This window comes from Streptomyces sp. SPB162, assembly GCF_029504575.1.
GTDB lineage: Bacteria > Actinomycetota > Actinomycetes > Streptomycetales > Streptomycetaceae > Actinacidiphila.
In genome coordinates, this window is sequence record NZ_JAQFII010000001.1 from 5916189 (window position 1) to 5973859 (window position 57671).

Annotated in this window: 53 protein-coding genes and 2 pseudogenes (2 of these 55 cut by a window edge); 40 read left to right on the plus strand and 15 right to left on the minus strand. The window is 72.0% G+C overall.

The genetic code is table 11. The features are described 5' to 3' along the window. Positions 1-240 carry the 3' end of a sulfurtransferase gene (locus M2266_RS26750; protein WP_277440475.1) on the plus strand. It extends 588 nt beyond the left edge of the window, so the window shows 240 of its 828 coding nt (coding positions 589-828); its start codon lies off the left edge, out of view; its stop codon occupies positions 238-240. Positions 241-314: 74 nt separating this feature from the next. Here the strand turns inward: M2266_RS26750 and sepH are convergent, their stop codons facing one another. Then, complete coding sequence (sepH, locus tag M2266_RS26755) at positions 315-1379, minus strand: septation protein SepH (protein WP_277440476.1); 1065 nt, start codon at positions 1377-1379, stop codon at positions 315-317. Between the two features lie 433 nt (positions 1380-1812). Between sepH and M2266_RS26760 the strand changes: the two genes are divergently transcribed. Continuing rightward, entirely contained in the window at positions 1813-2619 is an 807-nt protein-coding gene (locus tag M2266_RS26760; protein WP_277440477.1) for a hypothetical protein, read from the plus strand. Between the two features lie 25 nt (positions 2620-2644). Here the strand turns inward: M2266_RS26760 and M2266_RS26765 are convergent, their stop codons facing one another. Beyond that, entirely contained in the window at positions 2645-3973 is a 1329-nt protein-coding gene (locus M2266_RS26765; RefSeq protein ID WP_277440478.1) for a D-arabinono-1,4-lactone oxidase, read from the minus strand. Further along, positions 3924-5174: an MFS transporter gene (locus M2266_RS26770; RefSeq protein ID WP_277440479.1), complete on the minus strand. Its 1251-nt coding sequence runs from the start codon at positions 5172-5174 to the stop codon at positions 3924-3926. Before M2266_RS26770 ends, M2266_RS26765 begins: the two co-directional genes overlap by 50 nt. 115 nt (positions 5175-5289) lie before the next feature. Between M2266_RS26770 and M2266_RS26775 the strand changes: the two genes are divergently transcribed. Together M2266_RS26775 and M2266_RS26780 are read left to right on the plus strand one after the other, a co-directional pair. Continuing rightward, on the plus strand, positions 5290-6417 hold the full coding sequence (locus tag M2266_RS26775) for a ferrochelatase (protein WP_277440480.1): 1128 nt from the start codon (positions 5290-5292) through the stop codon (positions 6415-6417). After that, positions 6414-7214, plus strand: coding sequence for an inositol monophosphatase family protein (locus M2266_RS26780; RefSeq protein WP_277441369.1), 801 nt, complete (start codon positions 6414-6416; stop codon positions 7212-7214). The genes M2266_RS26775 and M2266_RS26780 overlap by 4 nt, the downstream gene beginning before the upstream one ends. A gap of 202 nt (positions 7215-7416) precedes the next feature. On the opposite strand, the gene M2266_RS26785 is transcribed toward M2266_RS26780, so the two are convergent. Then, positions 7417-7590, minus strand: a complete 174-nt coding sequence (locus tag M2266_RS26785) for a hypothetical protein (RefSeq protein WP_250978115.1) — start codon at positions 7588-7590, stop codon at positions 7417-7419. Positions 7591-7826: 236 nt separating this feature from the next. On the opposite strand from M2266_RS26785, the gene M2266_RS26790 reads away from it, so the two are divergent. The 4 genes from M2266_RS26790 to M2266_RS26805 all read left to right on the plus strand — a co-directional run bounded on the left by M2266_RS26790 (position 7827) and on the right by M2266_RS26805 (position 11289). Next, on the plus strand, positions 7827-8480 hold the full coding sequence (locus tag M2266_RS26790; RefSeq protein WP_277440481.1) for a response regulator transcription factor: 654 nt from the start codon (positions 7827-7829) through the stop codon (positions 8478-8480). Between the two features lie 5 nt (positions 8481-8485). Further along, positions 8486-9754 (plus strand): HAMP domain-containing sensor histidine kinase, encoded by a 1269-nt coding sequence (locus M2266_RS26795; RefSeq protein WP_277440482.1) that lies wholly within the window; start codon positions 8486-8488, stop codon positions 9752-9754. Positions 9755-10216: 462 nt separating this feature from the next. Further along, positions 10217-10519, plus strand: coding sequence for a DUF4193 domain-containing protein (locus tag M2266_RS26800; protein ID WP_138356502.1), 303 nt, complete (start codon positions 10217-10219; stop codon positions 10517-10519). Further along, the gene (locus tag M2266_RS26805) at positions 10498-11289 is read left to right on the plus strand and encodes a hypothetical protein (protein WP_277441370.1); all 792 of its coding nucleotides are present in this window, start codon (positions 10498-10500) and stop codon (positions 11287-11289) included. The genes M2266_RS26800 and M2266_RS26805 overlap by 22 nt, the downstream gene beginning before the upstream one ends. Here M2266_RS26805 and M2266_RS26810 read toward each other — a convergent pair. Together M2266_RS26810 and M2266_RS26815 are read right to left on the minus strand one after the other, a co-directional pair. Further along, a complete protein-coding gene (locus tag M2266_RS26810; protein WP_277440483.1) occupies positions 11276-11722 on the minus strand; it encodes a DUF3093 domain-containing protein in 447 nt (148 codons plus the stop codon). The genes M2266_RS26805 and M2266_RS26810 overlap by 14 nt on opposite strands. Positions 11723-11769: 47 nt before the next feature. Further along, positions 11770-12654, minus strand: a complete 885-nt coding sequence (locus M2266_RS26815) for an SDR family oxidoreductase (protein WP_277440484.1) — start codon at positions 12652-12654, stop codon at positions 11770-11772. 132 nt (positions 12655-12786) lie between these two features. Between M2266_RS26815 and M2266_RS26820 the strand changes: the two genes are divergently transcribed. The 4 genes from M2266_RS26820 (at position 12787) to M2266_RS26835 (ending at position 15629) form a co-directional block, all read left to right on the plus strand. Then, on the plus strand, positions 12787-13350 hold the full coding sequence (locus M2266_RS26820) for a PaaI family thioesterase (protein WP_277441371.1): 564 nt from the start codon (positions 12787-12789) through the stop codon (positions 13348-13350). After that, positions 13347-13880, plus strand: a complete 534-nt coding sequence (gene dut, locus M2266_RS26825) for a dUTP diphosphatase (protein WP_277440485.1) — start codon at positions 13347-13349, stop codon at positions 13878-13880. The genes M2266_RS26820 and dut overlap by 4 nt, the downstream gene beginning before the upstream one ends. Before the next feature lie 2 nt (positions 13881-13882). Further along, the gene (locus M2266_RS26830) at positions 13883-14662 is read left to right on the plus strand and encodes a DUF3710 domain-containing protein (protein ID WP_277440486.1); all 780 of its coding nucleotides are present in this window, start codon (positions 13883-13885) and stop codon (positions 14660-14662) included. Positions 14663-14894: 232 nt separating this feature from the next. Further along, a complete protein-coding gene (locus M2266_RS26835; RefSeq protein WP_277440487.1) occupies positions 14895-15629 on the plus strand; it encodes an ABC transporter ATP-binding protein in 735 nt (244 codons plus the stop codon). 24 nt (positions 15630-15653) lie between these two features. Here M2266_RS26835 and M2266_RS26840 read toward each other — a convergent pair whose 3' ends face one another. The 4 genes from M2266_RS26840 to M2266_RS26855 all read right to left on the minus strand — a co-directional run bounded on the left by M2266_RS26840 (position 15654) and on the right by M2266_RS26855 (position 19294). Further along, entirely contained in the window at positions 15654-16601 is a 948-nt protein-coding gene (locus M2266_RS26840; protein ID WP_277440488.1) for a TauD/TfdA family dioxygenase, read from the minus strand. A gap of 67 nt (positions 16602-16668) precedes the next feature. Further along, complete coding sequence (locus M2266_RS26845; protein WP_277440489.1) at positions 16669-17625, minus strand: TauD/TfdA family dioxygenase; 957 nt, start codon at positions 17623-17625, stop codon at positions 16669-16671. Positions 17626-17815: 190 nt separating this feature from the next. Continuing rightward, on the minus strand, positions 17816-17977 hold the full coding sequence (locus tag M2266_RS26850; RefSeq protein WP_277440490.1) for a hypothetical protein: 162 nt from the start codon (positions 17975-17977) through the stop codon (positions 17816-17818). A gap of 84 nt (positions 17978-18061) precedes the next feature. Beyond that, the gene (locus M2266_RS26855; protein ID WP_277440491.1) at positions 18062-19294 is read right to left on the minus strand and encodes an ROK family transcriptional regulator; all 1233 of its coding nucleotides are present in this window, start codon (positions 19292-19294) and stop codon (positions 18062-18064) included. A gap of 235 nt (positions 19295-19529) precedes the next feature. On the opposite strand from M2266_RS26855, the gene M2266_RS26860 reads away from it, so the two are divergent. From M2266_RS26860 to M2266_RS26875, 4 genes are all read left to right on the plus strand, one after another. Beyond that, a complete protein-coding gene (locus M2266_RS26860) occupies positions 19530-22070 on the plus strand; it encodes a sensor histidine kinase KdpD (protein WP_277440492.1) in 2541 nt (846 codons plus the stop codon). 17 nt (positions 22071-22087) lie between these two features. After that, the gene (locus tag M2266_RS26865) at positions 22088-22771 is read left to right on the plus strand and encodes a response regulator (protein ID WP_277441372.1); all 684 of its coding nucleotides are present in this window, start codon (positions 22088-22090) and stop codon (positions 22769-22771) included. A 193-nt stretch (positions 22772-22964) separates the two neighbouring features. Next, positions 22965-23363 carry an OB-fold nucleic acid binding domain-containing protein gene (locus M2266_RS26870; RefSeq protein ID WP_277440493.1) on the plus strand — a complete coding sequence of 133 codons (399 nt, stop codon included), beginning with the start codon at positions 22965-22967 and terminating at the stop codon, positions 23361-23363. A 12-nt stretch (positions 23364-23375) separates the two neighbouring features. Next, positions 23376-24095 carry a DUF3159 domain-containing protein gene (locus tag M2266_RS26875; protein ID WP_277441373.1) on the plus strand — a complete coding sequence of 240 codons (720 nt, stop codon included), beginning with the start codon at positions 23376-23378 and terminating at the stop codon, positions 24093-24095. Positions 24096-24168: 73 nt separating this feature from the next. Here M2266_RS26875 and M2266_RS26880 read toward each other — a convergent pair whose 3' ends face one another. Together M2266_RS26880 and M2266_RS26885 are read right to left on the minus strand one after the other, a co-directional pair. Next, positions 24169-24837: a TrkA family potassium uptake protein gene (locus tag M2266_RS26880; RefSeq protein WP_277440494.1), complete on the minus strand. Its 669-nt coding sequence runs from the start codon at positions 24835-24837 to the stop codon at positions 24169-24171. Beyond that, positions 24837-25502 carry a TrkA family potassium uptake protein gene (locus M2266_RS26885; RefSeq protein WP_277440495.1) on the minus strand — a complete coding sequence of 222 codons (666 nt, stop codon included), beginning with the start codon at positions 25500-25502 and terminating at the stop codon, positions 24837-24839. Before M2266_RS26885 ends, M2266_RS26880 begins: the two co-directional genes overlap by 1 nt. Before the next feature lie 179 nt (positions 25503-25681). Between M2266_RS26885 and M2266_RS26890 the strand changes: the two genes are divergently transcribed. The 11 genes and pseudogenes from M2266_RS26890 to M2266_RS26940 form a co-directional block, all read left to right on the plus strand. Next, entirely contained in the window at positions 25682-27733 is a 2052-nt protein-coding gene (locus tag M2266_RS26890) for an APC family permease (protein WP_277440496.1), read from the plus strand. A gap of 104 nt (positions 27734-27837) precedes the next feature. Continuing rightward, the gene (locus tag M2266_RS26895; protein ID WP_277440497.1) at positions 27838-29169 is read left to right on the plus strand and encodes a class I SAM-dependent RNA methyltransferase; all 1332 of its coding nucleotides are present in this window, start codon (positions 27838-27840) and stop codon (positions 29167-29169) included. A 129-nt stretch (positions 29170-29298) separates the two neighbouring features. After that, on the plus strand, positions 29299-29526 hold the full coding sequence (locus tag M2266_RS26900; RefSeq protein WP_277440498.1) for a DUF2945 domain-containing protein: 228 nt from the start codon (positions 29299-29301) through the stop codon (positions 29524-29526). Further along, complete coding sequence (locus tag M2266_RS26905) at positions 29523-29864, plus strand: DUF3140 domain-containing protein (RefSeq protein ID WP_277440499.1); 342 nt, start codon at positions 29523-29525, stop codon at positions 29862-29864. Before M2266_RS26900 ends, M2266_RS26905 begins: the two co-directional genes overlap by 4 nt. 39 nt (positions 29865-29903) lie before the next feature. Further along, entirely contained in the window at positions 29904-31415 is a 1512-nt protein-coding gene (locus tag M2266_RS26910; RefSeq protein ID WP_277440500.1) for a cryptochrome/photolyase family protein, read from the plus strand. 37 nt (positions 31416-31452) lie between these two features. After that, positions 31453-32631 (plus strand): spore photoproduct lyase family protein, encoded by a 1179-nt coding sequence (locus M2266_RS26915; RefSeq protein WP_277440501.1) that lies wholly within the window; start codon positions 31453-31455, stop codon positions 32629-32631. Positions 32632-32727: 96 nt separating this feature from the next. Next, positions 32728-34287: a TIGR02677 family protein gene (locus M2266_RS26920; protein ID WP_277440502.1), complete on the plus strand. Its 1560-nt coding sequence runs from the start codon at positions 32728-32730 to the stop codon at positions 34285-34287. Next, entirely contained in the window at positions 34284-35543 is a 1260-nt protein-coding gene (locus M2266_RS26925) for a TIGR02678 family protein (RefSeq protein WP_277440503.1), read from the plus strand. The genes M2266_RS26920 and M2266_RS26925 overlap by 4 nt, the downstream gene beginning before the upstream one ends. Further along, the gene (locus tag M2266_RS26930) at positions 35540-39664 is read left to right on the plus strand and encodes a TIGR02680 family protein (RefSeq protein WP_277440504.1); all 4125 of its coding nucleotides are present in this window, start codon (positions 35540-35542) and stop codon (positions 39662-39664) included. The genes M2266_RS26925 and M2266_RS26930 overlap by 4 nt, the downstream gene beginning before the upstream one ends. Then, the gene (locus tag M2266_RS26935) at positions 39655-40902 is read left to right on the plus strand and encodes a TIGR02679 family protein (protein WP_277440505.1); all 1248 of its coding nucleotides are present in this window, start codon (positions 39655-39657) and stop codon (positions 40900-40902) included. The genes M2266_RS26930 and M2266_RS26935 overlap by 10 nt, the downstream gene beginning before the upstream one ends. 56 nt (positions 40903-40958) lie before the next feature. After that, positions 40959-41138, plus strand: a pseudogene (locus tag M2266_RS26940) (DNA/RNA helicase domain-containing protein); the annotation flags it as partial. Between the two features lie 99 nt (positions 41139-41237). Here M2266_RS26940 and M2266_RS26945 read toward each other — a convergent pair. Continuing rightward, positions 41238-41789: a DUF1697 domain-containing protein gene (locus tag M2266_RS26945; protein ID WP_277440506.1), complete on the minus strand. Its 552-nt coding sequence runs from the start codon at positions 41787-41789 to the stop codon at positions 41238-41240. 159 nt (positions 41790-41948) lie between these two features. Here M2266_RS26945 and M2266_RS26950 point away from each other — a divergent pair, with 159 nt between their 5' ends. The 10 genes and pseudogenes from M2266_RS26950 (at position 41949) to M2266_RS26995 (ending at position 53461) form a co-directional block, all read left to right on the plus strand. After that, positions 41949-43310 (plus strand): ATP-binding protein, encoded by a 1362-nt coding sequence (locus tag M2266_RS26950; RefSeq protein ID WP_277440507.1) that lies wholly within the window; start codon positions 41949-41951, stop codon positions 43308-43310. Positions 43311-43320: 10 nt separating this feature from the next. Next, positions 43321-43680, plus strand: a complete 360-nt coding sequence (locus tag M2266_RS26955; protein ID WP_277440508.1) for a nucleotide pyrophosphohydrolase — start codon at positions 43321-43323, stop codon at positions 43678-43680. A gap of 134 nt (positions 43681-43814) precedes the next feature. Then, positions 43815-44261 (plus strand): DUF6099 family protein, encoded by a 447-nt coding sequence (locus tag M2266_RS26960; RefSeq protein WP_277440509.1) that lies wholly within the window; start codon positions 43815-43817, stop codon positions 44259-44261. Positions 44262-44424: 163 nt separating this feature from the next. After that, positions 44425-45348, plus strand: a complete 924-nt coding sequence (locus tag M2266_RS26965) for an LLM class F420-dependent oxidoreductase (protein ID WP_277440510.1) — start codon at positions 44425-44427, stop codon at positions 45346-45348. Between the two features lie 39 nt (positions 45349-45387). Then, positions 45388-46278: a homocysteine S-methyltransferase gene (mmuM, locus tag M2266_RS26970; protein ID WP_277440511.1), complete on the plus strand. Its 891-nt coding sequence runs from the start codon at positions 45388-45390 to the stop codon at positions 46276-46278. 42 nt (positions 46279-46320) lie between these two features. Continuing rightward, positions 46321-47544: an arginine deiminase gene (locus tag M2266_RS26975; RefSeq protein WP_277440512.1), complete on the plus strand. Its 1224-nt coding sequence runs from the start codon at positions 46321-46323 to the stop codon at positions 47542-47544. 96 nt (positions 47545-47640) lie between these two features. Next, positions 47641-48640, plus strand: a pseudogene (gene argF, locus M2266_RS26980) (ornithine carbamoyltransferase). A gap of 119 nt (positions 48641-48759) precedes the next feature. Then, entirely contained in the window at positions 48760-49587 is an 828-nt protein-coding gene (locus M2266_RS26985) for an enoyl-CoA hydratase family protein (protein WP_277440513.1), read from the plus strand. Positions 49588-49589: 2 nt separating this feature from the next. Continuing rightward, entirely contained in the window at positions 49590-51851 is a 2262-nt protein-coding gene (locus M2266_RS26990) for a bifunctional salicylyl-CoA 5-hydroxylase/oxidoreductase (RefSeq protein ID WP_277440514.1), read from the plus strand. A 383-nt stretch (positions 51852-52234) separates the two neighbouring features. Further along, the gene (locus tag M2266_RS26995; RefSeq protein WP_277440515.1) at positions 52235-53461 is read left to right on the plus strand and encodes a serine hydrolase domain-containing protein; all 1227 of its coding nucleotides are present in this window, start codon (positions 52235-52237) and stop codon (positions 53459-53461) included. A gap of 74 nt (positions 53462-53535) precedes the next feature. On the opposite strand, the gene M2266_RS27000 is transcribed toward M2266_RS26995, so the two are convergent. Together M2266_RS27000 and M2266_RS27005 are read right to left on the minus strand one after the other, a co-directional pair. Then, positions 53536-54357 carry a PaaX family transcriptional regulator C-terminal domain-containing protein gene (locus M2266_RS27000; protein WP_277440516.1) on the minus strand — a complete coding sequence of 274 codons (822 nt, stop codon included), beginning with the start codon at positions 54355-54357 and terminating at the stop codon, positions 53536-53538. A gap of 4 nt (positions 54358-54361) precedes the next feature. Next, positions 54362-55975, minus strand: coding sequence for an AMP-binding protein (locus M2266_RS27005; RefSeq protein ID WP_277440517.1), 1614 nt, complete (start codon positions 55973-55975; stop codon positions 54362-54364). 97 nt (positions 55976-56072) lie between these two features. Here M2266_RS27005 and M2266_RS27010 point away from each other — a divergent pair, with 97 nt between their 5' ends. From M2266_RS27010 to M2266_RS27020, 3 genes are all read left to right on the plus strand, one after another. After that, positions 56073-57188, plus strand: coding sequence for an acyl-CoA dehydrogenase (locus M2266_RS27010; protein ID WP_277440518.1), 1116 nt, complete (start codon positions 56073-56075; stop codon positions 57186-57188). Continuing rightward, positions 57185-57583 (plus strand): RidA family protein, encoded by a 399-nt coding sequence (locus M2266_RS27015; protein WP_277440519.1) that lies wholly within the window; start codon positions 57185-57187, stop codon positions 57581-57583. The genes M2266_RS27010 and M2266_RS27015 overlap by 4 nt, the downstream gene beginning before the upstream one ends. Positions 57584-57647: 64 nt before the next feature. Next, positions 57648-57671 carry the beginning of an FAD-binding oxidoreductase gene (locus M2266_RS27020; RefSeq protein ID WP_277440520.1) on the plus strand. 1161 nt of this gene lie beyond the right edge of the window, so the window shows 24 of its 1185 coding nt (coding positions 1-24); its start codon is at positions 57648-57650; its stop codon lies beyond the right edge, outside the window.

The following is a 57671-nucleotide window of genomic DNA, read 5'->3' on the forward strand; positions in this document are numbered from 1 at the left end:
GAGAACGTCGCGGAGGACGGTCGTTTCCTGCCGGCCGAGGTGCTGGCGGCCCGGTTCGCGGAGCTGGGCGCCAAGGACTCCGCCGAGGTCGGCGTCTACTGCGGCTCCGGCGTCTCGGCGGCGCAGCAGGTGCTGGCGCTGGCGGTCGCGGGCATCCCCGCCGCGCTCTATGTCGGCTCGTGGAGTGAATGGACCGCCGACGCGGACCGTCCGGTCGCCACCGGTGCCCAGCCGGGCTGACCCCCGAACGGGTCAGGCGGACGGTAAGGGGCGGCGCACCAGGTGCGCCGCCCCTTACCGTCCGCCTGCCGTGCTTATTCCTGCTTCTTGCGGCGGCTGCCGAAGACGATCTCGTCCCAGCTGGGCACCGTCGCCCGGCGTCCGGGCCGGACGCCGTCGGCCTCGGCCTGCCGGTCCGTGGTGCCGACCAGCCGGTCGCGGTGTCCCGCGACGGCCCGCGGCATCAGGACGTCCGCGTACGCGGAGCCCGCGCCGGTGCTCGCGGCGGGCGGAGCCGCCTCCTCGACCTCCGGCTCCTCCGGCTGCTCCGCGGGAGCGGTCTCCGGCGGTGCGGACGGCGGCGCCGGTACGACCATGTCGCCGCGGAAGCTCGGTACCGCCTCCAGCAGGCTGGTCAGCGAGTCCCGGTCCTCTTCGGCGCGCTCGGCGCTGCGCTCCTGCGGCCGGTCGGGGCGCTCCAGCTGCCGCTCGAGCGCCCGGTCCAGCGGGCGGTCCCTGGGCAGCCGGGCGATCCGCGGCACGAACGGGAAGCTGGGCGGCTCCTTCGAGTCCTGCGGCTCCGGGGTCTCCTGCTGGGTGGTCTCGCCGATCAGCGCCCGTGCCTCGTCGTCCACGGCTTGGACGAGCCGCCGGGGCGGGTCGTACGTCCAGCTCGCGGAGTGCGGTTCACCGGCGACCCGGTAGACCAGCAGGACCTCCCAGGTGCCGTCGTCGCGCCGCCAGGAGTCCCACAGGACGGTGTCCTTCTCGGCGCCGCGCAGCAGCAGCCGCTCCGCGACCGCCTCACCGAGCTGCGGTCCGGCGCTCTCGCCGTGCCGCCGCACCGGGGTCTTCCTGGCGCGCTCGGCCATGAAGGCGCGTTCGGCCAGCACCGGACCCTCGAAGCGGCGAACCCGTTCCACCGGGATTCCGGCGGTCTGGGCGACCTCTTCCGCCGAGGCGCCGGCTCGTATCCGTGCCTGGATGTCCCGTGGCCGCAGGTGGCTCTCGACCTCGATCTGGCCGAGGCGGGCACGGTCATTGCGTACCGCTGCCCGGAGTCGCTCGTCGATGGGGAGCGAATATTCCGTGCTGTCTGCAGCCTTGAGCACCAGTCGTGTTCCGTCGTTGCTGACGGCCACGACACGCAGTTCGGGCATGGGAACCTCCCGGGTGGTGCCTGCCGACGTCACGTGCGTCGCTGCTCCCGTTGGACGAGTGTGGCCTGCCCAGGTGCGGCACGCCACAACCTTGCAGGGTTACCCGGCGTGTCGGGCAGGTGCCGTGACGCGCCGTTATGGGACGGTGACCAGTTGGCCACTCAGAGTGACCAAACGCGGCACCCCGGGATGAGCACCGCCTTCGGGCTCCCCTCCCGTTTGGGTCCGGGCAACCGGACGGGAAGCCGGAGCCAGGATTCGCCACAGTACTCCATTCGGGCCACTGGGGTGGGTTGCGGCGCTGCCGAAGTTCTCCGGTGACAAGGGAGTTGGGTGGCGAGGGTCACAGATTGTCCGCAAGTGGAACTCCTGCCTTCGCCCATATGTCTCTTCTCTGTGCAAGGAGGATGAGATCGGCTACTCAGGTATGGACATGGACGAAAAGGACGAGCGCGAGGAATCGCCCCGGCGAGGGCGGCTGGACCTGAGCGTCCCCCAAGTGGCGGGCAGTGCGCTGGCGGCCGTGGCCGCCGCGCTGCTGGCGTCACAGCTCGGTGTGTACGGGACGATCATCGGCGCGGGTGTGGTGAGCGTCGTGGCCACCGCGGGCGGCACGCTCTTCCAGCACTTCTTCCGGCGCACCGGCGAGCAGATCCGCACGGTCTCCACCCGGCACCTGCCGGGGTCCGTGCCGGGCACGGATCCGGGAGCGCGGGCCGGCTCCACCCGGATGATGCAGGAGCCGCCCCCACCGGGCGAGCCGGATGACGGCCGGCCCGACGGGCAGTACGGCGAGGCGACCGTGCACGGCAGGGCCAAACGCGGCCGGCGCAAGTCGGCGATCGGCGCCGTCGTCGTCTTCGTGCTGGCGATGGGCACCGTCACGTCGATCGAACTGGCCAGCGGCTCCGAGCCGTCGGTCCAGCAGGTGTTCGACGGCGGCGGCTCGCACGGCGATTCACCGGCGAAGCAGCCGAGCGGCCCGGCCTCCGATCCGGCCGGCACCCCGGGTGGCACGCCCACGCCCGAGCCGTCGACGACCCGCGGGTCCTCGTCGCCGTCGCCGACCCCGTCGGACAGCGGCGGCGCCACGCCCACGCCGACGCCCGATGCGAGCGGCACCCCCTCGCCGGGCGGCAGCCCGGGCACGGACACGCCGACGACCCCGGATCCCGGCCACTCCTCGGAGGGCGGCGAGGCCGGTACGGGCGGCAGCGCGTCTCCCGGCGCCCAGGGCTGAGCGCCGGGGACGCGCGGGGCCCGTCCTACGCGCCGAGCACCCGGCGCAGGTAGTCGTTGCCGAAGAGCCGCTGCGGGTCCAGCCGGTCGCGCAGGGCGGTGAACTCGCCGAACCGCGGATAGACCCCGGCGAAGTACTCCGCGTCACGGGTGTGCACCTTGCCCCAGTGCGGCCGGCCCTGGTGCGCCGTCATGATCTTCTCGGCGGCGGTGAAGTACTCCTGGTAGCGGCTGCCCCGGTACATGTGGACGGCGATGTACGCGCTGTCACGGCCGGAGGCGGTGGACAGGGTGATGTCGTCGGCGGGCGCGATCCGCACCTCCACGGGGAAGCTGATCCGCAGCCCCGAGGACTCGACCATCGCCTTGAGTTCGCGGATCGCCCCGACCGCCGCCTCGCGCGGCACCGCGTACTCCATCTCCACGAACCGCACCCGGCGCGGGCTGGTGAAGACCTTGTACGCGATGTCGGTGTACGTACGGGCGGACAGCGCGCGGCTGGAGACCTTCGCGATGCCGGGGATGGTGCCGGGAGCGGCTCTGCCGAGCGCGCAGACGGCCTGGAACAGGCCGTTGGACAGCAGCTCGTCGTCGATCCAGCCCTTCACGGGGGAGAGCGGCGCGCGGGGGCCCTGGCTGCGGTTGTTGCGCTTGGTGTTGCAGCTGTCGGTGTGCGGGAACCAGTAGAACTCGAAGTGCTCGTTCTCCGTCGTCAGCTGGTCGAACTCCGCCATGACCCGGTCGAAGGGCATCGGCTCCTCGCGGGCGGTGAGCAGGAAGAGCGGTTCGACCGCGAAGGTGATCGCGCTGATCACCCCGAGGGCGCCGAGACCGAGCCGGGCCGCCGCGAAGACGTCGGCGTTCTCCTCGGCGGAGCAGGTCAGTACCGATCCGTCGGCCAGGACCAGTTCCAACCCCTTGATCTGGGCGGATATCGACCCCGAGTCACGGCCGGTGCCGTGGGTGCCGGTGCTGGTGGCGCCCGCCACCGTCTGCTCCATGATGTCGCCCATGTTGGTCAGCGACAGGCCCTCGGCGGCGAGCGCCGCGTTCAGCTGGTGCAGCGGAACGCCGGCCTCCACGGTGATCGTGCCGCGCTCGCGGTCGATCTCGCGGATGGCCGCCAACCGGTCCGGCCGGATGAGGACCCCGCCGGTGGCGGCCGCGGCGGTGAACGAGTGCCCGGTGCCCACGGCCTTCGCCGTCAGCCCGTCCTCGGCGGCCCTGCGGACGGCGGCGGACAACTCGTCCACCGAGGCCGGCGACACGCTGCGCCGCGGCTGGGAGGTGACGTTCCCCGCCCAGTTACGCCACGCCTTCCCGTCGGTTCCGTTCATCGTGCTCGTCGTGCTCATGCGTACGCGGCCCCTCCTGCTCCGGCGCCGGCCGCAGCCGGCGGAACCCCAGGACTGCCACCACCACGGCGAGTGCCCCGGCGGCGGCCGGTACCGCGAACGCCGCCTGTGCCCCCGACGAGTCGATCACCCACCCGGAGACCGAGGCTCCGAGAGCCACGCCGACCGTGATGCCGGTGCTCACCCACGTCATGCCCTCGGTCAGCTTCGCGCGCGGTACCAGCTGTTCGACCAGGGCCATGGTGATGACCATCGTCGGTGCGATGGACAGGCCCGCGACGAACAGCGCTACGGCCAGGAACCACAAGTTTCCGACCAGTAGGAGCGGGATCATACTCACAGCCATCACGCAGACCCCCACCAGGAAGCCCCGGGAGGCGGGCCCTTTCAGCCGGAACAGGCCGAAGGCCAGCCCCGCGACACAGGAGCCGAACGCGTACACCGCGAGGACCAGGCTGGCCGCGGCCTTGTGGCCCAGCTCGTCGGCGAAGGCCACCGTCGTCACCTCGACCGATCCGAAGATCGCGCCCGTGCAGGCGAAGGTGGCCACGAGCACCTGCAGTCCCGGGGAGCGCAGCGCCGAGCCCGCCACGTGGGAGGCGGTGGGGTGCGGGACCGGTTCCGTCGAGCGCTGGGCCGTCAGCAGGAAGGTGCCGACCGCGAGGAAGAACGCCGCGAGCAGCGGGCCGGCCTCGGGGAACCAGACGGTGCACAGCCCGATCGACAGGATGGGGCCGACGATGAAGCAGACCTCGTCGACCACCGACTCGAAGGAGTACGCGGTGTGCATCGCGGGGGTGCCGTGGTGGATCACCGCCCAGCGGGCCCTGACCATCGCGCCCAGGCTCGGGGTGGCGCCGGCCATCACGCAGAAGACGAAGAGCGTCCAGTCCGGCGCGGCCCACGCGACACACGACAGCAGGCCCGCCACCGCCATCACCGTGGTCGCGGCCGCCGGCCGCAGCACACGGCGCTGCCCGTAGCGGTCGACCAGTCGGGACACCTGCGGGCCCATCACCGCGCCGGACATCGCGAGTGTCGCGGAGAGCGCTCCCGCCAGTCCGTAGCGGCCGGTGACCTGGGAGATCATCGTCACGATGCCGATGCCCAGCATCGAGAGCGGCAGCCGGCCGACGAATCCCGCGGCCGAGAATCCCTTGGTCCCAGGTGCTGCGAAGATCGCGCGATACGGGCTGGACACGGGCACTCCACGGCGTCGTCGCCGGTGTCGGTAAGGATTGTGGCGGTCCTCCACAGGTTACGTGGCGGCGCAATCGCTTTTTCGGTCGTCGCGCACCAATGGCAGGATCGGACCCATGTCCGATCACCACGAGGCCGGTCCTTCGGCCGGCCCCTATGACGCGCTGCTCCTGCTGTCCTTCGGCGGCCCGGAGGGACCCGACGACGTCGTCCCGTTCCTGGAGAACGTCACCCGCGGCCGAGGCATCCCGCGCGAGCGGCTGAAGGAGGTCGGGCAGCACTACTTCCTGTTCGGCGGGGTCAGCCCGATCAACGCCCAGAACCGCGAGCTGCTCGCCGCGCTCCGCGAGGACTTCGCCGGGCACGGCCTCGACCTGCCGGTCTACTGGGGCAACCGCAACTGGGCGCCGTACCTGGTCGACACGCTGCGCGAGATGACCGACGACGGGCACCGCCGCATCCTGGTGCTCGCCACCAGCGCCTACGCCTCCTACTCGGGCTGCCGCCAGTACCGCGAGAACCTGGCCGGCGCCCTCGCGGAGCTCGCGGCCGAGGGCCGTCCCGTGCCGCGCGTCGACAAGCTGCGGCACTACTTCAACCACCCCGGCTTCGTGGGACCCATGACCGACGCGGTCCTCGCCGCGCTGGACGAACTCCCCGCGGACGTCAGGGCCGGCGCCCACCTGGCGTTCACCACGCACTCCATCCCGACCGCCGCCGCCGACACCTCGGGCCCGGTGGAGGGCCACGGCAACGGCGGCGCCTACGTGGCGCAGCACCTGGACACCGCGAAGGTGATCGCCGACGCGGTACGGGAGGCGACCGGCACCGAGCACCCGTGGCGGCTGGTCTACCAGTCGCGCAGCGGCGCCCCGCAGATCCCGTGGCTGGAGCCGGACATCTGCGACCACCTCGCGGAACAGCACGCGAGCGGCGCGCCCGCCGTCGTCATGGTGCCGATCGGCTTCGTCTCCGACCACATGGAGGTCAAGTACGACCTCGACACCGAGGCGGCCGACCGGGCCGCCGAGCTGGGGCTGCCGGTCGCGCGGGCCGCGACCGTGGGGGCCGACCCCCGGTTCGCCGCCGCCGTGCGCGACCTGGTGCTGGAGCGGGCTGCGAAGGAGCGCGGCCTGGCGCCGCGGGCCTGCACGCTGGGCGCGCTCGGCCCGAGCCACGACGTCTGCCCGGCGGGCTGCTGCCCGTCCCGGAGCCCCAAGCCCGCGGTCGCGGGCATCGACTGAGGAGAGCCGTGAGCACCGAACTGCTGGAGATCGCGCTGGAAGCCGCCCGCAAGGCGGGCGAGCTGCTGCGCACCGGCCGGCCCGCCGACCTCGGGGTGGCGGCCACCAAGTCCAGCCCCATCGACGTCGTCACCGAGATGGACCTCGCCGCCGAGAAGCTGATCACCGAACTGATCGCGGAGCACCGCCCGGACGACGGCTTCCTCGGCGAGGAGGGCACCGAGAGCACGGGCACCAGCGGGGTGCGCTGGATCATCGATCCCCTCGACGGCACCGTCAACTACCTGTACGGCCTGCCCGCCTGGTCGGTGAGCATCGCGGCGGAGCGGGACGGCGAGACCGTGGTGGGGGTCGTCGAGGCCCCGATGCGCGGTGAGACCTACCGGGCGGTGCTCGGGCAGGGCGCCTTCGTCAACGACGTACCCGCCCGGCCGCGCCCGGTGCCCGAGTTCGCGCACGCCCTGGTCGGCACCGGCTTCGGCTACCTCACGGAACGCAGGGTGGCGCAGGCGGAGGTGGTGCGCACCCTGCTGCCGAAGGTGCGCGACATCCGGCGCGGGGGATCGGCCGCGATCGACCTCTGCGACGTGGGCTGCGGACGGCTCGACGCGTACTACGAGCGCGGTCTGAACCCGTGGGACTTCGCGGCCGGCGCGCTGTTCGCCCGGGAGGCGGGCGTCCGCACCGGGGGCCGGCCGGGGCAGCCCGCCTCGAACGAGCTGACCGTCGCCGCCGGCCCCGGTCTCTTCGAAACGCTCCAGGGGCTGCTGGAGGACCTGGGAGCCTGGCACGACTGACCTGGGCCGACCCGGCCGTCCGCGGGCGTCAGGGGTACGCCGTGGCTCCCTCGTGGGCGCTGCGGAGGACCTCCGCGCCCTCCCGCGGCCGGGCACGCGAACGCCCCGGCACCGTGGAGGTGTCCGGGGCGGGCCGACGGCCGCTGCGCTGCCGTTCCGGGTCGGGTTTCCGGGGCGGAGTGTCGGAAGGGCGGTGGGTCGGTCAGGCGACCTTGGACTGGATGTGCACGCCGTGCTCCGCGGCCAGGCGCCGCAGATCGTCGAGCTCGCTCTGTTCGACCTCGGCGAGGAACTCGTCGCCGGCCTCACGGGCGTGGTGGAGGTCGGACTCGGTGCTGTGTATCCGCTGCAGGATTCCGGTGGTGAATGCGTCCATGAGCTGGCGCCCCCTCGTCGTCGTCGTTGACACGGGGTGTGTCAAAGCCCATAACGGCGCGTCGGGAGCCGCGCCGGGCTTGGTCAGTGGGTGTACGACGGGTCCTCCCCGGGCCTGGCGGCGGAGAAACCTCAGGGGCATGACGAATTCCGGTCCGGTCGCCCCTTACCGCCGGTTTACGGCCGTCCGGTGCAGGATGGGGGCACATTCGCACTGCTCATGGAAGGAACAGCGCCTTGCGCGTACTGGTCGTCGAGGACGAGCAACTGCTCGCCGATGCGGTTGCCACCGGACTCCGCCGCGAGGCCATGGCCGTCGACGTCGTGTACGACGGCGGCGCCGCCCTGGAGCGGATCGGCGTGAACGACTACGACGTCGTCGTCCTGGACCGCGACCTTCCGGTCGTCCACGGCGATGACGTCTGCCGGCAGATCGTCGGGCTGGGGATGCCGACCCGGGTGCTGATGCTCACCGCCGCCGGCGATGTGAGCGACCGGGTGGAGGGGCTGGAGTTGGGCGCCGACGACTACCTCCCCAAGCCCTTCGCCTTCAGCGAGCTGACCGCCCGGGTCCGCGCACTGGGCCGCCGGACGACCACGGCGCTGCCGCCGGTCCTGGAGCGGTCCGGCATCAGGCTCGACCCCAACCGCCGCGAGGTGTTCCGCGAGGGCGCGGAGGTGCACCTGGCGCCGAAGGAGTTCGCGGTGCTGGAGGTGCTGATGCGCAGCGAGGGCTCGGTGGTCTCCGCCGAGCAGCTCCTGGAGAAGGCGTGGGACGAGAACACCGACCCGTTCACGAACGTGGTGCGGGTGACGGTGATGACGCTGCGCCGCAAGCTCGGCGAGCCCCCGGTGATCGTCACCGTGCCGGGCTCCGGATACCGGATCTGACCGCGGTGACCACGCAATCGGCCTCGCCCCCGCCCCCGCCCCCCGCCCGGCCACCGGCCGCCCGCCGTCCCGGCTGGGACCTGCTGCCGGCCGAGGCACCGCCCCCGTGGCTGCGGCCGACGATCCGGATACGGCTGACGGTCCTGTACGGCGGCATGTTCCTGATCGCGGGCGTCCTGCTGCTCTGGATCATCTATCTGCTGGCCGCGCAGGCGCTGCACCAGGGCAGTGCGCTGCCGTTCCGGCTCCTGGGCGCCAACGTCCAGCCGACGGACGTGTGTCCCAACCTCCAGAGCCTCGGCGGCACCACCCCCATCGACCAGTTCAACGCCGCGGTGAACACCTGCATGCAGCACCAGCGCGAGCTGGCGCTCAACACGCTGCTCAGGCGCTCGCTGATGGCCCTCATCGGGCTGACGGTGGTCGCCTTCGCCTTCGGCTACGTGATGGCCGGGCGGGTGCTCTCCCCGCTGGGCAGGATCACCCGCACCGCGCGCGGGGTGGTCAGCTCCGACCTCAAGCGCCGGATCGAGCTCGACGGCCCGGACGACGAGCTCAAGGAGCTCGCCGACACCTTCGACGACATGCTCGACCGGTTGGAGCGGTCCTTCGACGCGCAGCGCCGCTTCGTGACCAACGCGTCGCACGAACTGCGGACGCCGCTGGCGATCAACCGCACGCTGTTGGAGGTGCAGATGTCCGACCCGGAGGCGTCCGCCGACCTCCAGCAGCTCGGCAAGACCCTGCTGGCCACCAACGAGCGCAGCGAGCAGCTCGTGGAGGGCCTGCTGCTGCTCGCCCGCAGCGACAACGAGATCGTGGACCGCAAGCCGGTGGACGTCGCGGAGGCGGCTTCCCAGGCCCTCGACCAGACCCGTGCCGAGGCGCAGGCCAAGGGCGTGGAGCTGCGCAGCGAGCTCGGCGAGGCGGTGGTCCAGGGCAACGGGGTGCTGCTGGAGCGCATCGCGCTGAACCTGGTGCAGAACGCCGTCCGCTACAACGCGGCCGACGGCTGGGTCGAGGTGCGGACCACCACGGAGGCGGGGCAAGCCCTGCTGATAGTGGCGAACACCGGCCCCGTGGTGCCCGCGTACGAGGTGGACAACCTCTTCGAGCCCTTCCGCCGGCTCCGTACGGAGCGCACGGGCAGCGACAAGGGGGTCGGGCTGGGTCTGTCCATCGCCCGCTCCGTGGCGCGCGCCCACGGCGGTTTCATCTCGGCGGAGCCGAGGGAGGGCGGCGGCCTGGTGATGCGGGTGGTCATCCCGCAGTGACTCCCGATGTAAGGTCCGTCCGGTTCGGTCCCACTCATCGAGGTGTTTCGCGGTTTTTCCAGGACCGCGGATTCCCTCGTGAGGGTCGATCGTGTTCGCTTTGCGAGTAATTTCGCGGTCTGCGAAGCTGCGGGGGCTGGTGTGATTGATCACACCGGTTATCCGGGGCTCGCCTACCCTGCGTGATCACTACGTCCGAAAAAAGACCGGAAAATCCATGTTTCCGCAGGTCATGATCACGGGAAGTAGACGTGTTGGCACGAGTGACGTGCGACCTTCGGACCCGAGCAGGTCCTGATCGACCACCGCCGCGACCGCCTCGTCCGGGGTGACGTTGGGTGTCGATTGAGTAACAGGCCCTTGATGTGAGGCAAAATCTCCGCTTCGGGTCGGGCACAAGTCCGGCCTCCCGCGCGTTACGTGCGCAGACACCAGCAGATACCCAGAGGGGGAGAGCGACACATGGCAACGGATTACGACACACCACGCAAGACTGACGATGACGTCAACGAGGACAGCATCGAGGAACTGAAGGCTCGCCGGAACGAGAAGTCCACGTCCGCGGTGGACGTCGACGAGTTCGACCAGGCCGAGTCCCTCGAGCTGCCCGGCGCCGACCTCTCCAACGAGGAGCTCTCGGTCCGGGTCCTGCCCCGCCAGGCGGACGAGTTCACCTGCATGACCTGCTTCCTGGTGCACCACCGCAGCCAGCTGGCGGGCGAGGCGAAGAACGGCGACCCCATCTGCCGCGACTGCGCGGCCTGAGGCAGCGGGTAGCCGTGAAGGGCTCGAAGGGCTCGCCGGAGGGCCGAGAGGACGACGAGCGGGGCCGTGCGGCCTCGCTCGCGGCCGCCGTGGCGCGCGGGGTGAAAGGCGGGGCCAAGAAGGGCGGCAAAGGCGCGCGGGTCGGTATGGGCTCGCTCGCCGAGCGGCTCGTCGAGGCGGCCCCGCGCATCCCCGTGCGCGACCTGGACACCCTGCGCAAGCAGTTCCCGGGTCTCGGTCCCGAGGACATCGCGGACCGGCTCATCGCCGGTGCCGTCAAGGGCACCATGACCGTCGGCGCAGGCGTGGGAGCGGCGGCGATGCTGCCGACCCCGCCCGCCATGCCGGCGGAGCTGGCCGCGGAGACGCTCGGCGTCGCGGCGGTCGAGTACAAGCTCATCGCCGAGCTGCACGAGGTCTACGGGCTCCGTGCGGCCGGCACCGTACGGGAACGCGCGGCCGCCTACCTGTGGTCGTGGACCGAGCAGCGCGGCATCGACGTGCTCAGGCTGTCCTCGGTCAACGTCGCCCTCGGCGGCAGGATGAAGCGGGAGCTCCGCCAGCAGCTCGTCAAGCGCACGGTGCGGAACCTGCCGACGCTGGCCCCGTTCATGATCGGCGCGGCCGTCGGTGCCGCGATGAACCGGCGCGACACCAAAAAGTTGGCGGAGAAGGTCAGAAAGGACCTGCGCGCCGCCCAGATCCCCTGGGACGCGCTGCCAAGTCCCGTGCCGCCCATGACGCCCCTGCCTCCCGCTATCGAGCTCTGACGGCCTCCAGGGCCTGTGCCAGCCGCTCCGGGGAGCGCGTCGACACGTAGGCGTACGGCGTCGGGTCCGCCGGGTCCGTGATCTCCACCTTGAGCGCGGTCGGCACGTAGCTGCGCAGCAGCATGAAGGCGCGCGGGTCGGCCTTCCTGCCGCGCCAGGCGACCGTCTCCTCCGGGTCCAGCACCGTCGCCTCGCCCAGCGCCGTGACCGGGATCCTCGCCTCGCCGGCGATCAGCGTGCCGGCCACCACGCGGATCCGCGCCGAACCGTACGAACTGAGGCCCATCGCCGCCAGCGCGGTCCCGCCGGCCAGGCCGGCCAGCATCGCCAGCACCCCGAAGGGGAAGAGGATCAGCGCGGCCGACACCCCTGCCCCCAGGGCCAGGAGCCACCAGGAGCGCGGGACGGTGAGGCGTTCGTCGTAGGGCTGCATGGCATCCAGCTTGGCAGAAGTCTTCCGGGCGGCCGCCGCCCGGCCGGTCACTTCCCGCGCAGCCGCTCCACCGCCCGCGCCACCCGCGGCGGGGCGGCCCGCAGACCGGTCGCGAGTTGCTTGGCCCAGTCCGTCGCCGCGGTCGGCGCCACCACGTCCAGCGCCGCCGCGGAGCGGGCCCCGCCGCCCACCAGGTAGCGCGGCAGCGGGCGCCGCGCGTTCAGTGCCTTGAGGACCGCCAGGGCCACCGGACGCGGCCCGGGCAGCGTCCGGGCGTCGCGCACCACGTGGTCGGCGGCGGCGTACTGGTCGCGGTAGGCCGAGGTCCGCTCGGCCGGCAGCAGCTCCGCGCCCTGCTCCCAGATCCCGGTCCGGTGCGAGCGCGGCTCGATCAGCACGACCTTCACGCCGAACGGCTCGGTCTCCATGCGCAGCGCGTCGGTCACCGACTCCAGGCCCTGCTTGCTGGCGCAGTACCAGCCCAGCATCGGCAACGAGATCCGCCCGGCGACCGACGAGATGTTGACGATCCGCCCGTCCCGGCGCTCCCGCATCGCCGGCAGCACCAGCCGCGCGATGCGGGCCGGGGCGATCAGGTTCGTCTCCAGCTGGCGCCGCACGTGCTCGTCGTCCACGTCCTCGACCGCCCCGGGCTGGGCGAAACCCGCGTTGTTGACCACTGCCCAGGGCCCGCCGTCCGTCAGCATCGCGATCTCGGTGAACGCCTGCACACACGACGTCGCGTCGGCCACGTCCAGCAGCACCGTGCGCACCGCCGCCCCCGTACGTTCCACCACCGCCCGCAGCGCCGCGGCCTTCTCCGGCGTCCGCACCGTGCCGATCACGTCGAATCCGGCGTGCGCGAGCTCGAGCGTGACGGCGAGGCCGATGCCGCGGCCCGCTCCGGTGACGACGACGGACTTGGGACTCATGTGCGCTCCGGTCAAGGTGGGGGTAGAAGCCGGTACGGGTCAACGGACGGCCGACGGGAAACGATCCCGCAGGAGGGTAGGGTCTCGGGCGTGAGTGGAGCTACCGCATCCGAAAGCCCTGGCCGGCCGGGCCTGAAGCCGCCGCCCGACGCAGTCCCGCCCGTACGGCATCCCGGTGCGCCCGCGCCCGGCGAGCTGCTCGGGGCGCACTACGACCAGTGCTTCGGCTGCGGCGAGGGACAACCGCACGGACTGCACCTGGAATCCCGTGCGGGTGACGGCGTCAGCGTCACCGCCGAGTTCACCGTACAGACCGCCCACCAGGGCGCTCCGGGCCTCGCGCACGGCGGCGTGCTCGCCTCGGCGCTGGACGAGACGCTGGGCTCGCTGAACTGGCTGCTGCAGGTCATCGCGGTGACCGGTCGGCTGGAGACGGACTTCGTCCGCCCGGTGCCCGTCGGCACCACCCTGTATCTGCGGGCGCACTGCCGTGCGGTCGCCGGACGGAAGATCTACAGCACCGCGGAGGGCCGGATCGGTTCCCCCGACGGCCCGGTGGCGGTCCGCGCCGAGGCCCTCTTCCTGGAAGTGAAGCTCAGCCACTTCACGGACAACGGGCGTCCCGAGGAGATCCAGGCGGCGATGTCCGACCCGGACCAGGTCAAGGTCGCCCGCGCCTTCGAGGTGAACCCGTGAGCGGCGGGCCGCGGCGTCCCGTGGACGTCCTCATCCGCCGGCTCGACGACTCGGTGCCCATCCCGGCGTACGAGCACCCCGGCGACGCGGGCGCCGACCTGGTGACCACGCAGGCCGCGGAACTGGCTCCCGGTGAACGCACGGTGCTGCCCACCGGCGTGTCCATCGCGCTGCCGGACGGGTACGCGGCCTTCGTGCACCCCCGCTCGGGCCTGGCCGCCCGCTGCGGAGTGACTCTCGTGAATGCCCCGGGAACGGTGGATGCCGGGTACCGTGGGGAGATCAAGGTGATCGTGGTCAACCTGGACCCGCGCGAGAGCGTGCGGTTCGAACGGGGAGACCGTGTCGCCCAACTGGTTGTCCAGCAGGTCGAGCGGGTCCGCTTCCACGAGGTCGCGGAACTCCCCGGTTCTGCCAGGGCCGCCGGGGGCTTCGGCTCCACCGGGGGGCATGCCTCGGTAGGCGACGCCCCTGACGGCCAGGCCAGTAATGGATTCGCTTCGGTCGTTGAAGACCGGGAAGGACAGTGACCGTGTTCCGTCGTCGTCGCAAGGAGCGCGAAGACGCCCTCGACGAGCTCGAGGGCGCGAGCCCGGACGAGCTGGCCGAAGACGCCGAGAACGCCGGGGAGTCCGACGACTCCGGCGTATCGGGTCGGTACAACCTTCCGCCGGCCCCCAGGCCTGACGGGCCCTGGGACCTCAGCGAGGTCAAGCAGCCCGGCGAGGGCCGGGTCGACCTCGGCGGTCTGTTCGTGCCCGGTGTCGAGGGCATGGAGCTGCGCGTCGAGGTGGCCGGTGAGTCGATCGTCGCCGCGACCGTGGTGCTGAACGACAGCGCTGTCCAGCTCCAGGCGTTCGCCGCCCCGAAGTCCGAGGGCATCTGGGGCGAGGTCCGCGACGAGATCGCCTCCGGCATCACCCAGCAGGGCGGCGTCGTCGACGAGATCGAGGGTTCGCTGGGCTGGGAGCTGCGCGCCCAGGTGCCCGTGCAGCTGCCGGACGGTACGAACGGTGTGCAGCTGGTCCGCTTCATCGGCTGCGACGGCCCGCGCTGGTTCCTGCGCGGCGTCATCTCCGGCCAGGGCGCGGTGCAGCCGCAGGCCGCCGGCCTGCTGGAGACGGTCTTCCGCGACACCGTCGTGGTGCGCGGTGACGCGCCGATGGCGCCGCGCGACCCGATCGTGCTGAAGCTGCCGACCGACGCCCAGATGGTGCCCGAGGGCATCGCGCAGGAGGAGAGCGAGGGGCCGAAGTTCGGCGACGGCCTCGACCCGCTGCGCCGCGGTCCGGAGATCACTCAGATCCACTAGAACCCGCCGCGCCACGACGAAGGGCCGGATCCACGCACACGGATCCGGCCCTTCGTCATGCCGGGGGCCGGGCCGCCACGGTCGGGGTCCGGAGCCATGTGATCCTTGACCGGGTGGATAGGCTCCAGCTGCCGGGCACGCGGCGGTACGGCGGGGCCGAGGTGCGGCGCGCGGCCGGGAACGACCACCACGGGGTATGGCTCGGAGATTCGGGCCAGGAGGGGGACAGCGCATGAGCGAGCAGTCGACCGGGCACGCGGGGACGGCGGTCGCGGACGGGCCGGCGATCGGGGAGATGGTCGTCGTCGAGGACCTGCGCCGCACCTACGGCAGCGGGGAGACGGCCGTGCACGCGCTGCGCGGTGTCTCCTTCCGGGTGCCGCGCGGCGAGCTGGTCGCCCTCAAGGGCCGTTCCGGCTCGGGAAAGACCACGATCCTCAACCTGGTGGGCGGTCTGGACACCCCCGACGGCGGCCGGATCACGCTGGACGGCACCGACCTCGCCGGACTCGGCGACAACGGTCTGCTGGCGCTGCGCCGCGACCGCATCGGCTTCGTCTTCCAGTCCTTCGGACTGATCCCGATCCTCACCGCCGCCGAGAACGTCGGCGTCCCCATGCGGCTGCGCAAGGTGCCACCGCGCGAGCGCGAGGAGCGCGTGGAGCTGCTGCTGTCGCTCGTGGGGCTCTCCGACCACGCCGCGCAGCGCCCCGGCGAGCTGTCCGGCGGCCAGCAGCAGCGGGTCGCCATCGCCCGCGCCCTGGCCAACCGGCCCGTCCTGATCATCGCGGACGAGCCGACCGGCCAGCTCGACGCCGACACCGGCCTCGCCGTCATGGAACTGCTGCGTGCCGTCGTCCGGAGCGAGGGCGTCACCGCCCTCGTCGCCACCCACGACGCCCAGCTGCTGGCCCTGGCCGACCGGGTGCTCGAACTGCGCGACGGCCGGATCGTCGACGAGGACTGATCCCGGAGGGCCAGGGCGCGCGGGTCAGGCGCCGACGACCACCTTGTGGTCGGCGGTGAAGGGCCGGCCCGCGATCAGCTCGGACGGGATACCGTCCGGGCCGACCGGGACGTCGCCGATCAGGGTGACGCGGTGCAGGCGGCGCTCGACGTCGAGGTGCTCGATGTCGAGCGGCGCGAGGTGCGCGGTGGCGCGGTTGTCCCAGAAGGCCACGCTGCCCGGCTCCCAGCGGAACCGCACGGTGTACTCGGGCCGGGTGATCTCCTCGTAGAGCAGGTTCAGCACGGCCCGGCTCTCGCGCGGGGTGACGTCCACGAGGTGGCTGGTGAAGCCGGGGTTGACGAACAGCGCGCGCTCGCCGGTCTCCGGGTGCACCCGCACCACCGGGTGCACGGCGACGAGCAGGTTGTCGTTGATCCGGCGGGCGTACTCGCTGTTGCCCTCCGCCTTCTCCGCACCCCCGTAGCGGTGCTCGGCGCGCAGCGTGTCGACGAAGGCGCGGACGGGCGCGGACAGGCCCTCGTACGCGGCGACCAGGTTGGTCCAGGTGGTGTCGCCGCCGAACTCCGGTACGGACTCGGCGCGCAGGATCGAGCCGGCGGGCGGGTTGACGGCCGCGGTGACGTCCGTGTGCCAGCCCGCGAAGTAGCTGTACCGGCGCTTGCGCACGGCCTCGCGGAACCCGGCCCCGTACCGCTCCTCGTAGCGGCGCGGGTCGATGGTGAAGATCTCCGGGTGGTCCTCCGGCGGGGCCTCGTCGTGCGGGTGGGCGTAGGTCAGCTCCCCGAACTGCCGGCCGAAGGCGATCTGGGAGGCGTGGTCGAGCTCCTGGCCGCGGAAGAAGACCACCTTCCAGCGGTGCAGCGCCTCCTTGATCAGCAGCAGGTTCTCCTCGGAGAGCGGCAGCGCGAGGTCCACTCCGGAGATGTCGGCGCCGGTGTGGCCGGAGGCGGGACGGACGGTGACAGCCATGGTGATCAGTCCTTCGTCAGCTGGGGATCGGGGTTCCGTCGGCGGGATGCCCGCGGGGGCGGGCGCATCAGTGCCCGCCGTCGCCGGGCCGGGCGAGGACCGTGTTGTACGCGGTGTCGTCACCGGTGAGCGCGCGGCTGCGCGAGCCGTCCACGGCGACCGGTGCGTCCCCCGCGAGGGTGATCCGCTGGACCCGGCGCGGCAGGGTTCCGTAGTCGGCGACCGCGTAGTGCTGGGTGGCGCGGTTGTCCCAGAACGCCACGTCGCCGGGTGCCCACCGCCACCGCACGGTGTTCTCCAGTTCCGTGACGTGCGACTGCAGCAGCCGCAGCAGGTCGCGGGAGTCGTCGCCGTTCCAACCCACGAAGCGGCGGACGAAGCCGCCGAGCACCAGGACGCGCTCGCCGGTCTCGGGGTGCACCCGCACCACGGGGTGCTCGGTCTCGTACGTGGTGGAGGTGAAGACCTCGCGCTGCTTGCGGGCGGCGTCGGTGTCGTCGGAGGGCTTGTAGACCGCGTAGTCGTAGCTGTTGGAGTGCACCGCCCACAGCCGGTCGCTGAGTTCGCGCAGCTCGGCGGGGAGGTTGGTGTAGGCGGTCGCGGTGTTGGCCCACACGGTGTCGCCGCCGTAGGGCGGGATGGTGACCGCCCGCAGGATGGAGCCGAGCGGCGGGTGCTGGACGAAGGTGACGTCGGTGTGCCAGTGGTTGGCGCGCCCCGCGGTGCGCCCGTAGTCGAGGTCGAGGACGGCGGGGGAGCCCTCCAGCGCGGGGATGGTCGGGTGGGCGGTGGTGGGCGTGCCGAAGCGGCGGGCGAAGCGCTCGTGCGCCTCCTGGTCGAGGTCCTGGCCGCGGAAGAACACGACCTTGTGCTCCAGCAGCGCGGCGCGGATCTCGGCGATCGTTCCGGCGGACAGATCGGCGGCGAGGTCCACACCGCTGATCTCGGCGCCGATGTTCCCGGCGACCTTGGCGACGTCGAGCGCGGTGGAGGCGGAGGAGGCGTTCCGGGTGGGTGCGGTCATGGCGAAGCAGCTCCAACTCATGGGAGGGCATGGGAGGGCATGGTGGGCGGGGTGCCGGCGGGACGGAACCGGCCACCACGGGGACACGGCTGACCGCGGACCGGGAAACCGGCCCCGGTGGAGGCGGAAAAGGGGGATCAGGCGCCGCGAAAGGGCGGGAGATCAGCCGCTCGGGGGTGGGGCCGCCCGGTCAGCGCGTGCGGCCGGCAGGGCCGGCGAGGGGGGCGCGACCGGCGGTGCCGGTGGAGCCGGTGGGACGACAGCCGAGACCGGCGAAGTGGTGGGCACGGAAGGCGTTGACCGCTTCCCGCCCGGCGGCGTCGCGCGCCGCTGCCCTACCTGTCGCGTCCATGGGTCGATTCTCCGGATCCCCGGCCCACGGGGCAATGATTTGCGACGCGGTGGAAGAAACCCACGGGGCCCTCCCGCCACGCGCCTACGCCGACCGCGCGGTCCGCAGCTCCATCGGCCGCCGGTAGACCGCGTCGAGCACCACGGCCCCGGCCGCGACCGCGAGCACCTGATCCCCGAAGCTGGTGGGGACCACGGCCCGTTCGGGGTCCGTGCACAGGTGGGAGTGCGCGGCGACCTCCTCGTACAGGTCGGGCAGCAGCTCCGGGAAGTGCACCGCCGCGGCCTCCGCGACGACCAGCACCTCGGGGTTGATGACGTCGAGCAGCAGGGCGGCCGCCCTGCCCACCGTGCGCAGCCGCTCGCGCAGCATCAGCACCGCGCCCGGGTGGCCGTCGCGGGCCCGGGACAGCAGCAGCCGGAAGTCCGGGACGGGCACGATGCCGGCGGCGAAAGCCCGTTGGGCCAGGTTCAGCTCCGACACCGCCTCCTGGAGGCAGCCGGTACGGCCGCACGCGCACCGCTGCCCGGAAGTGCCGAACGGCAGGTGCGCGACGTCGCCCGCGCCCGACCGCCGGCCGCGCAGGACGCTGCCGCCCGTCGCGATCGCCGCGTCGACCACGTTGCCGACGAAGAGTTGCACCAGCTCCTCGCGCCCCACGCCCGCGCCGAACATCAGCTCCGCCTGCGCCAGCGCCCGCGCGTGCCCGTCGACATGGACCGGCAGCCGGGTGGCCGCGGTCAGCACGCTCCGTACGGGGACGTCCCGCCAGCCCAGCGGGGCGTGCTCGACGACGGTGCCCTGCTCGCTGTCCACCCAGCCGCCGGTGACGACCCCCAGGCCGAGCACGGAGCGCCCGGCGGCGTGCCGGTGCAGGAACCCCGGAAGGTGGCCGCGGATGCCGTCCAGGACGCCGCTCACCGAGCCGTCGTGCGGCAGCCGCTCCTGCGCCGTCACCCGTCCGCGCAGGTCCACCACGGCGAAAGTGGTGTGCGGCAGGGCGATGTGCACCCCGCAGACGGCGTGGTGCGCCGGGTCGACGTCCACCGGCACCTGGGGCCGGCCGGCGCGCGGCGGGCCGTCCGGCGGCGGCAGCTCGCGCAGCAGTCCGAGCCCGATCAGCTCGGCGGTGTGCCGCGAGACGGCGGCCGGGCTCAGCCCGGTGGCCCGCGCCAGCGCGGTCCTGGCCACCGGACCACCCCGCAGCACGGCCCGCAGCACCGCCCCGGTGGCGCCGCCCTCGCCGCCGCGTCCGACGGCCGGCGCGGGCACGGACGGCAGGGCGACGAGCCACGGTGGGCGGGCGGTGGAAGGCATGCGCCGATGCTCGCTGGCGGCGCGCGGCGGGTCAACGCACGGGCGTTACGTCCGTATGGCAGTCCTGCGAATTCGGTCCGGCGGCGCCCCGGGAGGGTTTCGGGGTTAAGGCGCCGTCAAGGTACGCCCCAGCGGCCACCCCGGTCCCATATGTCCACTTCGGTCGTTCTAAGGTCGAGTCAAGTGCCGCACGCGCGTCCGGGCGGCAGGCGTATCCGAGCGGAACGATGGGGCCATGGCACGCGGCAGACTGCGCATCTACCTCGGGGCGGCCCCCGGCGTGGGCAAGACCTACGCCATGCTCTCCGAGGGACACCGGCGTACCGAGCGCGGCACCGACGTCGTCGTCGCCTTCGTCGAGCACCACCGGCGCCCGCGCACCGAGGTGATGCTGCACGGCCTGGAGCGGATTCCGCGCCGAACGCTGGAGCACCGTGGCGCGGAGTTCACCGAGATGGACGTGGACGCGGTGCTCGCGCGGCGTCCGGCGGTCGCGCTCGTCGACGAGCTGGCGCACACGAACGTGCCCGGCTCGCGCAACGCCAAGCGCTGGCAGGACGTCGAGGAACTGCTCGGGGCCGGCATCGACGTCGTCTCGACGGTCAACATCCAGCACCTGGAGTCGCTGGGCGACGTGGTCGAGTCGATCACGGGTGTCCGGCAGCGCGAGACGGTGCCCGACGAGGTGGTGCGCCGCGCCGACCAGATAGAGCTGGTCGACATGTCGCCACAGGCGCTGCGGCGCCGGATGGCGCACGGCAACGTCTACGCCTCCGACAAGGTCGACGCGGCGCTCTCCAACTACTTCCGGCCCGGCAACCTCACGGCGCTGCGCGAACTCGCGCTGCTGTGGGTCGCCGACCGGGTCGACGAGTACCTGCAGGAGTACCGCGCCGACCACCGGATCTCCGCCGCCTGGCAGGCCCGCGAGCGCATCGTCGTCGGCCTGACCGGCGGCCCCGAGGGCGGCACGCTGATCCGCCGGGCGGCCAGGATGGCGGCGAAGGGCTCGGGCAGCGAGATCCTCGCCGTCCACGTCGTCCGCAGCGACGGGCTGGCCTCGGGCTCCGCCGCGGAGCTGGCCGCCCAGCGGACCCTGGTGGAGGACCTCGGCGGATCGTTCCACCACGTCATCGGGGAGGACATCCCCGAGGCCATGCTGGACTTCGCCCGCGGGGTCAACGCCACCCAGATCGTGCTCGGCACCAGCCGCCGCCAGGCCTGGCAGTACGTCCTGGGCCCCGGCGTGGGATCCACCGTCGCCCGCGAGGCCGGCGACATCGACGTCCACATCGTCACCCACGAGCACGCCGCCAAGGGCCGCGGACTGCCCTCCGCGCGCGGCGCCGGCCTGGGCCGCACCCGGGTGGTGGCCGGATGGCTCACCGGGGTCCTCGGCCCCGTCCTGCTGGCGCTGCTGCTCACCGGGTGGCACCCCGGCATGAGCCAGGCCACCGAGATGCTGCTCTTCCTGACCCTCACCGTCGCGGCGGCGCTGGCCGGCGGGCTGCTCCCCGCGCTGGCTGCCGCGTTCGCCGGATCGCTGCTGCTCAACTACTACTTCACGCCGCCCACCCACTCCTTCACCATCGCCGAGCCCGAGAACATCATCGCGATCGTGATCTTCGTGGTGGTGGGACTCGCGGTGGCCTCCGTGGTGGACCTCGCGGCCCGCCGGACCCAGCAGGCCGCCCGGCTGCGCTCCGAGGCCGAGATCCTGTCGTACCTGGCCGGCAGCGTGCTGCGCGGCGAGAGCTCCCTCGACGCCCTGCTGGAACGGGTCCGCGAGACGTTCGGCATGGATTCGGTGGTGCTGCTGGCCCGGGACAGCGACCACGGCGCCTGGACCCAGGAGGCCGGTGTGGGGGAGCGGCCCTGCGTGCGCCCCGAGGACGCCGACGTCGAGGTGCCGGTCGGCGACCGGCTCGCGCTGGCGCTCACCGGCCGGGTGCTGCCCGCCTCCGACCGCCGGGTGCTCTCCGCGTTCGCCGCGCAGGCGGCCGTCGTCATGGACCGGCGGCGGCTGGAGGACGAGGCGGAGCACGCCCGAGAGCTGGCCGAGGGCAACCGCATCCGCACCGCGCTGCTCGCGGCCGTCTCCCACGACCTGCGGACGCCGCTGTCGGCCATCAAGGCGTCGGTGTCGTCGCTGCGCGCCGACGACGTCGCCTGGTCCGACGAGGACGAGGCGGAGCTGCTGGCCGGGATCGAGGACGGCGCCGACCGGCTCGACCACCTGGTCGGCAACCTGCTCGACATGTCCCGCCTGCAGACCGGCACCGTCACCCCGCTGATCCGCGAGATCGACCTCGACGAGGTGGTGCCGATGGCGCTGGGCGGCGTCCCCGAGGGCAGTGTCGTCCTCGACATCCCGGAGAGCCTGCCGATGGTGGCCGTCGACCCCGGCCTGCTGGAGCGCGGCGTCGCCAACGTCGTCGAGAACGCCGTGAAGTACAGCGCCCCGGGTTCCCCGGTGGTGGTGGCCGCCAGCGCGCTGGGCGACCGGGTGGAGGTGCGGGTCGTCGACCGCGGCCCCGGGGTGCCGGAGACCGCCAGGGACCGGATCTTCGAGCCGTTCCAGCGCTACGGCGACGCGCCGCGCGGCACCGGCGTGGGGCTGGGCCTCGCGGTCGCCCGCGGCTTCGCCGAGTCCATGGGGGGCACGCTGGTCGCCGAGGACACCCCGGGCGGCGGCCTGACGATGGTCCTGACCCTCCGGGCGGTCCACGGCGGCCGTCCGGCCCGCCCCGACCTGCCGGACGGGGCCACGTCGTGAACGCGAAGGGGAACTCCATGCACCGGGTGCTCGTGGTGGACGACGAGCCGCAGATCGTGCGCGCACTCGTGATCAATCTGCGGGCCCGCAAGTACGAGGTCGACGCCGCCCACGACGGCGCGAGCGCGCTGCAGCTGGCCGCCGCCCGCCACCCCGACGTGGTCGTCCTGGACCTCGGCCTGCCGGACATGGACGGCGTCGAGGTGATCCGGGGGCTGCGCGGCTGGACCCGCGTTCCGATCATCGTCCTGTCGGCCCGCCAGACGTCCGACGAGAAGGTCGAGGCGCTCGACGCCGGTGCGGACGACTACGTCACCAAGCCGTTCGGCATGGACGAGCTGCTCGCCCGGCTGCGGGCCGCGGTCCGCCGGGCGGCGCCCGGCGGGCTCGAGGGCGACGCCGCGACCGTCGAGACCGAGACCTTCACCGTCGACCTGGCGGCCAAGAAGGTCCACCGGGGCGGCGGTGACGTGCGGCTCACACCGACCGAGTGGCACCTGCTGGAGGTGCTGGTCCGCAACACCGGGCGGCTGGTCGCCCAGAAGCAGCTCCTGCAGGAGGTGTGGGGGCCCTCGTACGGCACCGAGAGCAACTACCTGCGGGTCTACATGGCGCAGCTGCGCCGCAAGCTGGAGGCGGATCCCGCGCGTCCGCGGCACTTCATCACCGAGCCGGGCATGGGCTACCGCTTCGAGCCCTGAGCCCTGAGCCCTGAGCCCCGAGCCCTGAGCCCCGAGCCCTGAGCCCTGAGCCCCGAGCCCCGAGCACCGAGCCCCGAGCCCCGAGCCCCGAGCCCCGAATCCCGAACCAACTCCGCAACGGAGATCCACCGGCCCAAGATCGGCCGTCCGGCGTATCGGACGTCGTGTCGGCCGGGCCCGGTACGCTGGAGACATGAGTGGTGCCACCCGTTCGGACCGACCCATCGGCCGCTTCCGGCGCATGATCGACCGCCTGTCGTCCTCCCAGGAGGAGCTGCACTCCGAGGAGCTGCAGAAGGACGCGCTGTCGGTGGGCTGCACGCGCATCTGCGACTGTGGAGACCGGCAGATAGTCACGGTGACCGGTAGTCTGCGCACGGTCACCCTGCGACCACGGGCCGGCGTGCCCGCGCTGGAGGCGGAGCTGTTCGACGGCTCCGCCGCCCTGGACGTGGTGTGGCTGGGGCGCCGCAGTATCAACGGGATAGAGCCGGGCCGCAAGATCATCGCGTCGGGCCGGATCTCGATGAACCACGGCCGTCCCGTCCTGTTCAATCCCAAGTACGAACTGCGTCCGGTCGGACAGGAGTAGTCGGTGGCGTCGATCGACAAGCAGACAGAGGGCTCGCGAACCAGTCACAGGGCGGGGGCGGACGGCGATTCCCGAGCGATCACCGAAGCCGCTCTCTTCGAGGCGTTCGGCGGCATCCGGGGCATGGTGGAGACCACCGTGCCCGGCCTGGTCTTCGTCCTGATCTACACGATCAACAGGGACATCCACATCGCGGCCATCGCCGCGCTCAGCCTCTCGGTGCTGCTCGGGATCGCGCGGCTGGTCCGCAAGGACACCCTCAAGCACGCCTTCAGCGGCGTGTTCGGCGTGGCCTTCGGCGCGGTCTTCGCGATGATGTCCGGCGATGCCAAGAACTTCTACCTGCCGGGGATGCTGTACACCCTCGGCCTGGCCGTCGCCTACATCGCCACCGCCATCGCGGGCGTCCCGCTGCTGGGCCTGATCCTCGGCCCGGTCTTCAAGGAGAACCTGTCCTGGCGCAAGCGCAACCCGGGCCGGCTGCGCGCGTACACCAAGGCCAGCTGGGCCTGGGGGCTGATCCTGCTGGCCAAGTCGGCGATCCTGTTCCCGCTGTACTGGTGGGGCGACGCCACGCAGCTCGGCTGGGTCAAGGTGGCGCTGGGCATCCCGCCGATGCTGCTGTCCGTCTACCTGACGTGGATCTTCCTGTCGAAGGCTCCGCCGCCGATCAATGTGATCGCCGAGATGGAGGCCGAGGAAGAGGCGAAGAAGGCCGCCGCGACGCCCTGACACCCGCTCCCTGTACATGACGACGGGCGCCCCGGACCATCCCGGTCCTGGGCGCCCGTCGTCATGAGACCCCTCAGTCCTCCCGCCGCACGGACAGCAGGTCCTCCAGCTGCTCCTCGCGGTGCGGTGCGGCGACGAACAGCAGCTCGTCACCGGCCTCCAGGGCGTCGTCCGCGGACGGCGTGAGCACCCGGTTGCCCCGGATGATCGTCACCAGCGAGGTGTCCTGCGGCCACTCCACGTCGCCGACGCGGGTGCCGACGAGCGCGGCCTCCGGCGGCAGCGTGAGCTCCACCAGGTTCGCGTCGCCCTGGCTGAAGCGCATCAGCCGCACGAGATCGCCGACGCTGACGGCCTCCTCGACCAGCGCGGACATCAGCCGCGGCGTCGAGACGGCCACGTCGACGCCCCAGGACTCGTTGAAGAGCCATTCGTTCTTCGGGTTGTTGACGCGGGCGACGACCCGCGGCACCCCGTACTCGGTCTTGGCGAGCAGCGAGACGACGAGGTTGACCTTGTCGTCACCGGTGGCGGCGATGACCACGTTGCAGCGCTGCAGTGCCGCCTCGTCCAGCGAGGTGATCTCGCAGGCGTCGGCGAGCAGCCACTCGGCCTGCGGTACCCGCTCCACCGAGATGGAGGTGGGGTTCTTGTCGACGAGCAGGACCTCGTGCCCGTTCTCCAGCAGCTCGCCCGCGATCGAGCGGCCGACCGCGCCGGCTCCGGCGATGGCGACTCTCATCAGTGCGCCTCCTCAGGGCCCTTGGCGCACGCGGCCTCGACCTCGGCGACTCCGTCGGTGCGCATCATCACGTGCACCAGATCGCCTTCCTGCAGCACCGTCTGGGAGGAAGGCAGCATCGCCTCGCCCAACCGGGTGAGGAATGCCACACGGACACCGGTCTCGTCCTGCAATTTGCTGATCTTGTGACCCACCCAGGCCGGCGAGGTGTGCACCTCGGCGAGCTGCACACCGCCGCTCGGGTCCCGCCACAGCGGCTCGGCGCCCGAGGGCAGCAGCCTGCGCAGCATCTGGTCCGCGGTCCACCGCACGGTGGCCACGGTCGGGATGCCGAGGCGCTGGTAGACCTCGGCACGCCGGGGGTCGTAGATCCGGGCGGCCACGTTCTCGATACCGAACATCTCCCGGGCCACCCGGGCCGCGATGATGTTGGAGTTGTCGCCGCTGCTGACCGCCGCGAAGGCGCCTGCCTCCTCGATCCCGGCCTCGCGAAGCGTGTCCTGGTCGAACCCGACTCCGGTCACCCGGCGCCCGGCGAACCCGGATCCCAGGCGGCGGAACGCCGTCGGGTCCTGGTCCACCACCGCGACCGTATGACCTTGCTGTTCGAAGGATTGCGCAAGAGTGGAACCCACCCTTCCGCAGCCCATAATCACGACGTGCACGCCCGTCCTTCCGGCTGTCAACATGTGTGGCCGTACCTGGTAAGCGTCTCAGACCGCGCCCAAAGCTACACACGCTCGTACCCCAGTGGGAGGTTGCGGGCCGTCGGAGCGCGACTTTGCCTTCTCTTAGGAGGGTGGCGGTCGCATGCCCGTACGGCGTAGCGCTTACCATCCTCTCCGTGCCCAAACTGACTGACCTGCCGAAACGGATCTTGATCGGCCGCGCCCTGCGCAGCGACAAGTTGGGAGAGACCCTCCTCCCCAAGAGGCTCGCGCTTCCGGTGTTCGCCTCAGACCCGCTCTCATCGGTCGCCTACGCGCCCGGCGAGGTGCTGCTGGTCCTGTCGATCGCGGGCGCTTCCGCCTATCACTTCAGCCCGTGGATCGCGGTCGCGGTCGTCGTGCTCATGTTCACGGTCGTGGCCTCGTACCGCCAGAACGTGCACGCCTACCCCTCCGGGGGCGGTGACTACGAGGTCGCCACCACCAACCTCGGGCCGAAGGCCGGGCTCACGGTCGCGAGCGCGCTGCTCGTGGACTACGTGCTGACCGTCGCCGTGTCGGTGGCCTCGGGCATCGAGAACCTCGGCTCCGCCGTGCCGTTCTTCGCCACCCACAAGGTGCTGGGCGCGATCAGCATGATCTTCCTGCTGATGGTGATGAACCTGCGCGGCGTGCGCGAGTCGGGATCGATCTTCGCGATCCCGACCTACGCCTTCGTCGCGGGCGTCTTCTGCATGATCGCCTGGGGCTGCTTCAAGATCGCCACCGGCGACACCATGGAGGCGCCCACCGCGCACTACACGATCCACGCCGAGGTCAGCGGCATCGGCGGCTTCGCCCTGGTCTTCCTGCTGCTGCGCGCCTTCTCCTCCGGATGTGCCGCGCTCACCGGCGTCGAGGCCATCAGCAACGGTGTCCCGGCCTTCCAGAAGCCCAAGTCCAAGAACGCCGCCACCACGCTGGCCGCCATGGGCGTCCTCGCCGTCACGATGTTCTGCGGCATCATCGCGCTGGCCATGTACACCAACGTCCGGATGGCCGAGAACCCGGCGACCGACCTGCTGGTCGACGGCAAGCCGGTGGGCGCCGGCTACACCCAGGACCCGGTCATCGCACAGGTCGCCGAGGCCGTCTTCGGGCACAACTCGATCCCCTTCATCTTCCTGGCAGCCGTCACCGCGCTCGTCCTGTTCCTGGCCGCCAACACCGCCTACAACGGCTTCCCGGTCCTCGGCTCGATCCTCGCCCAGGACCGCTACCTGCCGCGCCAGCTGCACACCCGTGGCGACCGGCTCGCGTTCTCCAACGGCATCGTGGTGCTGGCCGGCTTCGCCGCCGTCCTCGTCTACCTCTACGGCGCCGACTCGACCCGGCTGATCCAGCTGTACATCGTCGGCGTCTTCGTCTCGTTCACGCTCAGCCAGATCGGCATGGTCCGGCACTGGAACCGCCACCTGGCCGACGAGACCGACACCGCCAAGCGCCGCCACATGATCCGTTCGCGGGCCATCAACACCTTCGGCGCCTTCTTCACCGGCATGGTGCTGATCATCGTCCTGCTGACGAAGTTCACCCACGGCGCCTGGGTCGCCGTCCTCGGCATGGTGCTCTTCTACGGGATGATGACCGCCATCCGGCGCCACTACGACCGGGTCTCCGAGGAGATCGCGGCCGGCGACGAGCGCACCGACGAGGAGGTGCGGCCGTCCCGGGTGCACTCGATCATCCTGGTCTCCAAGGTCCACAAGCCGACGCTGCGCGCGCTCGCCTACGCCAAGCTGATGCGCTCCGACACCCTCGAAGCGCTCAGCATCAACGTCGACCCGGCCGACACCAAGGCCCTGCAGGCCGACTGGACCCGGCGCGGCATCGACGTGCCGCTGAAGGTCCTGGACTCGCCCTACCGCGAGATCACCCGGCCGATCATCGAGTACGTGAAGGGCCTGCGGCGGGCCAGCCCGCGCGATGTGGTCAGCGTCTACATCCCCGAGTACGTCGTCGGCCACTGGTACGAGCACCTGCTCCACAACCAGAGCGCCCTGCGGCTCAAGGGCCGGCTGCTCTTCACCCCCGGCGTCATGGTCACCTCGGTGCCCTGGCAGCTGGACTCCTCCGAACGCGCCAAGCTCCGGGCGCGCCGGCGCGCCGACTGGAACGCCCCCGGGGCGATCCGGCGCGGTCCGGTCAGCTCCCCCAAGCGCGACAAGGAGCACACCGGCCAGAAGTAGGCCGTAAGGCGGGAGGCGCGGCGGGACGTAGACTGGTGAGCTGCCGTTCTACGGTCCCGCCCGCAGCACCCCGCCGCACCACCACTCGCAGGAGCCTGTTCATCATGCAGAACCGTACGAAGGAACAGGCCGACGAGCTGGTCGGGGAGCGCTACGAGGTCGAGGTCGGCCCCGTGGCGCACGGCGGCCACTGCATCGCCCGTCACGAAGGACGGGTCCTTTTCGTCCGGCACGCCCTGCCCGGTGAGCGCGTCATCGCCAAGATCACCGAGGGTGGCCCGGACTCCAAGTTCCTGCGCGCGGACGCCGTGGAGATCCTCACCGCGTCCCCCGACCGCGTCCCGGCCCCCTGCCCGTACTCCGGCCCCGGCGCCTGCGGCGGCTGCGACTGGCAGCACGTCGCCCCCGGCGCCCAGCGCCGGCTGAAGGTCGACGTCATCACCGAGCAGCTCAGCCGCCTCGCCGGTCTGAGCCCGCAGGACGCCGGCTGGGACGGCACCGTCGAGCCGGCGCCCGGCGACAAGACCGTCGAGGGCACGGTGCCGTCGTGGCGCACCCGCGTGCAGTTCGCCGTCGACACCGAGGGGTACGCGGGACTGCGCCGCCACCGCTCGCACGAGATCGAGCGGATCGACCAGTGCCTGATCGCGGCGCCCGGCGTCACCGAGTTGGGCATCGAGACCCGTGAATGGCCGGACACCGCCTCCGTGGAGGCCATCGCGGCGACCGGTTCCAGCGACCGCCAGGTCATCGTCACCCCCACGCCCGAGGGTCGGCTGCCGATCGTCGAGCTGGACCGGCCGGTCTCGGTCGCGCGCGTCGACGAGCAGGGCGGCGTGCACAAGGTGCACGGCCGCGGCTTCGTCCGCGAGCGGGCCGTCGGCCGCACCTGGCGCGTCGGCTCCGGCGGCTTCTGGCAGGTCCACCCGCAGGCCCCCGACCTGCTGGCCGCGGCGGTACTCGACGGCCTCCAGCCCCGCGACGGCGACACCGCCCTCGACCTGTACTGCGGCGTCGGCCTCTTCGCCGGCGCGATTGCCGAGAAGGTCGGCGAGACCGGCGCGGTGCTGGGCATCGAGTCCGGCAAGCGCGCGGTGGAGGACGCCCGGCACAACCTGGCCGACCTGGACCGGGTGCGGATCGAGCACGGCAAGGTCGAGACCGTCCTGCCGCGCACCAAGATCACCGAAGCGGATCTGATCGTCCTCGACCCCCCGCGGGTCGGCGCCGGCAAGTCCACCGTCAAGCACCTCGCCTCGCTCGGCGCCCGCCGTATCGCCTACGTCGCCTGCGACCCGGCAGCCCTCGCCCGCGACCTGGCGTACTTCGCGGAGTTCGGCTACAAGCCGGTCTCCCTGCGCGCCTTCGACCTCTTCCCGGTCACGCACCACGTGGAGTGCGTGGCGATCCTCGAACCGGCACCCAAGAGCCGCTGAGCTGCCGCTTCGGCATCGGCGCGGCGTCTCGGCACGCCCGGCTGCGCCCGGAATGCGGCGGACCCTGAGGGGCGGCACAGTGGGGAGCGCCGCCCCGTTCCGGGGGCTGAGGTCGAGGAGCTGTGGGTCGTGGCCAAGGGAAAGAAGCTCGACAAGGGTGACCAGGTCTCCTGGAGCAGCCATGGGCAGGCCGTCCCCGGGAAAGTGAAGAAGAAGATCACGGGGCGCGACGAGGTGGCGGGCCGTACCGTCGACGCCTCGAAGGACGAACCGCAGTACGAGGTCGAGAGCGACAAGTCCGGCCGCAACGCCGTCGACAAGCCGCAGTCGCTGCGCAAGAAGAGCGGCGGCGCATGAGCGGCGAGGACGACGACGGCCGGCAGGGCACCATCGACGAGTTCGGTGACGCCGTCAACATGACGGCCGGCAGCCTGAAGAAGTGGCTGGACACGGACGACTCCACGAGCGTGGGGCAGTCGGACGGCGACGGTGAGAGCGTCGGGCACGCGTCCGGCCGCCGCATCGTCGCGCTGCTGGGGAAGCAGAAGGCCGACTACACGGACGACGACCTCGCGCACATGCGCAAGGTCGTCGGCTACGTCCACCGGCACCTCAAGCAGCGGCCCTCCGGCGACGTCAAGGACACCCGGTGGCGGTACTCCCTCATGAACTGGGGCCACGACCCGGTGTCGTGACAGACCCGGCGTGACGGACCCGAGGACGGAGTGCTCGGCATGACCGAGGAAGAGCCCGGCACCACCCACTGGCTGTTCGGCGATCAGCTCGGCCCCCACTTCGTCGATCCGGCGCGCGGCGGCCCGCACCCGGACGCCCCGCTGCTGATGATCGAGGCCCGCAGCGTCCTGCGACGGCGCAGGTTCCACCGGGCCAAGGCCCACCTGATCCTTTCGGCGATGCGTCACCGCGCCGCCGAGCTCGGCGACCGGGTGTGCTACGTCAAGGCGGACACCTACCGGCAGGGCCTGCGCGAGGCGGTGGGGGACGCTCCGGTGACCGTGCACCACCCCACGTCGCACGCGGCCCTCGCCTTCGTCCGCGCGCTGCCGTCCGTACGGGTTCTGGCCGCGCGTGGCTTCCTGGTGCCGCACGACGAGTTCACCCGCTGGGCGGACGGCCGCGGTACGAAACACCTCCGTCAGGAGGACTTCTACCGGTGGGTCCGCCGGACGCACGAGCTCCTGATGGACGGTGAACTGCCCGCCGGCGGACGCTGGAACCTGGACCACGACAACCGGCGGCCCCCGCCGAAGGGAGCCACCGAGCTGGGCGTTCCGGTGCCCTACCGCCCCCGGGAGGGCGACATCGACGCCGAGGTGCGGGCCGACCTCGACCGCTGGTCGCGCGAGGGGGACGTCGAGTTCGTCGGCGAGGACGGGCCCCGTGGTTTCCCCGCCACGCGCCGGGAGGCGCTCGCCGCGCTGCGCCGCTTCGTCGAGCACCGGCTCGCCACGTTCGGCGCGAACGAGGACGCGATCCTCACCGGGGACGCGACGATGAGCCACAGCCTGCTCTCCTCGTCGCTCAACCTCGGCCTGCTGGACCCCGCCGAAGTCGTCGAACGGGCGGAGGCCCGCTGGCGGTCGGGCGATGTGCCGCTCAACAGCGCCGAGGGGTTCGTACGGCAGATCGCCGGATGGCGCGAGTTCGTCTGGCACACCTACTGGTACTTCGGCGATCGGTACCGTACGAACAACGCCCTCGGCCACCACGCGGCTCTGCCCGAGTGGTTCACCGAACTGTCCTCGGAGGGGACCGACGCGAACTGCCTGTCCCACGTCCTGGACCAGGTGAGGACGACGGGCTGGACCCACCACATCCCCCGGCTGATGATCCTGGGCAGCCACGCCCTGCAACGGGGATGGGAACCGCAGGCCGTCACCGACTGGTTCCACCGCAGCTTCGTCGACGGCTACGACTGGGTCATGGCCCCGAACGTGGTGGGTATGTCGCAGTACGCGGACGGCGGCCGCATGACCACCAAGCCGTACACGTCCGGAGGCGCGTACATCGACCGCATGAGCGACTTCTGCGGCCCCTGCCGGTACAAGCCGTCCGTACGGGTGGGCGAGGACGCCTGCCCCTTCACCGCCGGGTACTGGAACCTGCTGCACCGCCACCGCGACCGGTTCGAGCACAACGCGCGGATGACCCAGGCGGTGCGGGGCCTCGACCGCCTCCGCGATCTCGAAGAGCTGCTGGAGCAGGAGCACGACCGCGAGGATTGAGCTCCTCCGGTAGGAAGCACGCGGAAAGGGAGAACACGTGGATCAGCCGGCGGCGGGACCCGCTTCGGGAGAGCCGGAGCAGCAGGCGCTGTTCGGGTGGTCGGAGACCGCGTCGGCGCAGGCGGCCGCGCCCCAGCCGTTCCGGGACAGTCCACAGGCACGCCGGCTGCTCGACGTGCGGGAGGTCTACGCGGAGCCGGCGGCACTCGACTCCCCGCGCGGCCAACAGATCATGGCCCGGCTGCCGGGAGTGCGCGTGACCGAGGTCGCGAGCCACTGGCGCATCCCCTCCCTGCACGGCAACGACGGCAACATCGGCCGGTGGGTCCGTATCAAGACCGAGACGCTCGTCCTCGGGGTCAAGCACTCGCTCGCGACGCGCCCCAACGGCCGGTCGGCCGATTGGATCGCCCCGGGCCCCTCCAACGGCTGCGCGATGGCCTGCGTCTACTGCTACGTCCCCCGCCGCAAGGGCTACGCCAACCCCATCACCCTGTTCACCAACATCGAGGCGATCGTGGCCCACGTCCGGCGTCACGTACGGGCCCAGGGCCCCAAGGCGGAACCCAACCAGTGCGATCCGCAGGCCTGGGTCTACGACATCGGCGAGAACGGCGACTGCTCCGTCGATGCGCTGATCTGCGACAACACGGCGGACCTGGTGGCCGCGTTCCGCAGCCTGCCGACGGCGAAGGCGTCCTTCGCGACCAAGTTCGTCAACCCCGACCTGCTCGCCCTCGACCCCCAGGGGCGCACCCGGGTGCGCTTCTCCCTCATGCCCCCCGACGACGCCCGGCTGCTGGACATCCGCACCAGCCCGATCCCCGAGCGGATCGCCGCGGCGGCCGACTTCCTCGACGCCGGCTACGAGGTCCACTTCAACCTCTCGCCCGTCGTGCTGCGCCCGGGGTGGGAGCGGGACTGGGCCGACCTGTTCGTCCACCTCGACGACGTCCTGCCCGCCCGGGTGAAGGAGCAGGCGGCGGCCGAGATCATCATGCTGACCCACAATCAGTCGCTCCACGAGGTCAACCTGGGCTGGCACCCCCTCGCCGAGGAGGTGCTGTGGCAGCCGTCCGGCCAGGAGACCAAGCGCTCCCAGAACGGAGCCCTCAACGTCCGCTACGCCCACGAACTCAAACAGCACTCCCTGAAGCGCATCCGCCAACTCCTGGACACAAACGCGCCGTGGCTGCGCGTCAGGTACGCGTTCTGAGGGCGGGCCGCTTCACACGATCTTCTGATGGCGTGAATCGGTCAAATACATTTGTCCCCGTCTGCGAAGCCGTCCCCTGCGGGAGGATGGCCGGTGATGACCGTGAACAGCGCCGCTCCGGAGCCCCGACCGGACGGGTACAGCCCCTTCGCCCACCTCACCGTGCAGAACACCGGTCTCTACCGCCAGGTGATGCGGGCGTTCGTCGTGGCCAAGGAGCGGTTCGCGGTACATCTGCGCCCGGAGGACGTGTACGCCGCCCTGTCGGCCGAGGCGCGGCCCGTCGAGGTGGACGGCGTGGTCAAAGCGCTGGACAGCCTCGTCGGCTGGGGCAATCTCCGTGCTGATCCCGACACGGCCCGGGTCACCGCCGTCGAGGATTTCTACCGGAAGCGGTTCATCTACCAGCTCACGCGGGCCGGAGAAGCGGCTGAGGAGGCCTTGGGCGTCTATGACGACGCGCTGGGACGGCGCGGCGCGCTGCAGGCCGTCGCGCTGCACGACATCGTCACGCAGTTGCGGGCCCTTCTGGTGCTGGCGGCCGAGGAGCGGCCTGATCAGGCCAAAGCGCACCTGGCACTTGACGGGCTGGCCAGCAGGTTCACCGCCCTCGCGGACAACGCCCGCGCCTTCATGGGATCCCTGCAGCGGACGATCGACCTCCACGACGTGGAAGAGGACGTCTTCCTCGCTTACAAGGACCGACTCATCCAGTACCTGGAACGGTTCATTCAGGACCTGATCACGCTCGGAGGGCGCATCGCCCGGCTGATCCTGGAACTGGAGGAGTCCGGGAGCATCGAGCCGCTGCTGCGGGCCGCCGCCGCCCGCGAGGCGGTGGACGCCTCGCCCGAAGAGGCCGAACACGCCGAGCGCGAGGCGTACGACCGATGGGCCGGGCGCTGGAGCGGTCTCGCCGCATGGTTCATCAGCCGGCAGGGGCGCGAGTCCCAGACCAGACTGCTGCGTGGCCGAGCCCTCGGGGCGATTCCCCAGCTCCTGGCCGTCGTACGGTCGCTGAACGAACGCAGGGCCGGGCGTTCCGACCGGTCCGCCGACTTCCGCACGCTCGCCCGCTGGTTCGCGGAAGCCCCCGACGACGACGCCCGGCACCGACTGTGGCGCACCGCCTTCGGGCTGTATCCCGCACGGCACCTCACCGTCGACGCCGACACCCTTGCCGCCCGCGTGGCGCGGCCGGTTCCCGCCGCCACCCCGTGGGCAGACGCCGAGCCGTTGCGGATCAGCCCGCAACTGCGCCGCACCGGCAGCTATGAGCGGCGCGGCAAGCCCCGCAGGGTCGAGGACCGGGCGGCGCCTCGCCGCAGGCTCGCCGAGGTGGCCGCCAAGCAGGCGGCCGAGATCGCGGCGGCCCGTACCCGGCTCGTCACCGACGGGGTCACCCGGCTCTCCGAGCTCGGTGAACTCGACCCGGTGTCCTTCGGGCTCTTCCTCCAACTGCTGGGCGACGCGCTGGCCACCTGGCGGCCCGGTATGCGCCACACGAGGGCCACCAGCAACGACGGATCCATGGAGATCCGGCTCAGCGCACTCGTCGACGGCACCACCGCGGAGATCCGGACGCCCGGAGGCACGTTCCGCGGTCCCGACCACCTCATCGACATCATCGACCTGGCGGACGGAGACGACGCATGATGACCGGCACGCACGCCATGAACAGCACCCCGCTCGCCGAAGTGCTCGACGGCCAGCACGCCGCCGACCTCCGCAAGGCCGCTCGCGCCCTGCTCAGGCAGCCGCTCCTGCTCGCCCGCGGCCGCTACGCCGACGAGTTCCGTCTCGTCCGCCGGCACGCCTCCGAACTGCGCGAATGGTTCGACCGCAACACCGGTTGGTCCCTCCAGACCGATGCCGAGGCGGCCCGCCTGCGCAAGATACCCGGCGTCCTCACCGACCCCACCCACCCCGCCCGAGAGCCGACCCGCGCGGCAGCCGCGTTCACGCGCCGCCGCTACGTCCTGCTGTGTCTGGCGCTCGCCGCTTTGGAACGCGGGGAGGCGCAGATCGCCCTCGGCCGCCTCGCCGACCAGGTCGTCCTCGACGCCGCCGACCCCCATCTCGCGCGGGCGGGCATCCAGTTCACCCTGGACCGCCGCGACGAGCGCCTCGACCTCGCCGCCGTCGTGCGGCTCCTGCTCGGCCTCGGCGTGCTGCGCCGCGTCGCCGGAGACGAGGAGGCGTACGTCAGCGGCGCCGGCGACGTCTTGTACGACGTGGAACGCAGGGTGCTGGCGGGGCTGCTCGCCGCCCGGCGCGGCCCCTCCACCGTGCACGCCGACACCGTCATGGACCGCCTGACCGAACTCGTCGCCGAGACCGCCCTGGACAGCGACGAACTGCGCTTCCGGGCGATGCGACGCTCCCTGACCCGCCGCCTTCTGGACGACCCGGTGCTCTACTACGACGAACTGAACGACGCCGAACTCGGCTACCTCACCCGGCAGCGCGGATTCATCACCGCTCGGATCACCGAGCTGACCGGACTGGTGGCCGAGGTGCGGGCGGAAGGCATCGCGATGGTCGACCCCGACGACGACCTCACCGATGTCCGGATGCCGGAACAGGGCACCCATGGCCACATCACGCTGCTGCTCGCCGAACATCTGGCCGCGGCGGGTGCTGCGGTGACCTGGGAACGGCTGGCGCTCAGAGTCCGGGAACTCGCGGCCGAGCACGGCGGGTTCTGGGCCAAGTCCGCGCGGGAGCCCGGTATGGAAGCAGAACTCGTGGACCAGGCCGTCGCCCGGCTAGCCGCCCTCGGGCTCGTCGTCCGTACGGCCCACGAGGTGGCAGCGCGCCCGGCCTTGGCCCGGTACGCGGTCGGTGAGACCGTCGTGCTGGAACCCGGCACCGCACGTATGCCCGCGCAGCGAAAGGCCCGTACGCCGTGACCCCACTCCCCGAACCCCTGCGCCTTCGCTGGCAGCCCCTGCGCCTCGGACTCGTCGACCTCTTCCACTACGACGTGGAGGAGTTCCACTTCCGGGACGGACGGCTGCTGCTGCGCGGGAACAACGGCACCGGCAAGTCCAAGGTGCTCGCCCTGACACTGCCCTTCCTGCTCGACGGGGACCTCGGTTCCCGCCGCGTCGAGCCCGACGGCGACCCGGGCAAGAGGATGGAGTGGAACCTGCTCCTCGGCGGCGAGTACCCGCACTCCGAGCGGCTCGGCTACACGTGGATCGAGTTCGGCAGACTGGACGAGGCCACCGGCGAACGGCATTTCCGTACGCTGCTCTGCGGGCTCAAGGCCGTCAGCGGGCGGGGCATCGCCCGGCACTGGTACGCGCTCACCGACCAGCGCGTCGACCACGGCCCCGAGGCAGGCGCCGAGACGTCCCTCAGGTTGCTCGACGCCACCGGTACCGCCCTCTCCCGGGACCGGCTCACCGAGGCCGTCGCAGGCCACGGGATGGTGTACGACCAGGCCAAGACGTACCGCAGGGCCGTCGACGAGGCGCTCTTCGGGCTCGGCGAGCAGCGCTACGGCGCACTGGTGGACTTGCTCATCCAGCTGCGTCAGCCGCAGCTGTCCAAGCGCCCCAACGAGGCGGCACTGTCCCGCGCCCTCACCGAGGCGCTGCCGCCCATGGACCAGGCCGTCATCGCCGATGTCGCCGAGGCCTTCCGGTCCCTGGACGAGGAGAAGGAGGAACTGGTGGCGGCCTCGGCCGCCGAGCGGGCCGCCGTGGTCTTCCTGGAGCACTACGGGCGGTATGCCCGCATCGCCACCCGCCGGCGGGCCCGTCTCCCGCGTGCCGAGCACTCCCGCTACGAGCACCTTCAGCGGGACCTCGCGGACGCGCAGATCCAGCAGTCCCGCGCGCAGCAGGCGCGGGCGGAGGCGGAGGAGCGGATCGCCGCACTCGAAGAGACGCAGGCCCGGTTGCGCGCCCAGGACGCCGCTCTGCGCGAAGGCCCCGAGATGCGCAGCGCCCGGGAGCTGGAGCAGGCGGCGATGGCAGTGGAGCGGACGGTCCGAGCCCTGGACCAGGCCCGCGACGACCGGGATCAGGCGGCAGGCCTGCACACCCGGGCGCTCGGGCGACTCGGCACGGCGGAGAACAGGCTGCGTGCCGCCCGGCAGCAGGCCGGGGAGACACTCCGTCAGGCGGGGGAAGCAGCGGCCGCCGCCCGGATCGACCTGCCCGCGGACTACCGGCTGTCCGAGCCCGAACTGCGGCGGGCGACCCAGGTATCGGTGGACCGAGGGCAGCGTGCGCTCGCCCACGCGGAGGAGCTCGCGGAGGCGGCCGAACGGGCGGCGGCGGAGCGTCGCCAGGCGTCCGTGCGCCTGGACGAGGCGGACGCCGACCTCGACGAAGCGACCGAGGCGCACGTCAAGGCGGAGGAAGCCGCCGCGGACTGCGGGCAGGCGCTGTTGGAGGAGGTGCGGGAACGGTCGCGCGGCTGGACCGAGTTGACCTACCCGGACCTGTCCGGCCTGCTGGATGAATTGCAGGAGTGGACGCAGCACGTCAACGGGCCCTACCCGGCCCGCGCGCACGCGGCACGGGCCCACAGCGCTATCTCCCGGCAGCTGGCGGACCGGGCGGCCGAAGCAGCCCGCCGGGCACAGGAGCTGGCGGTGCTCACCGGTGAAGTACGCCAGGAGCTGGCTGTACTGGAGGCAGGCGGCCGACATGGCCCGCAGACCCCGCCCACCCGCACGCCGGGCCTGCGCGAGCGGCTGCCCGGCGCGCCGCTGTGGCGGTTGGTGGACTTCCACGACGGCGTCCCGGAGCAGGAACGCGCAGGGCTGGAGGCGGCGCTGGAGGCGTCAGGACTGCTGGATGCCTGGGTCCTGCCCGATGGTTCGACGCTCGCCGCGGATGGGCACGAGGTGCTGCTCTCTCCGGCTACCGGGCCCGTGGCCGGCCCTTCGCTCGGCGGACTCCTGCGTCCGGCCGTGGATCACGGCGACGCGCAGGCCGCGACGGTGGCCGAGGCCACCGTGGTACGGCTGCTCGCCGCCATCGGCACGAGGGCGGAGAGCGGAGCCGGCACGTGGGCGGTACCTGACGGAAGGTTCCGGGTCGGCACGCTCACCGGCCGCTGGGCCAAGACCACTGCCGAGTACATCGGCGAGGGCGCTCGGGAGGCGGCCAGACGTGCCCGCATCGCCGTCCTGAACGCCGAACTCGAACAGCTCCAGCAGGAGGCACACACCGTCACGGCGCGGTCCGAGGCGGTGTCCGCGCGTCGCCGGACGCTCGACGCGGAACTGGCCGAAGTGCCCGACGAAAGTGCCCTCACCCGGGCGCACGCCCACGTGATCGCCGCCGCGGAGCCGGTACGCAGAGGGCGTATGCGGCGGGAGGAGCGGGCCGCGGCCCTCAAGGACGCCGTCAGTCGGTCCGAGACGGCCGCCGCCGAGTTCGCTGGGACCACCGTTGACCTGGGCCTTCCCGCCGATCGGGAAGGTCTTGCCGCGGTCCGCCGGGCCCATGCCTCCCTCGCCGTGGTTCTGGCCGCCCTGTGGCCGACGCTGCGCGAACGCGGCGAAGCCGCCCGCCAGGAGGGCGAGGAGCGTGCCGAGGCTTCACGGGCGCAGGAGCGCACCGCCGAACTCACGCTGCGCGCGGAGGAGGCCGGGCGTGACGCCGCGACAGCGGACCAACGCCACACCACGCTGCGCTCCACCGTCGGCGCCGCCGTCGCCGAACTCCAGCGCCGGCTCACCGAGACCGCCGAGGCCCTGCGCACCTGCGAGGCCGACCAGCGCATCACCCACCAGCGACAGGCCGAGGCGGACAGAGCGGCCAGTAAGGCCGAAGGCAGGATCGAGCAGTTGGAGAAGGGGCTGACCGAGGCGGCCGCGGCACGGGCGGAGGCCATCGCGGGGCTGCAGCGCTTCACCACCACAGGTTTGATCGTGGTCGCCCTGCCGGAGGTCTCCGTGCCCGCCGCGGACGAGGGGCCGTGGGTGGCGACACCCGCCATCGCCCTCGCACGGGCCATCGAGTCCGGGTTGACGACGACCGACGACTCGGACGGAGCCTGGGAACGCGTACAGCGCCGGCTGAGCGAAGAGCTCAAAACCCTGCAGGACACCCTGTCCCGACACGGGCACACGGCCTCGGCCCGCATGGTGGAGGACGGCGTCGTGGTCGACATCGTCTACCAGGGCCGCGAGCGTGCCGTACCCGAACTCGCCGAGGCGCTCACCGCCGAGGTGGGCGAACTCACCCGCATCCTCTCCGCCCATGAACGCGAGATTCTGGAGACCCATCTGATCACTGAGGTCGCGGGCACCCTCCAGGAACTCATCGGGGCAGCCGAGCGCCAGGTGCGGGACTTGAACGCCGAACTGGAGGACCGTCCCACCTCCACCGGCATGAAACTCCGGCTGGTCTGGCGGGCCTCCCGGAAGGCGCCGTCCGGCCTGGGCCAGGCACGTGAACGTTTGCGACAGTCCGCCGATGCCTGGTCCGCGGAGGACCGCAGTGCGGTGGGCGAGTTCCTGCAGACGCAGATCGCCCGGCAGCAGACCGACGACACCTCCGGCAGCTGGCTCGAATACCTCACCGCCGCGCTCGACTACCGCTCCTGGCACGAGTTCGGGGTCGAACGCCATCAACAAGGCCGCTGGGTCCCGGCGACCGGCCCGGCCTCGGGCGGCGAACGGGTCCTCGCCGTATCCGTGCCGCTCTTCGCCGCGGCCTCCTCGCACTACGCGAGCGCGAGCAGCCCGTACGCGCCGCGACTGGTCACCCTGGACGAAGCCTTCGCGGGCGTGGACGACGACTCGCGCGCCAAGTGCCTGGGCCTGTTGCACGCCTTCGACCTCGACGTGGTGATGACCAGCGAACGGGAGTGGGCCTGCTACCCGGAGGTGCCGGGTATCGCCATCGCGCAGCTCTCGCGGATCGACGAGGTGGCGGCGGTCCTCGTCACGCGTTGGGAATGGGACGGCGCCAGGCGCCGGCGCCGCGAGGACCCGGTGCGGTCGCAGAACCCGGGCTCCGGCCGGCAGGAGACGCACACGGAAGCCGAGCCGCTGTGGACCTGACGTCTCGGGGAACCGCGATCGACGTGGACCGACTGCGCCGGCTGCTGGGCGACCGCGATCTCAGCTGGCTGGTCGATCGTGCGCGCCGCCGTCTGGAACGGGGACAGCCGCTCGTCGGCCCCGCCTCCCTCAGCGCGCCCACGCCGGCCCAGCGGGCGTCCGCCGAGCGGCTGCTCGGCCGGTCTCCCGGCACGGGCCGCTCCCTGAGCATTCGGCTCGACGAAGTCGACTCCGTCCTGCGCCGCTCCGGCATCAGCCCCGACGGCCTGGCCGCGGCGGTGGCCGCGCTCACCGGACCGGTCGTCCTGATCGGCCCGGCCCGCCAAGCCGAAGAACGCGCCTGGCAGGAGGCCTACGCACCCATAGACGCCCTCGTGGACCAGGCCCCGGCGCTCGCCGCATGGGCCGTCCGGCTCCGCGGAGACGGCCTGGTACGACGCCTGGCCGGCACCCCCGCCGCGGCGGGCACCCTCCTCGGCCGGGTCGCCGTCGCCCTCCGTTCCCTCCCAGCCGACCCGCCGATGTCGCTCGCCGCTTTCGCGGCCCGAGCCCTCGGCAGCGCCCACGCGTTGGACGACGGAACGCCGCTCGCCACCCTCACCCTGGCCGGTATCCGCGCGCTCACCGGCTTCCCCGACGGTTCGGGCGCCGAGTGGCGCCGGGAGGCGTGGGCATCGGTGGGCGTACTCCGCGACGAGCTGTCCTCGACCGTCCTGACCTTGAACCTGCGGGGCACTCCCGCCCTGGACTGGATGGCGGACGCCGGCGAACCGTCCGTCCTGACGCTACGACAGCTCATACGCCGCCCGCCGACCCTCGCGTCCCCGACCGTCCGCATCTGCGAGAACCCGGCCGTGCTCGCCGCGGCGGCCGACACCTACGGTGCCCGATCCGCACCGCTCGTGTGCCTCCAGGGACAACCGTCCGCAGCAGCCCTCACCTTGCTGCGCGGTCTGCACGAAGGCGCCGCAACGCTTCTGTATCACGGGGACTTCGACTGGGGCGGCCTGCGCATCGCCTCGGGACTACTCCGTCACGTCCCCTGGCAACCCTGGCACTACACGACGGCCGCCTACCGCACCACGGCCGCCGCGTCCCCCGAGGCCCCACCCCTCACCGGCCCGCGAACCGAGGCCCCATGGGACCCGGATCTCGCGCCGGCGCTCGTGGAACTGGGCGTCCGCGTCGAGGAGGAGGCCGTCCTGGACCTGCTGCTGTCCGACCTCGGTTCGGGGTGACGCGGCCGAGGAACGCACAGGGGATTGCAGCGCGCGCGTGATCGTCAGGCTGAGGTGTCGATCCCCGTCGCGCCCAGGGATACGGCGCACGTCTGTCCGCCGGCTACTGCTGGCCGTGGTCGCAGGAGCCGAAGCCCGGAGAAGCACTTGCTGCGGACGTCGTCATTGACGGGTGGGCTCGACCTTGGAACGTGCGGGGCGACCGTGCCATCGCAGGCGCGTCCCCGTCGGCGCTCCGGGACTCGGCACAAGCTTCGGGAACTCGTTGGGGCGCAGCGTGAAAGTGCCACCGTTTTGGACGCCATGCGGCGGGCCAAGGGGATTGCTGGTGGGGACTACTCCGTTGCCATCGCGGTGAGTTTGAGCACGGTGTTCCAGTTGCGGGCCGTCGCGGTCACTCCCAGTTTCCTGTCGGTGAACTGCAGGGCGAGCTTGGACGTGTGGATGCCGTTCGGGAGGTGCAGGTAGATCTCGGCAGGGGCCTTGGGGTCGGCGAGGCGGAACTCGTCCGGGGCGTGGGCCGCGGGGTCGATGGCGGCGAGGCGCGCGTGGTCGGGCGGGGCGGACAGGAAGGTCACCAGGAATCGGGACGGGTCGATGCCGTCCATGTCGAAGGGGTTGCGGTCGACCACGCGCTGGAGGCCCGCGCCGTCCCGGACGAGGCAGCGGATGGTGAGGCCCAACTCCTCGGTGATGCGCGCCTCCAGGGAGGTGGCCAGCTCGGCGGGGTCGGCGCGGGGGTGGCCGAAGACGGCGTTGCCGCTCTGGAGGTGGGTGCGGACGTCCGTGCAGTCCAGCCCGGTCAGCAGCTCGCGCAGGGTCTGCATCGGCACCTTGTTCTTGCCGCCCACGTTGATTCCGCGGAGCAGCGCCACATAGCTCGTCACGCGGCCCACCGTAGACCAGGGGTCGGACAATGCCCTTGGTGATCGGGGCGCGTCCCGGTGGGCCTGCGGGATGCCGTCATCCTGGCGGGTCGCCCGTTCGGAGGACGTGGGGGCTGACGTAACGGTTCGGCAGGAGCGACTCTGGCTACGTTCGCGGATATGAACCTCACGAGTGAGCGCCCCGCCGTCACCGAACTGCGGCTGTCCGCCTTCAAGTCGCACCAGGGCGCGAGCTTCGCGCTGGGTCCGCTCACCCTGCTCGCCGGCGCGAGCGGGACCGGGAAGTCCAGCGTCCTGGAGGCCTTGGCGGCGCTGGGGCGGTTGGCCGGCGGGGAGACGCTGGGGGAGGTGTTCGACGGGTCGGGGGACCGGGAGGGGAGCGTGCGGGGCGGGGCCGCGGCCTGCGTGCCGCAGGGGGCGCAGCCGGACGCGGAGGGGCGGCGCGGGTTCCGCGTCGGTTGTACGGTCACCGGCCCCGTCGGACCGGTCCGGCTGGATGTGGCCGTACAGACCGAACCGGAACTGCGCATCGTCGGTGAGCGGTTGACGGGCGGCGGGCAGACGTTGCTGACCACCGCGCTGCGTGATCCGGAGCGCCGCACCGTCCAGGCGGCGTGGCACACCGCGGGGCTGGTGCCCGTCACCCGCGCGCCGCTTCCCGACGACCTGCTGGCGACGGCTCTGCTGCCGCTACGCGTCGCGGGGCGCACCGAGGGCCAGCGGCTGGTGCTGGCGGCGGTGGAGCAAATGGTGCTGGCGTTGCGCGGGGTGTTCCCGGTGGAGCCCCGGCCGGAGACGATGCGGGCGCCGGTGGACACCGCGGACGGGATGCTCCGCCGCGGCTGCGAGAACCTGTCGGCGGTCCTGGCCAGGACCGAGGGGGAGTGCCGTACCCGGCACGCGGCCCTCGTGCGGGCGATGCGGGAGGTCTGCAGTCCGCCGGTGGAAGGGCTGACGGTCCTGCGGACGCGGCCGGCGGGTGCTGACCGCGGCGCCGAAGCGCTGTCGGTGATCGCGGCGGTGGACCGCGGGCCGCTGGGTCTGGTGCCGGTGGACCGGCTCGGCGACGGGGAACTGCGTTTCCTGGGGATCGCGTTGGTCCTGTTGACCGGGCCGGGCGTGCTGGAAGTCGACACGAGCGCGGAACTCCTGCCGGCCGCCCAGGTGCTGACCGTGCTGAGCGACGGATTCGATCTGGGGATGGACCGCCGGCAGAGCCGTGAGCTGCTCTCCTTGGCGGGCATGGCGGCGGAGCGCGGCCACATCCGGTTGTTGGGGGTCGTGCATGACGCGTCCGTGGCGGAGGGGTTGAGCGGCGTGTCGGTCATCGACTTCGCTCGCCCGAAGCGATCGGGAGACGCGGGGGAGGTGGTGGTCGAGGTGGAAGGAGCGGGGCTGCCGGAGAGTGCGGAGGCGGAGCCCAGGGTGAACTTGCAGAGGTCCGCGTCGTCGCCCGGTGTCCAGTCGGGGGAGGGGGCCGGTGGGCGGGTGCCCGCGCGGCGGGCGCCCACGATGCGGTAGACCTGTGCGGATGAGCGAGGATCTGCAGGCGCTGCAGCGCCGTCTGGCCGCCTTCGCGGCGGCCAGGCGCTGGCAGCAGTATCACGTACCCAAGAACCTGGCCGCGGCGTTGAGTGTCGAGGCGTCCGAACTGCTGGAGATCTTCCAGTGGATGACCCCGGAAGAGGCGGGCCGGGTGATGGACGACCCCGGGACCGCGCACCGGGTGGAGGACGAGGTGGCGGATGTCCTGGCGTATCTGCTGCAGTTCTGCCAGGTGCTGGAGATCGATGCGCTGAAGGCGCTCTCGGCGAAGATCGACCGCAACGAGGTCCGCTTCCCGGTGCCGGCGGATGACGGGGGGTCGGGCACTCTCCACCCGACCTCGTGAGCGGCACGATCACGAACGGCGAGTTATGCACGAACGGCGAGTTATCCACAGGCGCGGGACCCCCCTTCCGCCCGCGCTCGCCGACCGTCACTCTTAGTAGTGGAACGGTAGCTCGCGGCGGTGGGGGGCACATCATGGACGCGGTACGGCTCATCCAGGCCACCCGGCACGCGCTCGAACAGGCGTGGCAGGTGCAGGACCTGATCGCGGAGGCGTGGCAGGCGCAGGCGCTGGCGGAGGCGATGGGCGGCCATCTCGCCGTGCACGGGCCCCCGGAGCTGCGGGTGGTCGGGTTCTCGGCGGGCGAGGCGGGCGGACGGGTCTGCGGACCGGTCGGGCTCTCGGCGCTCGCCGGCGCCCGGTCGGAGCCCATCCGGGCGGCGATACTCACCGGCGTGCGGGAGCCGGCCCGCGCACTGGCGGAGATACGGGACCTGCTCTCGGAGCTGGGCGCGGTCCTCGCGGGGGTGGCCTGTTCAGCGGAGGAGGAGGCGGTGTACTGGCAGTGCATCGACGCGCTGGACGCCGCCGAGGAGTCCAAGGACCTCGTGTGCTCGCTGCTCGGCGCGCTCGGCCCATGAAACGGAGCCTCATGCCCGAGCCGCCGAGCACGGGTGGCGGCGGTCATGCGGACCGGTGCGGACGGAGGCGGCGCAGGGGATATTCACCCGCCGGGGCACAAGATCGGCGACGTCGTCACGCACGGTTGACGTGCGGGGCGGTCCGGCGTGGAGGATGGGTGCCATGGATCTTCGTATTTTCACCGAGCCCCAGCAGGGCGCCACCTACGACACCCTCCTCACGGTCGCCAAGGCCGCCGAGGATCTCGGATTCGACGCCTTCTACCGCTCCGACCACTACGTGAGCATGGGTGGCGGCGACGGGCTGCCGGGCCCGACGGACGCCTGGATCACCCTGGCCGGGCTGGCCCGCGAGACCAGCCGCATCAGGCTCGGCACCCTGATGACGGCCGGCACGTTCCGGCTGCCGGGCGTTCTCGCCATCCAGGTCGCCCAGGTGGACCAGATGTCCGGCGGACGCGTCGAGCTGGGACTGGGCGCCGGCTGGTACGAGCGGGAGCACACCGCCTACGGCATCCCGTTCCCGAAGGAGAAGTTCGGCCGGCTGGAGGAGCAGCTGGCGATCGTGACCGGTCTGTGGGCCACGCCGGCCGGTGAGACCTTCGACTACGACGGGAAGTACTACCAGCTCAAGGAGTCGCCCGCGCTGCCCAAGCCGGTGCAGGCGAAGATCCCGGTGCTGATCGGCGGGCACGGTGCCAAGCGGACCCCGGCCCTCGCAGCTCGCTACGCGGACGAGTTCAATATCCCTTTTGCATCGATTGATGATAGTAGGCGGCAGTTCGGCCGGGTGCGCGAGGCGGCCGAGGCGGAGGGGCGCAAGAAGGACGAACTAGTGTATTCGAACGCGCTGGTCGTCTGTGTCGGCAGGACCGACGCGGAAGTCGCGCGCCGCGCCGCGGCCATCGGCCGGGAGGTCGACGAGCTGAAGGCCAACGGGCTGGCCGGCTCACCGGCCGAGGTGATCGACAGGATGGGGCAGTACGCCGCGACCGGCTCGACCCGCTTTTACCTCCAGATGCTCGACCTGGGCGATCTGGACCACCTGGAACTGATCTCCGCCGAGGTCCAGTCCCAACTGAACTGACCGCACCCCACTCGACTGCGCACGACAGGAGCCACCACCATGCCGGCCGACCTCACCCTGGACACCCCGCTCGTCCTCGACGGCGGGCTGTCCAACCAACTCGCCGCCCAGGGCTGTGATCTGTCCGACGCGCTCTGGTCGGCCCGCCTGCTGGCCGATGCGCCCGAGCAGATCGAGGCGGCGCACGCGGCCTACGTCCGGGCGGGCGCGCGGGTGCTCATCACCTCCAGCTACCAGGCGACGTACGAGGGCTTCGCCCGCCGGGGAACCGGGCGGGCGGAGGCGTCGGGCCTGCTGCGGCGCAGCGTCGAGCTGGCGCGGAGCGCCGCGGCCGGCCGGACCGACGTGCTGGTGGCGGCGTCCGTCGGTCCGTACGGGGCGATGCTGGCGGACGGCAGCGAGTACCGGGGGCGGTACGGGCTGAGCGTGCGGGAGCTGGAGCGCTTCCACCGGCCGCGGATCGAGACGCTGGCCGCGGCCGCGCCCGATCTGCTCGCCCTCGAGACGGTGCCGGACATGGACGAGGCGGAGGCGCTGCTGAGCGCGGTCGAGGGGGTCGGGGTTCCGGTCTGGCTCTCGTTCAGCATCGACGGCGACCGGACGCGGGCCGGACAGCCGCTGGAGGAGGCCTTCGCGCTGGTCGCCGGGCGGGACGAGGTGGTGGCGGTCGGGGTCAACTGCTGCGCTCCGCGGGACGCCGACCACGCCGTGGCGGTGGCCGCGGAGGCCTCCGGCAAGCCTGTCGTGGTCTATCCGAACAGCGGCGAGGAATGGGACGCGCAGGCCCGGAAGTGGACGGGCGAGGTGACGTTCGAGGCTTCCCGGGTCCGGGGCTGGCGGTCCGCGGGGGCCCGGCTGATCGGTGGCTGCTGCCGGGTGGGGCCCGAGCAGATCGGGGCACTGGCGGAGGTGATGCGTCGGGAGGCGTGAACAGGGGTGCGATGCGCCGGTGAGAGGGGAAGGACTGTCTTCATGGGCTTTCACGTGGATTCCGAGGCCGGGCGGCTGCGCCGCGTCATCCTTCATCGACCGGACCTTGAACTGAAGCGGCTCACGCCGTCCAACAAGGACGCGCTGCTCTTCGACGACCTGTTGTGGGTGCGCAGGGCGCGGGCGGAGCACGACGGCTTCGCGGACGTGCTGCGCGACCGGGGGGTCGAGGTCCATCTCTTCGGCGACCTGCTCAGGGAGGCGCTGGCGGTGCCGGAGGCGCGGGCCCTGGTGCTGGACCGGGTCTTCGACGAGAAGGAGTACGGGCCGCTGGCGACCGATCACCTGCGCGCGTCGTTCGACGAGCTGCCCGTGCCCGATCTGGTCGAGGCGCTGGTCGGCGGGATGACCAAGCGGGAGTTCCTCGAACGGTTCGCCGAGCCGATCTCGGTGCTCTTCCACGCCATGAGTCTCGACGACTTCCTGCTCAATCCGCTGCCGAACCACATCTTCACCCGGGACACCTCCGCCTGGGTCTACGACGGGGTCAGTATCAACGCGATGCGCTGGCCGGCCCGGCAGCGCGAGACCGTGCACTTCGAGGCGATCTACCGGCACCATCCGCTGTTCGCCGGCGGCGGCTTCCACGTCTGGTCGGAGGGGCAGGCGGCGTATCCGTCGACGATAGAGGGCGGTGACGTCCTGGTGATCGGCAACGGGGCGGTGCTCATCGGGATGAGCGAGAGAACCACGCCGCAGGCGGTGGAGATGCTCGCGCAGGGTCTGTTCGCGGCGGGTTCCGCGCGCACGATCGTGGCGCTGGACATGCCGAAGAAGCGGGCCTTCATGCACCTGGACACCGTGATGACCATGGTGGACGGCGACACTTTCACCACGTACGCCGGGCTGGGGATGCTGCGCTCGTACTCGATCGAGCCGGGCGCGGGGGACCGGGACCTGAAGGTGACCGATCATCCGGCGGAGCACATGAACCGGGCGATCGCGGCGGCGCTGGGCCTGGACGACGTCCAGGTGCTGACCGCGACCCAGGACGTGCACTCGGCGGAGCGCGAGCAGTGGGACGACGGGTGCAACGTGCTCGCCGTCGAGCCGGGGGTGGTGGTGGCCTATGAGCGGAACGTCACGACCAACACCTTCCTGCGCAAGCGCGGGATCGAGGTGATCGAGATCCCGGGGAGCGAGCTGGGCCGGGGGCGCGGCGGCCCGCGCTGCATGAGCTGTCCCATCGAACGCGAGGCAGTGTAGGAGGCGAGGACGAGGCGGGAGAATGGATCTGTATAAACATGTCATTGATCGTATAGACTTCCAGGGTTCTTCCGCCGCCGTCACCTAGGAGTCCCCATGGCCATCGACCTCAAGGGCCGTCATTTCCTCAAGGAGCTGGATTTCAGCCCCGAGGAGTTGCTCCACCTGGTGGAGCTGGCGGCCCAGCTGAAGGCGGCCAAGCGGGCGGGGACCGAGGTCCGGCGGCTGACCGGCAGGAACATCGCGCTGATCTTCGAGAAGACCTCGACCAGGACCCGCTGCTCGTTCGAGGTGGCGGCCGCCGACCAGGGCGCGAGCACCACCTACCTGGATCCCTCGGGCTCGCAGATCGGGCACAAGGAGTCGGTGAAGGACACCGCGCGGGTGCTCGGGCGGATGTTCGACGGCATCGAGTACCGGGGTGCCGGCCAGGAGATCGTCGAGGAGCTCGCCCAGTACGCGGGCGTGCCGGTCTGGAACGGCCTCACCGACGAGTGGCATCCGACCCAGATGCTCGCCGACGTGCTCACCATGGCCGAGCACACCGACAAGCCGCTGGTCGAGACCCGCCTACGCCTACCTCGGCGACGCCCGCTACAACATGGGCAACTCGCTGCTCATCACCGGCGCGCTGCTCGGTATGGACGTGCGGATCGTCGCGCCCCGGCAGCTGTGGCCGCAGGAGCCGGTGGTCGCCGAGGCCCGCCGGCTCGCGGAGAGCACCGGCGCGCGCGTCACACTGACCGAGGATGTCGGCGAGGGTGTTCGCGGCGTGGACTACCTCCACACCGACGTCTGGGTGTCGATGGGGGAGCCCAAAGAGGTGTGGGACGAGCGGATCGCGCTGCTCGGCCCGTACGCGGTGACCATGGACGTGCTGCGCGCCACCGGCAACCCCGACGTGAAGTTCCTGCACTGCCTGCCGGCCTTCCACGACCTCGGGACGAAGATCGGTCAGGAGATCTACCAGCGGCACGGCCTGACCTCGCTCGAAGTCACCGACGAGGTCTTCGAGTCGGCGCACTCCGTCGTCTTCGACCAGGCGGAGAACCGGATGCACACCATCAAGGCGGTCCTGGTGGCGACCCTGGCCTGAGTGCGGATATCCCGCGGTTGGTTCCCGGTTATCTCGCACTCGTGACGGCAGTCACAGATGAGTGATAACTTCGCCCTGCGGGCGTCCGCACCCCCTCCCCCCGCCAAGGAGGACGTGCCTTGAGTCCCTATCCGAGTTCAGCGAGCCCCACCGGTCAGTGGAAACACCTGCGGGTGGAGCGCGCCGGTGGTGTCGTCACCGTCACGCTCGACCGTCCCGACAAGCTGAACGCGCTCACCTTCGGCTCCTACGCCGACCTGCGCGACCTGCTCGCCGAGTTGGCGCACGACGGAGAGACGCGGGTGCTGGTGCTGGCCGGCGCCGGCCGCGGTTTCTGCTCCGGCGGTGACGTGGACGAAATCATCGGCGCCACCCTCGCCATGGGCACGGGCGAACTTCTCGGCTTCAACCGGATGACGGGCCAGGTCGTCCGGGCGATCCGCGAGGCGCCGTTCCCCGTCATCGCCGCCGTGCACGGGATCGCGGCGGGCGCGGGCGCGGTGCTCGCCCTGGCCGCCGACTTCCGGATCGTCGAGGCGTCGGCCCGGTTCGCGTTCCTCTTCACCAGGGTCGGGCTCGCGGGAGCGGACATGGGGGCCGCGTACCTCCTGCCCCGCATGGTCGGCCTCGGCCACGCCACCCGGTTGCTGATGCTGGGCGAGACGATCGGCGCCGCCGAGGCGGAGCGCATCGGGCTGGTCAGCCAGTTCGCCGCGGACGGCGAGGTCGACGCCGTGGCCGCCGCGCTGGCCGAACGGCTGGCCGCGGGCCCCGCGCTGGCCTACCAGCAGACCAAGGCGCTGCTCACCGCCGAGCTCGACATGCCGCTGGCGGCCGCCGTCGAGATGGACGCCGCCGCCCAGGCCCTGCTGATGACCAGCGCCGACTACGCCGAGTTCCATGCCGCGTTCACCGCGAAACGCCCGCCCCGCTGGGAAGGGCGCTAGCCATGCGGATCGCGGTCATCGGCGGCGGCCCCGGGGGCCTGTACGCGGCCGCCCTGCTCAAGCGCCTCGATCCCACGCGCGCCATCACCGTCTGGGAACGCGGCGCCCCCGACGACACCTTCGGGTTCGGCGTCGTGCTGTCCGACGAGACCCTCGGCGGCATCGAGCACGCGGACCCGGTCGTCTACCGCGCCCTGCAAGCCGAGTTCACCCGCTGGGACGACATCGACGTGCACTTCCGCGGCGAGGTGATCACGTCCGGCGGTCACGGCTTCGCCGCCCTCGACCGCCGCCGGCTGCTGACGATCCTGCACCAGCGTTGCCGCGACCTCGGCGTCGGGCTGCGGTTGCGCGAGACCGCCCCCACCGCCGCGGAACTCGCCACGAGCCACGACCTCGTCATCGCCGCGGACGGCGCCAACAGCGCGACCCGCACCGCGCACGCCGAGGTCTTCCGACCGCGGCTGACCGGCCACCGCTGCCGTTACATCTGGCTCGGCACCGACCTGCCCCTGAACGCCTTCCGCTTCGAGATCGCCGAGACCGAGTACGGCGTCATGCAGGGCCACGCGTACCCGTACCGCGAGGGCGCCGCCACGTTCATCGTCGAGATGCGGGAGGACGTCTGGCTGCGCGCGGGGTTCGACCGGCTCGACGAGGCGGAGTCGATCGCCCGCTGCGAGAAGCTCTTCGCGGGCTGCCTGGAAGGCCACACGCTGACCGGCAACCGCTCGCGCTGGGGCGCGTTCACGACCGTCGTCAACGAGCGGTGGTGGCACGGGCGGACCGTGCTGCTCGGCGACGCCGCCCACACCGCGCACTTCTCCATCGGCTCCGGCACCAAACTCGCCATGGAGGACGCGCTCGCGCTCGCCGCCTGCCTGCAGGAGCGGCCGGACGTGCCGTCCGCGCTGACGGCGTACGAGACCGAGCGCAGGCCCGTCGTCGAGAGCACCCAGCGCGCGGCCCGCGCCAGCCTCGAATGGTTCGAACAGGTCGCGCAGTACACCGGGCAGCCGCCGCTGCAGTTCGCCTTCAACCTCCTCACCCGCAGCCGCCGCGTCACCCACGACAACCTGCGGCTGCGCGACCGCGGCTTCACCGACGCCGTGGAACGGGACTTCGGCACCGAGCCCGCCACCCCGCCGATGTTCACTCCCTTCCGGCTCGGCGGGCTGACGCTGCGCAACCGCGTCGTCGTCTCGCCGATGGACATGTACTCGGCCGTGGACGGCACGCCCGGCGACTTCCACCTCGTGCACCTGGGCGCGCGGGCCCTCGGTGGTGCGGGACTCGTCATGACCGAGATGGTGTGCGTCAGTCCGCAGGGCCGCATCACCCCCGGCTGCGCCGGCCTCTACACCGACGAGCACGAGACGGCCTGGCGGCGGGTCACCGCCTTCGCCCACGCGCAGTCGTCCGCCGCCATCGGCCTGCAACTCGGCCACAGCGGACGCAAGGGCTCCACGCGCCTCATGTGGGAGGGCATCGACGAGCCGCTCCCGGACGGGAACTGGCCGCTCGTCGCACCCTCCCCGCTGTCGTACCGGCCGGGCGTCAACCAGGTGCCGGCCGCGCTCGACGCGGCCGGCCTCGCCGCGATCCGCGAGCAGTTCACGCAAGCCGCGGCGCGGGGCGCCCGTGCGGGCTTCGACCTGCTCGAACTGCACTGCGCACACGGCTATCTGCTCTCGTCCTTCCTCTCCCCGCTCACCAACCACCGCGCCGACGCCTACGGCGGCGACCTCGACGGGCGGCTCCGCTACCCGCTGGAGGTCTTCGACGCGGTCCGCGCCGTCTGGCCGCGCGACCGCCCGATGACCGTCCGCATCTCCGCCACGGACTGGGCGCCCGGCGGCACCACCGAGGACGACGCCGTCGCCATCGCCCGCGCCTTCGCCGCCCACGGGGCCGACGCCATCGACGTCTCGACGGGGCAGGTCGTCGCGGACGAGCGTCCCGCGTACGGCCGCTCGTACCAGACCCCGTACGCCGACCGCATCCGCAACGAACTCGGCGTCCCCGTCATCGCCGTCGGCGCGATCTCCTCGTGGGACGACGTGAACTCCCTCCTGCTGGCCGGCCGCACCGACCTGTGCGCGCTGGCGCGCCCCCACCTCCACGACCCGAACTGGACCCTGCACGCCGCCGCCGATCAGGAGTACAGCGGCCTGGCCGCGATCTGGCCCCGCCAGTACACGGCGGGCAGCCGCCGTCCCCCGACCGGCCGAACGGACGCCCCGAAGCCCCGGCTGACGCTCTAGGCCGTGTCTGACACATCCGGCCTGGCCCGGGACGCCTGGCACGCGCGCTCTCCCCCAGCTACCGCTGGGAGGGGCCCCCAGTTGTCGGGCCCGCCCCAGTACGTCCAGTACAGGGGCGACCCCCCGCCGTGCGACTGCACGGCGGAGGGTCGTCCTCGTACCGGGCGTACTCGGACGACTCCGACAACGCAGCGAGGTACCGTGCCGGGCGTCGCGAACCGGTGAACCTTTCCGGCCAGAGCACTAGAGGTGCTGAACACGAGAGGCCGGGGCCGTCCGGGTGGATTTGCCGCGTGGTGACGGCGGGTGCCGGGTCGGGGCAGGGTGCGATGGGTGATCTTGGCGTCGCAAGATCCCCTCGCTTTTGGAAGAGGCATCCCGTCATGCGTCGTGCCCCCACCCGCCGACTCGTCACCGCCCTCCTCGCCCTCTCCACGCTGGTCCCTCTCTCTCTGACCTCGTCCGCGGCCCAGGCCGCCCCGCCGAGAACCGCGTTCACCGCCGTCGACCCGTACGCCGTCGACCCGCGCGCCGACGACTGCCCGCCCGATGGTCTGGATCCCGCGCTCGTGGCCCGCCTCGACAAGGCGATCGAGGCCACCCGCAAGGAAGCCGGCGTCCCCGGCGTGACCGTCGGTCTGTGGCTGCCCGGCCGGGGCAGCTACATCCGGTCGACGGGAGTGGCCGACAAGAAGACCCGGGCGCCGATGACGCCCGACCTCAACATGCGGATCGGCAGTGAGACCAAGACCTTCACCGCCACCGCCGTCCTGGAGCTGGTCGACCGGGGGCTGGTCCGGCTGGACAAGCCGATCTCCACCTACCTGCACGGCGTACCCGACGGCGAGCACATCACCGTCCGCCAGATGCTGGAGATGCGCAGCGGCCTGTTCTCGTACACGTTCGACCAGGACTTCGTCCACGACCTGCTCAGCGACCCGACGCGCCAATTCACCCCGAAGGAACTGCTGGCGTACGCGTTCCGTCACCCGAACGTCTTCGCCCCGGGTACGCAGTTCCAGTACTCCAACACGAACTACATCCTGCTCGGCCTGCTCGTGGAGAAGCTGGGCAAGATGCCGCTCGCCGAGTTCATCCGGCGGTACGTCACCGGTCCGGCCCACATGGAGCACACGCTGCTCCCGAAGGGCGCCGAGTTCCCGTCGCCGCACGCGCACGGGTACACGAACCAGACGCTGACCGGTGCGGTCGCCGACACGACGGACTGGAACCCCAGCTGGGGCTGGGCGGCCGGCGCGATGGTGTCCACCCTGCAGGACCTGCGCAAGTGGGCCAAGGTCGTCGCCACCGGTGAGTTGCTGTCCCCGGCCACCCAGGCTCAGCGGGAGAAGTTCATCCCGGTACCGAACTTCGACGGTGCCGGGTACGGCCTCGGCCTGTTCACCACCCACGGCTGGGTCGGGCACAACGGCTCGCTGCCGGGCTACGAGAGCGTGACGATGTACCTGCCGGAGCAGAAGGCCACCATGGTGATCCTGCTCAACACCGACATCCTGCACGACGGTTCCGAGCCGAGCACCCTCATCGCCAAGGCGGTGACGTCCATCATCACTCCGAAGAACGTCTACGAGCTGCCGGCCGAGGGCTGACCCCGGCCGCACCGTCCGTCGTCACGACCGAGCGCGGTACCCGGCCTCTCCGGACGGGTACCGCGCTCGGCCGTTCACGCGGGCCCGGCCGCCTCGCGGACGAAGGCCGCGCCCGGTTCATGCAGCCGTTTGCGGAGGTCGGTGAAGACCTGGGACGCGCGGGCGCCCGGCCAGTCGGGCGGCAGCAGCGGGGCGGGGAGGCCCGGGTCGGCGTAGGGGAGGTGGCGCCAGGAGTCGAGGGCGCGGAGGTAGTCGGGGAAGGCGTCGCCCGGCGGCACGTCCTGGCGGCGGGACCAGCGGCGGAGCACCGGCTCCTGGGCGTCGAGGAAGGTGCGGTGCAGGGCGGCGATGGCGTCGAGGTCCCACCAGCGGCGGACGGCGGTGGCGGTCGGTTCGAAGCCGCGGTGCGTGCCGTGGAAGAGGTCCACGTAGGGGTCGAGCTCGAGGCGGCGCAGGGTGTGCCGGGCCTCCTCCTGGACGTGCGCCGGCGCTATCCAGACGCCGGGCGCGGCGCTGCCGAAGCCGAGCCGGGCCAGCCGGGAGCGCAGCAGGTGCCGCTTGTGGCGCTCGGTCTCGGGAACGGAGAAGACGGCGAGCACCCAGGAGCCGTCGCCGTCCTCGTCCGCGGGCGCGCCGTAGATACGGCGGTCGCCGTCGGCGAGGAGCTGGCGGGCGTCGTCGGAGAGCGCGTACGCGGCGGCGCCGCCGACGCGGTCGGGGACCAGCAGTTCGCGCCGCTTGAGCCGGGAGACGGCCGAGCGGACCGACTGCGGGTCGACGTCCACCGCGCCCATCAGCCGGATGAGGGTGGCGACCGGTACCCGGCCGTCCATCTCGGCGCGTCCGTAGGCGCCGAAGAAGGTCACGATCAGCGAACTGGGGGTGTGGTCGGTCACCTGATCATTTTAGGTCGCGCAGCCGGAAGCGCTGGAGTTTCCCGGTGGGGGTGCGGGGCAGCGCGTCCAGGAAGACGATGTCGCGCGGGCACTTGTAGGGCACGATCACGCCCTTCGTGAAGTCGCGCAGGGCGCCCACCGTGGCCGCGTCGCGCGGTACGCCGTCGCGCAGGACGACGTAGGCCCGGACGATCTGGCCGCGCTCCTCGTCCTCGACGCCGATGACGGCCGCCTCGCTGACGTCCGGGTGGCGCAGCAGCGCCTCCTCGACCTCCGGTCCCGCGATGTTGTAGCCCGCCGAGATGATCATGTCGTCGGCGCGGGCGACATAGCGGAAGTAGCCGTCGGGTTCGCGGACGTAGGTGTCGCCGGTGAGGTTCCAGCCCTCCCGCACGTACCCGGTCTGGCGCTCGTCGGCGAGGTACCGGCAGCCGGTCGGGCCGCGCACCGCGAGCAGCCCCGGCTCGCCGTCGGGGAGCGGCTCGCCCGCGGTGTCGACGATCCGCGCGCGGTAGCCGGGCACCGGAAGGCCGGTGGTGCCGGGGCGGATGGCGTCGTCGGCGGCGGAGATGAAGATGTGCAGCAGCTCGGTGGCGCCGATGCCGTTGATGATGCGCAGCCCCGTGCGGTCGTACCAGGCCTGCCAGGTCGCGGCGGGCAGGTTCTCGCCCGCCGAAACGCATCGCCGCAGCGACGAGACGTCGTACGGAACGCTGTCGTCGTCGAGGTGGCCGAGCATCGCGCGGTACGCGGTCGGCGCCGTGAACAGCACGCTCACCCGGTGCCGGGCGACGGCCGCCAGCAACTGCCCGGGACCCGCCTGCTCCAGTAGCACACTGGACGCCCCGACCCGCATCGGAAAGATCACCAGCCCGCCGAGGCCGAAGGTGAAGCCGAGCGGCGGGCTGCCCGCGAAGACGTCGTCGGCGCGCGGGCGCAGCACCTCGGCGGAGAACGTGTCGGCGATGGCCAGGACGTCGCGGTGGAAGTGCATACAGCCCTTGGGGCGGCCGGTGGTCCCCGAGGTGAAGGCGATGAGCGCGACGTCGTCGGCCGAGGTGGCGACGTCGGGGAAGCGGTCCGGCTTGGCGGCCGCCCGTCGCAGCAGGTCCTCGGGCGCCTCGCCGCCGTACGTGGTGATCCGCAGGTCCGGGATCCCGGCCGTGGCCAGGTCGTCCACCGACCGCAGATCGCACAGCGCGTGCCGGACGGCAGCGATGTCGCAGATCGTCGCGAGCTCGCCGGAGCGCTGCGCGGCCAGCACGGTCACGGCCACCGCGCCCGCCTTGAGCACCGCGAACCAGCACGCCACCAGCCAGGGGGTGGACGGCCCGCGCAGCAGGACCCGGTTGCCGGGCCGCACCCCGAGGTCGTCCGCCAGGACGTGCGCGATGCGGCCGGCGGCGGCGTCCAGATCGCCGTAGGACCAGACCTCGCCGCCGGGGGTGCGCAGGCAGGGGGTGTCGGGGCTGCCGCCGGCCAGCAGTTCGGCCGCGCAGTTGAGCCGGTCGGGGTACTGCAGCGCAGGCAGCTCGAAGGCGAGTTCCGGCCACTGGTCACGCGGTGGGAGGTGGTCGCGCGCGAAGGTGTCCACGTGGGCGGAGGGCAGCAGGTCCATGGCGGTACCGCCTTCGTTGGCACCTGAGAGCGAACGAATGAAGCGTAACGTGTTGCTGACGACAGTCAACGGTACGCGATACCGCTTGGAGGCGCCGATGCCCTCGTTCGCTCTCGATCCGGAACAACTGAAGTGGTGTGCCGAGATCCGCTCCCTCGCGGCGAGCCGGCTGCGGCCGCTGGCCGAGGCGGGTGAACCCGGCTGGGTCAACCGCCCGTTGCTCGCGGAACTGGGCGAACTCGGCTTGCTGGAGCGGGTCTTCCCACCCGGCGGCCGGGTCTCGGCGATGGACCTGTGCCTGCTGCGGGAGTCGCTGGCCCGCGAGTGCACCGAGGCCGAGACCGCGCTCGCGCTGCAGGGTCTGGGCGCGCACCCGGTGCTGCGCAGCGCGGAGCAGGCCGCCCGCTGGATCCCGGAGGTCGCGGCGGGCCGGGCGGTCGCCGCCTTCGCGCTGACCGAGCCCGCCGCCGGCTCCGACGCGGCGGCGCTGGAGCTGGCCGCCGAGCCGGACGGCCCGGGATGGCGGCTGACCGGCGAGAAGTGCTGGATCTCCAACGCTCCGCAGGCCGACTTCTACACGGTCTTCGCGCGCACGGCGCCGGACGCCGGGTCGCGCGGGGTGACGGCGTTCCTCGTCCCCGCCGACCGGCCGGGGCTCTCCGGCGCGCACCTGGACATGCTCTCCCCGCACCCCATCGGACGGCTCGCCTTCGACGGCGTCCCGGTCGGCCCGGACGATCTGCTCGGCGAGCCCGGCCGGGGCTTCCGCGTCGCGATGGACACCCTGAACCTGTTCCGGCCCAGCGTCGGCGCGTTCGCCGTCGGTATGGCGCAGGCCGCGCTCGACGCCGCCACCGAGCACGCGGGCGCGCGCACCGCCTTCGGTGGTCCGCTCAAGGACCTGCAGGCCGTGTCCCACGCGCTCGCCGAGACGGCGACCCGCACCGAGGCCGCGCGGCTGCTCGTCTACGCCGCCGCGGAGGCGTACGACAGCGGGGCGCCCGACATCGCCAAGCGGTCGGCGATGGCGAAGCTGTACGCGACCGAGACCGCGCAGTTCGCGGTGGACCGGGCGGTACAGATCCACGGCGCCCGCGCCCTGGAACGCGGGCACCTGCTCGAGCACCTCTACCGCGAAGTGCGGGCGCCGCGTATCTATGAAGGTGCCACCGAGGTCCAGCGCACCATCATCGCGAAGGAGCTGTACCGATGAGCCTGCGGCGCATCAACCCGGGCGAGCTGTCGCCGCCCACCGGCTTCAGCCACGCCGTCACCGCGACCGGCCGCACGATGGTCTTCCTGGCCGGCCAGACAGCACTCGACCCGGCGGGCAAGGTCGTCGGCGACACGCTGCCCGCCCAGTTCGAGGTGGCACTCGGCAATCTTCTGGCGGCGCTCGCCGCCGCGGGCGGCGGCCCGGCCGACCTCGCCCGCATCACCGTGCACACCACGGATGTCGCCGCCTACCGGGAGCACGCCCCCGAACTGGGGCGGCTGTGGCGGTCGTTGGCGGGCCGCGACTATCCGGCGATGGCGGTCGTGGGAGTGGTCCGGCTCTGGGACGAGGAGGCGATGGTCGAACTCGACGGGATCGCCGTCCTGTCGTAGCGCGGGGGACCCGGCGCGGAGGTGATCCCTTGGCAGCACGTACGCCATGTGACATATTACTGCAGTGCCCACGAGACACTCGCTGGAC

Bases quoted from the DNA above. Each gene is read 5' to 3' on its own strand.
- sepH (WP_277440476.1), bottom strand. From the start codon at position 1,379: ATGCCCGAACTGCGTGTCGTGGCCGTCAGCAACGACGGAACACGACTG.
- M2266_RS26760 (WP_277440477.1), top strand. From the start codon at position 1,813: ATGGACGAAAAGGACGAGCGCGAGGAATCGCCCCGGCGAGGGCGGCTG.
- M2266_RS26765 (WP_277440478.1), bottom strand. From the start codon at position 3,973: ATGAGCACGACGAGCACGATGAACGGAACCGACGGGAAGGCGTGGCGT.
- M2266_RS26775 (WP_277440480.1), top strand. From the start codon at position 5,290: ATGTCCGATCACCACGAGGCCGGTCCTTCGGCCGGCCCCTATGACGCG.
- M2266_RS26785 (WP_250978115.1), bottom strand. From the start codon at position 7,590: ATGGACGCATTCACCACCGGAATCCTGCAGCGGATACACAGCACCGAG.
- M2266_RS26800 (WP_138356502.1), top strand. From the start codon at position 10,217: ATGGCAACGGATTACGACACACCACGCAAGACTGACGATGACGTCAAC.
- M2266_RS26810 (WP_277440483.1), bottom strand. From the start codon at position 11,722: ATGCAGCCCTACGACGAACGCCTCACCGTCCCGCGCTCCTGGTGGCTC.
- M2266_RS26815 (WP_277440484.1), bottom strand. From the start codon at position 12,654: ATGAGTCCCAAGTCCGTCGTCGTCACCGGAGCGGGCCGCGGCATCGGC.
- M2266_RS26835 (WP_277440487.1), top strand. From the start codon at position 14,895: ATGAGCGAGCAGTCGACCGGGCACGCGGGGACGGCGGTCGCGGACGGG.
- M2266_RS26840 (WP_277440488.1), bottom strand. From the start codon at position 16,601: ATGGCTGTCACCGTCCGTCCCGCCTCCGGCCACACCGGCGCCGACATC.
- M2266_RS26845 (WP_277440489.1), bottom strand. From the start codon at position 17,625: ATGACCGCACCCACCCGGAACGCCTCCTCCGCCTCCACCGCGCTCGAC.
- M2266_RS26850 (WP_277440490.1), bottom strand. From the start codon at position 17,977: ATGGACGCGACAGGTAGGGCAGCGGCGCGCGACGCCGCCGGGCGGGAA.
- M2266_RS26855 (WP_277440491.1), bottom strand. From the start codon at position 19,294: ATGCCTTCCACCGCCCGCCCACCGTGGCTCGTCGCCCTGCCGTCCGTG.
- M2266_RS26860 (WP_277440492.1), top strand. From the start codon at position 19,530: ATGGCACGCGGCAGACTGCGCATCTACCTCGGGGCGGCCCCCGGCGTG.
- M2266_RS26865 (WP_277441372.1), top strand. From the start codon at position 22,088: ATGCACCGGGTGCTCGTGGTGGACGACGAGCCGCAGATCGTGCGCGCA.
- M2266_RS26870 (WP_277440493.1), top strand. From the start codon at position 22,965: ATGAGTGGTGCCACCCGTTCGGACCGACCCATCGGCCGCTTCCGGCGC.
- M2266_RS26880 (WP_277440494.1), bottom strand. From the start codon at position 24,837: ATGAGAGTCGCCATCGCCGGAGCCGGCGCGGTCGGCCGCTCGATCGCG.
- M2266_RS26895 (WP_277440497.1), top strand. From the start codon at position 27,838: ATGCAGAACCGTACGAAGGAACAGGCCGACGAGCTGGTCGGGGAGCGC.
- M2266_RS26905 (WP_277440499.1), top strand. From the start codon at position 29,523: ATGAGCGGCGAGGACGACGACGGCCGGCAGGGCACCATCGACGAGTTC.
- M2266_RS26910 (WP_277440500.1), top strand. From the start codon at position 29,904: ATGACCGAGGAAGAGCCCGGCACCACCCACTGGCTGTTCGGCGATCAG.
- M2266_RS26920 (WP_277440502.1), top strand. From the start codon at position 32,728: ATGACCGTGAACAGCGCCGCTCCGGAGCCCCGACCGGACGGGTACAGC.
- M2266_RS26925 (WP_277440503.1), top strand. From the start codon at position 34,284: ATGATGACCGGCACGCACGCCATGAACAGCACCCCGCTCGCCGAAGTG.
- M2266_RS26950 (WP_277440507.1), top strand. From the start codon at position 41,949: ATGAACCTCACGAGTGAGCGCCCCGCCGTCACCGAACTGCGGCTGTCC.
- M2266_RS26955 (WP_277440508.1), top strand. From the start codon at position 43,321: ATGAGCGAGGATCTGCAGGCGCTGCAGCGCCGTCTGGCCGCCTTCGCG.
- M2266_RS26960 (WP_277440509.1), top strand. From the start codon at position 43,815: ATGGACGCGGTACGGCTCATCCAGGCCACCCGGCACGCGCTCGAACAG.
- M2266_RS26965 (WP_277440510.1), top strand. From the start codon at position 44,425: ATGGATCTTCGTATTTTCACCGAGCCCCAGCAGGGCGCCACCTACGAC.
- mmuM (WP_277440511.1), top strand. From the start codon at position 45,388: ATGCCGGCCGACCTCACCCTGGACACCCCGCTCGTCCTCGACGGCGGG.
- M2266_RS26975 (WP_277440512.1), top strand. From the start codon at position 46,321: ATGGGCTTTCACGTGGATTCCGAGGCCGGGCGGCTGCGCCGCGTCATC.
- M2266_RS26990 (WP_277440514.1), top strand. From the start codon at position 49,590: ATGCGGATCGCGGTCATCGGCGGCGGCCCCGGGGGCCTGTACGCGGCC.
- M2266_RS26995 (WP_277440515.1), top strand. From the start codon at position 52,235: ATGCGTCGTGCCCCCACCCGCCGACTCGTCACCGCCCTCCTCGCCCTC.
- M2266_RS27005 (WP_277440517.1), bottom strand. From the start codon at position 55,975: ATGGACCTGCTGCCCTCCGCCCACGTGGACACCTTCGCGCGCGACCAC.
- M2266_RS27010 (WP_277440518.1), top strand. From the start codon at position 56,073: ATGCCCTCGTTCGCTCTCGATCCGGAACAACTGAAGTGGTGTGCCGAG.
- M2266_RS27015 (WP_277440519.1), top strand. From the start codon at position 57,185: ATGAGCCTGCGGCGCATCAACCCGGGCGAGCTGTCGCCGCCCACCGGC.